Source organism: Mycobacterium sp. NGS57, from assembly GCF_059812405.1.
Window position 1 is genome coordinate 1 of sequence record NZ_JCALCP010000010.1, and the last position, 56158, is coordinate 56158.

A 56158-nucleotide genomic window follows, 5' to 3' on the forward strand; every position below is an offset into this window, starting at 1 on the left:
CCTAGCGATCGATAACTCCTCATATTTGCGCGACATTTTTTCTCCGCCTCAGACGACGACCTGCTTGGGCATGACGATCGGCTTGAAGCCGTACCGCGGACCCGAGCCGTAGGCGCCGGCGCCCTTGGCCGCCGCACCCACGCCGGGCATGCCCGGCATCGCGGCGACCGGCTCGGCCTCCGAGGCCACGGTCCACCCCGACCCCTCCAGCGGGGCGGCCGACGAGGCCAACGTCGCCGGGGCCGCTGCCGACCAGCTGGCCGGCACGGACAGGCCGCCGACCGCCGCGGCTTCGCCGAGGCCGGCCGTCATCGCCCCGCCCGCGCTGCCCGCCAGCGCGGCTTCGGCGCCCGCGGCCGCACCCGCGACGTCGCCGGCGGCCGCGGCCGCCGGCGCGGCGGCGTTGAGGGTGTGCCCCAGCGATACCGCGTTCGGGATGGCGGCCATGACGAACCACGCCGCCGTGTTGACGGCCCCGTTGACGCCGTTGAACAGCATCGGCGTGCCCATCAGGCCGTCGATGCTGTTCTCGAGGCCCGTCAGGCCGAGCGCGTCGACCACGTTTTGCAAACCCTGACCGATGTAGCCGCCGTTGAATACCGAGGTCAGGTTGCCAACCATGCCCTCGAAGCTCGTCGCCGCCGGCGATGCCGCGGCGTTGGCGAACGCCGCCGAAACCGCACCGCCCTGAACGGCGGCCGCCGCCGGGCTGGCGGTCGGCGCCGCCGGCATCAAGGGCTGCAGAACCCCGGACGCCGTCGATGCGGCCGCGTAGGTGTACATCGTGATCGCGTCCTGGACCCACATCTCGGCGTACAAAGCCTCGGTGGCCATGATCGCCGGCGTGTTGATGCCCAGGAAGTTCGTCGCCACGAGCGCGGCCAGCTGCGCCCGGTTCGCGGCGATCGCCGGCGGCGGCACCGTCCCGGTGAATGCGGCCTCGTAGGCGGCCGCCGACGCGGCCGCCTGGGCGCCCGCCTGCTCGGCCGCCGCGGCCGTGGTGGTCAGCCAGTTCACGTACGGCTGAGCCGCGGCCGCCGCCGCCGCCGACCCCGCGCCCGTCCACTGCTCGGAGGTCAGCGTGGCGACGATCGACTCCCACGACGTCGCCGTGGTGGACAGCTCGGCGGCCAGGTTGTTCCAGGCCGTCGCCGCCGCCATGAGCGGTCCCGACCCGGCGCCGGCGTACATGAGCCCGGAGTTGACCTCGGGAGGCAACGCTGCAAAGTCGAGAACCATGTCGTGTGTCCGTTTCTCTTGTCGGAATCCCGTTACCTAGACGGCCGGCTTGGGCATGACGATCGGCTTGACGCCATAGCGCGGCGCGCCGAAGCCGGCGCTGTTGCGGGCCGCCGTGCCGAGCCCGGGCATTCCGGGCACGATCGTCCCCGGACCGGCCTGCGGCGCCGCCGCGGTCCAGCCCACGGTTTGGACGCCGGTCGCAGGGGTGGTCATCGTGCCGGCCCAACTCGGCGGCACGGACAACTTGCCGACCATGGTCGCCTGGCCCAGCCCGGCCATCGGTGCGGCGGCCATGCCCACGGGGGCGGGCGTTGTCATGCCCACCGCGTCCGTCGCGGCCGCGGCGCCACCTGCCGCGGCGGCGGCGTCGTCGGCGGGTGGGAGGAGACCGCCGCCGGTCATCCCGAGCAGGTTCGAGGCGGCGGAGGCCCAGTTGCCGCCGCCGATGTTGAACTCGTTGGCGAGGTTGCTCGAGAGGCTGAGCGGCTCGCCGTTGGTGCTCCCCAGGGGTCCGCCGAACAGGGTGCTGAGCCCGTCCATGATGTTTTCGGCGGGGGTCGTGGCGGCCACGTTGGCGGCCTCGGTCTGGCTGTAGGTGCCGGAGCTCAACCCCAGCGTGCTGACGAACTGCTGTTGCATCGCCTGCGCCTCCGCGGCGATCTGCTGATAGAGGCCGCCGTACGCCGAGAAGATGCCCGCCTGCAAAGCCGACACCTGGTCGGCCGCGGCCGGGGCGATCGCCGTCGTGGGCGCGGCGGCACCGGCGTTTTGCGCCGTCAGCGCGTTGCCGATTCCCTCCAGCTGCGCCGCGGCGGCGAGCAACTCTTCAGGTATCGCGGTCAGAAAGGACATCTGCTGCTCCCAGTGTTCGAAAACGACGGCCCACCTGCGGTGAGTCGACTCTGTGCGTTGCCGTAACGACCCCTGTGCGTTGACTTGAGGCTAACGACCCATGCCTCCACATTCCCGGCGGAAAAGGCTAGGGTGACAGGCGTTTACGGCTTCTTAACGCGGCTGTCGGCAGTTTTAACGGAGTGCTTTCGGGCGACATCGCGCCGTCATCTGAGACCGGCCGGCAAAGTGCGACCGCGGCCACGGCGCGGCGATCCTAAGCCACGCGCGGCCCGCATGCATCTTGAGAAACGCGGCGCTTTCGGCGGGATGTGGTGCCAAGGGGACCGCCGCGCGCGCTACATTCGCCGCCGGGCCCCCATAGCCCAATTGGCAGAGGCAGCGGACTTAAAATCCGCCCAGTGTCGGTTCGAGTCCGACTGGGGGCACGAGAAACCGGTCGCGGGATCAACCGCCGACGGCGGAACTACATCGCCTGTGCGATCGGGGGCTCGTATTGCCCGGGCTCGGCCAGCAAGCTCGGGAATGGAGGCTGCATGGTCGCCACTACGGGACGGCAGAAGGCGCACAGCTCGGGTCCGATCGTCGGATACCCGCACGCGGGGCAGACGTTGACGGTCACAATCCCGCACCTCCTAGTGGCATGTGTCTAATACCCCTCGGTACCCTCATTTCCGGCCCATCTAAACCCGGCAACGATGGCTTGTCGTATGAACGAACTCCTCGGACCGTCGTGTCCGTGCGGCAGCGGATCCTCCTATCGCGCGTGTTGCGAACCGCTGCACGACGGCGAGCGGCAGGCCCGGTCCGCTGAGGAATTGATGCGGTCGAGGTACTCGGCATACGCATGCGGCGACGCCGGCTACCTATTCCGCACGTGGCACCCGCGAACGCGGCCGACCGACGTGACCGTCGACCCCGCCATCACCTGGACCGGCCTAGAGGTGATCGACACCGTCGCGGGTGGCCCCGGCGACGACCGCGCCGAGGTCGAGTTCACGGCCTCGTTTGTGTCCGCGGGCCGCGCCGGCAGCATGCACGAGCGCAGTCGCTTCGAGCGGCGCGCCGGCCGATGGTTCTACGTCGACGCCATGACGGAAGATCTGTAGGTGCGTTTGGCGTTCGCACGCTCGGCATGCTGAAAATCATGTGCCGCCAAGGACATTCGGCTCTTATGACACCGCCGCAAAATCACTCTGGCTTCGCTCAGCCTGATGCGGACGTACGATGATCCCCGTGAATTGCAGTCGCGGACTGACGCTGGCAGCGGTCGTTGGAGCCGCTGCCGTCGTCTTCGGGCCTGCCGCGGTGGCCGATCCCGGCTCCCCGTCCTATGAGCAAGGCAAACAGGCCATCGACGAACAGGTGCAGCACTACCACGTGCAGCTGAACCCCGGCACCGACCTGAACCAGTACTGCCAGCGAGTCCTCATGAGCGACCTCAAAAGCGGCAAGATAGCCCGGGTGGACTCCGGGCCGGACTTCATTGCCGGTTGCCAGGACGAGGGCCGCGCGCTCCTGGCGTCGCACTGAGAGCCCGGGCCGTAATCTGATCACGGGTTCAGAGAAGGGGCGGCGATGACTGTCGATCGTGTTGATCGTCGGTCGCGAGGCTCGCTGCCGCCGATGCGATGCGGCTGCGTTACATAAGCATCCCGGCGCTGATTTCCGAAGCCGGCGGGGATCCGTGGGCGATCGATCGCAGCCTTCAGATCGGCATCCCGGCGCAGATCTCCAGCCTGGCCGGGGCGTTTCACGCCGCGGGCCGATGCACCACCGAGGCCAACACCGCCTTCGAGCAAGCCCGTAGCCGCTTCGACGCGGCCTGGAACCACCGCGACGGCGATCACCCGATCAACGGCTCCGCCGAGGTGCAGCGCGTGACCACGGCGCTGGGTGCGCAATCGTTGCAATTACCCAAGATCGCGGTGGACTTGGAGAACATCGCCGCCGCGCTGGCCGAGGCGCAGCACAGCGCCGCGGGGCAGATCGCGACGCTGGAGGGCCAGCTGCAGCGCCTCGACGACCTGATCGCCCGGGCGGCGGAAACCCAAAGGGATCCCACCCTCAGCGCCGAGGACCGACACGCGCTCGACGCGTTGATCACCGCGTGCGAGGACGACGCCATTCAGGACACCCGGGCCGCGCTGGCCCGGCTGCAATCGACGCGCACCGGCTACTCGGCCACGCTGCAGAACTCACTGGCGAGCCTGCGCGCCGACGGATACGACCCCAACGCCCTTGAGCCGGTTGACGCGCAGCCGCATCCCGAACAGATTCGCATCCCCCCGCCCACCACCAACCCCGAAGACGCCAAACGGTGGTGGGATTCGCTCAGCCAACAACAACGAGATCAGCTACTCGCCCAGCATCCGGCCGGGCTGGGCAACCTCAACGGCATCGACACCGTCTCGCGTGACACGGTCAACCGGGCGGTGCTGAACGACGACATCGCGCGCATCGAAAACGCCGCGGCACAACATCACGTGCCGGTGGACCAGGTGACCCAGCACCCCGAGCTGTACGGCCTGACGCCGGCGGCCATCATCCGCTACGACAACGCGGTGCAGACGCGCAACGGACTGAACACCAACGGCACCAACCCCGACGGCACCAAGAACCCGGTGTTCCTGCAGACCTACGATCCCGAAGCCTTCGGCGGGCGGGGCAGGGAAGCCATCGCGATCGGAAATCCCGACACCGCCGACAACACCACCGTGCTGGTACCGGGGACCGGTAGCAGCGTTCGCGACGGCTATCTGAGTCACACCGACGGGCGACACCTCTACAACGAAGCCCGCCGGGCCGATCTCAACAAAACCGATTCGGTGCTGGTGTGGATGGGATATCACGCGCCCGACAGCGCGCTCGACCCGCAAATCGGGCAACCGTCGCTGGCCAGGCAGGGCGGTGGTCTGCTCGCCGGGGATGTCAACGCGCTCGGGGTAACCCACCAACCCGGAACGTCGCATGTGACCGTGGTCGGCCACTCCTACGGCTCGACCACGGTGGCCGACGCCGCGGCGGGATCCGGGATGCACGCCAACGACGTCGTGCTGGTCGGCTGTCCCGGAACCGATCTCGCCCACAACGCCGGCGACTTCCACCTCGCTGACGGCGGGCACGTCTACGTCGGCGCCGCCTCGTCGGACCCCATCACGCACCTGGGCGGCATCCAGGGCCACCTGCCCGGAACCGGGGTGACGATCGGGCTCGGCAACGACCCGGCCGTCGAAGGCTACGGCTCAACCCGATTCAAAGCGGAAGTCCCCGGACTGACCTTCCCGTTGAAGGACCACAGCACCTACTTCACGCCCGGAGACGAATCGTTGTTCGGCATCGCCGACATCGCGTCCGGTCACGGTGACGCCTTGGCGCGCGACCACATGACCGCCCAGCATCGCGGCACCTACTGGATGCCTGACGAATTCGACCCGGAGGCACTCCGGCCCGGCACGGGCGGCCACTACCATTGAACAAATCGGCCAACACCCTCGAGAGGACCAACGCCGGCATGTGGCGTTCGGCGATTGCCTACATCGCGGCGGCGATGCTCGCCGTCGCGCTTCAATCCTGCAGCACCGTAAGGAATCTCAGCGAAGGGGTGCCTCACCCGATGACTCCGGAACAATCCAAGGCGCAAGTTGTCAACGCGGCCCGAGAGGTGGCCGTGACCCTGGGACTCAAAGGCGTCTCGGGTCATTTCAGCCGGGAGTCCTGTAACGACCAGGCCGAGGCGCCGTTCCGTGGAGTTGTCGGGCTCGCCTACGACCACGCGCCGACGCTCGAAGCGTCGCAGGCCGAGATCCAACGCATGATCGCGGTGCTCAAACAGCACGGCTGGGGCGCTCCCGGCGACTTCCAGACCCACGCCGCCGCGGTGGGCAAACAGGGCGTCACCGCGGTATTCGACCCGTACTCTCCGGTCCAGAACGCGGGGGGATCGATCACCATTTACGGGGAATGCCGCGACATGACGACGAAAGCCAACACCCTCCCCGAGCAGATACCGCCGGATCAGCTGACGTGATCGCCGCGTCGCAGTGACCGGGGACCCGCGCGGCGACGCCGTGTCCGGCCAATACGACCGGTGGGAGTACCCGCCCCCGGTGGCCGACCTCGAGGCCTGGACCAAAAACCATTGGGATTGGTTCGATCCGTTCTGGGCGCATCGCGTCTTGTGGCCGGACCGGGACTACCGACCGGACCTCGACATCCTGATCGCGGGGTGCGGCACCTATCAGGCGGCGGTCTTCGCGTTCATGAACCGCGCCGCGAACGTGGTGGCGATCGACGTCAGCCGCACCGCGCTGGATCACGAGCGCTACCTGAAGGAAAAGCACGCGCTGACGAACCTGGAGTTGCACCTGCTTCCGATCGACGAGGTGTCCACGCTGGGGCGCGATTTCGACCTCATCGTGTCCAGCGGGGTCCTGCACCACACGGCCGATCCCGTGGCCGGGCTGACGGCGCTGGGCGAATGTCTGCGCACCGACGGGGCTTTGGGCGTCATGCTCTACGCCAAGTACGGCCGGATCGGGGTCGAGATCCTCGAATCGGTGTTCCGCGACCTCGGGCTCGGCCAGGACGAGGCGTCGGTCCAACTGGTCAAAGACACGATCGCACTGCTGCCTGCCGACCACCCGGTGCGCAGCTACCTCAAGGTGGCGAGCGACCTGCGCTCCGACGGCGCCCTGGTCGACACGTTCCTGCACAGCCGGCAGCGCAGCTACACCGTCGCCGAATGCCTGGATCTGGTCGGTGCCGCGGGACTGGCATTCCAGGGCTGGTTTCACAACAGGCCCTACTACCCGCACGACCTCCTGGCGCCGGCCGGCGGACTGCAGTCAGCGCTGGACCAATTGCCCGACACCGAGCTGTGGTCGGCGATGGAACGCCTGCAGACGGCCAATGCCACCCATTTCTTCATTGCCTGCCGCCCCGAACGCCCGAAAGACCAGTACGCGATCGACTTCTCGGCGACCGCGTGGCTCGACTACGTTCCGCTGCCGCGCGCGGCGTGCGTGCTGTCCGGCGACGAGATCTTGCTGCCCGGCGCGAAGCTGAAGCTCGACCCGGATCAGCTGCGTTTCGTCCGGCACGTCGACGGTGATCGCACGATCCGGCAGATCATCGAGTGCGTGGCGGGAGGCGCCCCGACTGAGCCGCGGGAGTTCGCGCGCAACCTGTTCCGCTCGCTGTGGCGCCTCGACTTTCTGGCGATGGCGCTGCCGGCGCAGCCCACCAGTTAGCACCGCTGGGATCTATCAGATCCGGCAGCCAATGGCGTGCGTAGGGCTGCGAACAAATAACGCCGGGCTCCGCCGCCAGGTGCAATTCACAACGGTGGAACTGCGTGGCTACTACCAGGAGCGGGTTGTGGCTAGGGTGAGCGGAATCATGACTTCGCCGACCAACACCGCCGCACGACCCGAGCCATTAATCCGTTCAGGCTGCGGGGTTTTGCGTAGCGATCACAGCTGTGACTGTGGCGCGGAGGCGGTGCGGAGCGTCGAAGCGTGAACGGGAGGGGGGGGCGGCACGCACGCCTTCCCGCGGCCTCGCGACCATTGTGGGCGCGGCGCGGTGTGTGGTTGCTCGCGCTGTGTGGGGTGCTGATTATTGCCGCAGGAGCGATCGTTGCGTTCGAGCTCGCACCGGCGAGACAGCGGGTCAGTTCTGTGGCGCCGTCCTTTACGGCCACTTCTAACTCGTCGGCGTCTCGAGCGGTAGCCCGCCCCACCGCGGCGCCGCCGAGTCCGGCCAGTCTTGCGGATGAGTTTGCGCAGCTGCAGCTGGAGCTACATGCCACGACCGGCGTGGTTCTGCGTCCTGTCGGCGCGGACTCGAAGGGTTCCGCGACCACGCTGGGCGGCTGGAATTCGGGGCCGGCCTGGTCGACGATCAAGGTGCCGTTAGTGATCGCGGCGATGCGGCAACAGAACACCGATGAGATGACCAAGCCGATGACCGCCGCAATCACTGAATCAGACAACGCGGCCGCGGAGTCGCTGTGGGAGGGCCTCGGTGCTCCGACGACCGCAGCCAGCAAGGTCGATTCCGTGCTGCGCGAAATGGGTGACCCGACCGTAGTGCAGTCACAGAAGGTGCGGCCCGAATACACCGCGTTCGGTCAGACCGATTGGTCGCTGGTCGATCAAGCCCTGTTCCTTTCGGCGGCGGCCTGTGAGCCCCGCAACCAGCCGGTGTTGGGCTTGATGGGACAGGTGGACGAAGACCAACGATGGGGGCTAGGCCGACTTCCCGGTACCAGGATCAAGGGCGGTTGGGGACCATCCCCGTCCGGGCGCTACTTGGTGCGGCAGATCGGCATCCTGCCCGCACCGCGAGGGTCGCTGGTAGTGGCGATGGCTGCCGAACCGGATTCGGGGTCCTTCGCCGACGGCACCACGGCTCTCAACGAAATCGCAGACTGGCTGCACGCCCACCTCGATGTCCTGCCCTACGGGCAGTGCGGGCGGTAGCCGAGCTCAGTAGAGGTACACAATGGCGTCGTTGCCGCCGCGGCACGTGATCCACGCATCGGAAGCGTAAGCGGCGCACTGCATGAGGAAATTGTTGCCGTCGCACTGTCCGCCGACCGTCGGGCACCGGACTGCGCCGGGGGCGGAAACGGTACGCGGATCTCGGCTGGCGTTACCGTACCGATTCCAGTAGGCGAGTAGGACGCTGCGGGCGAAAAAGCATGAGGTGCCATCGGATCCGCGCTGAGAGTGGGTCCCAAAGCCGCTCATGTTGGTCAACGAGAAACCTGTGTCGCAGGATTCGTGGCTGGCGCTGTTGTCCGGCCCAACCACCGCGGGCGGCAACGCCGGGCCGGGCGGGTAAGGCGGGGAGGGCAGCGGTTGCGGCTGATAGGACGGTGGTGTTTCCGACCCGTAAGGCGGCGCCGCGGCCGGAGTGACGTAGCCGGCCGACGGTTCTGCTTTGTCCGGGCCACGAGTTTGACGCGCGAGCAGCCCGATGATCACACCTATGCCGCCCAGCAACAGCGCGGCGGCGACGATGATGACCGCGGGCACCAGCCACGGCCGGCGCTGGTTGGTCGCTCTGCGGGGAGTGGGCCGCCATGCCGGGCGGGTGGGTCCGCCGTCGTAGGGCGGGGGTCCCGCGACGGCATCCGGGCCTTGTTGTGTCGCAAAGGGGCCACTGTTAGGCCCGTATGCGGCGCCTGCGCCCAATGCCCGCTGCGCGGCGCGGCCGAATGCCCCCGCGCTCCCATAGCGGTCGTCGGGATCTTTGGCCATGCCACGGGCGATCACGTCGTCGAGGGCGACCGGCACGCTCGGGTTGGCGGTGCTGGGCCGCGGAGGGGGTGCCGACAGGTGGGCGGCCATCAACTGCTCGATCCCGGGAGCGGTGAATGGAGGACGACCGGTGAGGGCCTCGTAGAGCACCGCGGCCATGGAGTACACGTCGACCGCTGGCGTCGTCGGTCGGTCTTCGAACCGCTCCGGAGCCATGTAGGCGAACGAGCCGATCGCCGAGCCCGCTACCGTGAGACGGGTGTCGCCGAGGTTCTGGGCGATGCCGAAGTCGATGAGGTAGGCGAAGTCTTCGGCCGAAGTGACCAGGATGTTCTGCGGTTTGACGTCGCGGTGGATCATGCCTTGGGCGTGGCCGGCGTCGAGGGCTGCCGCGATCTGGCGGATGATTGCCACCGCGCGCTCGGGCTGCAGCGGGCCTTGCTTGAGTAGTTCGTTCAGGTCTTGTCCGCGGACCAGCCGCATGTCGATGAAAAGGCTGCCGTCGGCTTCGCCCCAGTCGTAGATCGGGATGACGTGGGGTTCCTCCAATATCGCCGCGGCACGCGATTCCCGCTGGAATCTGGTCCGGAACCGCTCATCATTGGAGAACTCCTGGCGCAGGATCTTCAACGCGACCGTGCGGTCTTTGGTGGTGTCGTAAGCCTCGTACACCTCGCCCATGCCACCAACGCCAAGCACTCGGTTGAGCTTGTACTTGCCGAACATCGTTCCGATGCGGGCATTTGCCGAAACCACGACACCTCCCTTCGCTCGACTAGCAGTATCCGTCGCAGGGCCGACATCGCGGGCCAATATCCGAAGACCTCAGGGTGCTGGGGACGGCCGGTATCGGTCACGACGATGCCGATGTCGCGCACATCCAGCCGGCCTTCCGCGGCGTCTGCGCCGAAGCCGACGAATACGCATGGAATGGTTAGGAGTCGCGATTGTTGCCCGCGAGACGCGCTAGTTGTCATCAGCGAAGGGTCATTCCGGGCCGAGCTGAGCGAAAACCACGCCCCCGAGGAAGCGGCGAACCTTCACTCATAAACTGACCCATCGTGGGCATGCTCATTCGCTTGGCACCGTGGATCGTCTATTGGCTGCTCGTCGGTCACGTCCCGCTCGTCGCCGCCGCGTTGATCGCGCTGGCGTTCGCCGTCGCGACGTTCGCGATCGACCGCACCGGAGACAAGCTCTTCCAAACCGGCGCCGTCGCAACGTTTTTGGTGCTGACCATCCTGACGTTCGCGCTCGGCGACGCGTTCGGTCAGCGCTGGATGCTGCCGCTGAGCATCGCGGGCGCCCTCGTGGTGGCGCTCGCCGGCGCGCTGACCGGCAAGCCGTTCGTGCGGGAGTTCGCCGCCGCCGAACAGCCCGACGACGTCGTCAGGACGGAGCTGTTCGCCCGCTCGGTCGCCGTGTTGACCTGGGTCTGGATCGCCGCGTTCGCCGGCATGACCGTGTCGTCGGCGATCCCGGCGGCCCTGGACGCGAGGGCCCCGCTTTCGTACGTGTGCTCCTGGATCATCCCGTTCTCGCTGCTGGGCCTGGCCGCGCTGGCGTCGCGGGCCATCCCGGCCCGGATGCTGACCGGGATCGACGACGTCGCCCGCGAGACCTCGTTCGTCGCCTACGACGAAGCCACCATCGACGAGCTGTACTACCTGGCACAAGAGCACGCCAACCGCGAGGTCGGTCCCGGCAAGGAGGCCTACCAGGTCAAGGTCGGCGGCATGGGGACGCCGCTGACCGGAGACGACTCGCGCAAGTCGTGGCCGTCCACCTACAAGGTGCGCGACAAGCGGCACTAGCCGGAAACCAAAGGAGCATCGCGATATGAGCACGCCCAGTCCAGATGCCATCCGCGCTGAAACGATCACCATCACCGGCCACGGCGGCGACGAGATCGAGGCCTACCGCGCCATGCCCCTCGCCGACGGCTCGCGCGGCGGGATCGTGTGGATCCACCACATGCCCGGCTACGACCGCGAAACCAAGGAGTTCGTCCGGCGCCTCGCCGTCAGCGGCTTTCACGCGGTGGCGCCGAACCTGTATTCACGCGAGGCGCCCGGCGCCGCACCCGACGACGCGGCCGCGGCCGCACGCGCGGCCGGTGGCGTGCCCGACGACCGGCTGGTCGGCGACGTCGGCGGCGCCGTCGAACACCTGCGTTCGCTGCCGGGCGCCAACGGGAAGTTCGGTGTCATCGGGCACTGCTCGGGCGGGCGGCACGCGTACCTGGCGGCGTGCTCGCTGCCGTTCGACGCCGCGGTGGACTGCTACGGCGCCTTCATCGTCGAGGACGCGCCCGAGGGCATGCCCAAGACCATGAAACCGATCCTGCAACTGGCGGAGAACCTCAGCTGCCCGCTGCTGGGCCTGTTCGGCGCCGACGACATGTTCCCGGCGCCCGACGGGGTTGCCGCGCTGGACGCCGAGCTGACCCGGCTGGGCAAGCCGCACGAATTCCACTCCTACGACGGCGCCGGCCACTCGTTCTTTTCCGTCGACCGCCCGGCGTACCGGCCGGAAGCGGCGGTGGACGGCTGGCGCCGCATCGACGACTTTTTCGCCGCCCACCTGAAAGGCTAGGTGCGCCAACGCATGTGCACATATCTCACCGAACACGTGCAAATCGACGGCAGCGGCAAGGGCGGCACCGGATGGTTCGGCGCGAGCCGCGCCACGGTCTACGTCGACCACCCCGTGCACGCGCCCTACGGCCACACCCTCAACATCGATGTGATCAACCCCGAGCTGGGCCCGTCGGCCCGGGTCGCCCTCGAACTGACCGAGGAGAGCGCCCTGGCGCTGGCCGACGCCATCCGCGCCGCGATCGCGCACGCGCCGGCCGGGCTGGCCTCCAAGGACCAGGCGTGACCGCCGAACGTGACTACCCGCAACCGGCCGCCGCCCGCGGACGCGTCGAACCCGCGCCCCGCCGGGTCCGGGGCTACCTCGGCCCCGAGCTGATCTTCGACACCACCGCGGCCCGCTACGTGTGGGAATTGCCGTACTACCCAGCGTATTACGTGCCGCTGGCCGACGTGCGCAACGAGCTCCTGGTCGACGAGAACCACCCGCAGAAGGTGCAGCTCGGCCCGTCGCGGCTGCACTCCCTGGTCTGCGGCGGGAAGACCTACCCGTCGGCGGCGCGGGTGTTCGACGTCGACGGCGACAGCCCCGTCGCGGGCACCGTGCGGTTCGACTGGGATCCGCTGCGGTGGTTCGAGGAAGACGAGCCGATCTACGGCCACCCCCGCAACCCGTACTCCCGGGTCGACCCGCTGCGCTCACACCGCCACGTCCGTGTCGAGCTGGACGGAATCGTGTTGGCGGACACCACATCCCCGGTATTGCTGTTCGAAACCGGTTTGCCCACAAGGTATTACATCGATCCCACCGACGTCGCGTTCGAGCACCTGGAATCCAGCCCCACCCAGACGCTGTGCCCGTACAAGGGCGTGACGTCGGGCTACTGGTCGGTGCGCACCGGCGACACCGTGCACCCGGATTTGGCGTGGACGTATCACTATCCGCTGCCGGCGGTCGGCCAGATCGCCGGCCTGGTCGCCTTCTACAACGAGAAGCTCGACATCGTCGTCGACGGCAAAGCCCTGCCGCGGCCGCAAACGCAGTTCAGCTGAGCCGACACCGATTTCGCCGGGACGCGCGCAAACCGGCCGAATGTGACATTTGCCTCGTCGGCTCGAAAACCCTGAGAATTCCTTAATTATTCGGCCCGGCGCCGAAAATTCGGAAGCTTAGCCGCGCAGGCGATGCGCCTGGCAGGAGGCGTGGCTGCATTCGCTACCAACCGGACCGCGGTTTTGTGAATAAGGGGAATATAAGGGCGGATGCGGCCGTCGGTGTGACCTGCCCGACAGCCGCGGTTCCGGATCCATTTTGCGCGAAATCGGCTCGGTAAAATCCATGTAAAGCAGCCATCGACTGATGGCGGCAGCCCGCTTTTCGGCAGGGCCGCCGGTGTGTCGCAACGCGTTGTCCAGGCCACCAGGTGCCCGCGGGCGTATCACATTTGAAGCAAAGGCGGTGCCGGCATGCACGTTGTGAACCATCACAAGGACGATCACGTCATCGAGCTGGGTGCGGCGCCGGGATTCCCTCTGGTGGTCCGGGTTGCCGTGCGCCAGGGCCCGATCACCGACATCGTCGCCAGCCCCGACGGCACCCGGCTGATGGTGGCCAACAACGGTTACGACAGCGTCTCGGTCATCGACACCCACAGTTGCCGCGTCGTGCAAACCATCGACGGGCTCGACGAGCCCTTCGCCCTGGCCGTGGGCGGCCATGACACCCACCGCGCCTATGTCGGCACCGTGTCGTCGGCGTACGACGCGATCGAGGTCATCGACGCGGCGACCGGCACCGTCGTCGCGACGCACCCGTTGGCGCTCAACGTGAGCGACCTGGCGGTGAGCCCCGACGGCAACCGCGCCTACGCCAGCCGCAACGGCTCAAGCGGCCCCGACGTCGTCGTACTGAACACCAGGACAGGTCACGCCGAGGCGATCGCCCTGCCCACCCGGGCGGGCACCACCACGCAATGCGTGCGGTCCGGCGCCGACGGGCGCCGCCTCTACGTCGCCACCAACGGCCCGGCCGGCGGCCAGCTCGTCGTGGTCGACACGCACGCGCGGCGCGCCGCCAGCACAGTCGAGATCGGCCTGCCGATCCGCGACGTCGCGCTCAGCCCCAACGGCGCGATCGCCTACGTGGCCAGCTGCGCCCCCGAATTGGGCGCGGTGATCGACGTCGTCGACACCCGCACCGCCAAGATCACCGGCACCCGCAAGCTCGGCGAGATCGGTGGCTCGCCCGCCGGGGTCACCCAGCTGACGCTCAGCGGCGACGGCGATCGCGCCTACCTGGTCGGCGAGGACGGCATCACCGTGCTGTGCACGCTCACCCACGACGTCATCGGCACCATCGCGGTGGCCGGCCAGCCGTCGTGTGTGGTCGAAAGCGCCGACGCCAGATACCTGTACATCGCCGACTATTCCGGCACGGTCACCGTGGCGCCGGTCGCCTCGATCGTCGCGCTGGGCTCGGAGGTCTCGGAGGCCTCGATGGTCGGGGCCCCCGGCGAGTGGGTCGTGCCCGAGCTGCCGCAGTACGAGCCCGCCCTCGCCTGATCGCCCGGGTGAACCGCGCCTAAAACGCGTGTTGTCCGGGAACCCGTTTTCTCACGGCCGGGTGCGGCGATAGCATTCGCCCGACCGCCCCCGAGGCGGTGCCGCGTCGAGAGTAAGGCGGTACATCGATGGACAGCACGATGCAGGACTACCCGCTGACGATCGCCGCGATCATGCGGCACGGCTGCGGTGTGCACGGGGCGCGCACGGTCACCACCGCCACCGGCGACGGATACCGGCAGACCACCTACCGCGAGCTGGGTCAGCAGGCCGGCCAGTTGGCAAACGCGTTGCGCCGCCTCGGCGTTAGCGGGGACCAGCGCGTCGCGACGTTCATGTGGAACAACGCCGAACACCTGGCGACCTACCTCGCGGTGCCGTCGATGGGCGCGGTCCTGCACACGCTGAACATCCGCCTGTTCCCCGAGCAGATCGCCTACGTGGCCAACGAGGCGCAGGACCAGGTGGTGCTCGTCGACGCGTCACTGGCCAAGCTGCTGGCGCCGGTCCTGCCCGAGCTCGAGACCGTGCACACCGTGATCCTGGTGGGCGACGGCGACCCCGGGGCGCTGCAGCAATCCGGCAAGTCCGTGCTGCGCTACGCCGAAGTGATCGACGCCGAATCGCCGGACTTCGACTGGCCGCAGATCGACGAGCGATCCGCGGCCGCGATGTGCTACACGAGCGGCACCACCGGCAACCCGAAAGGTGTTGTCTACAGCCATCGTTCGAGTTACCTGCACACCATGGCTGCCTGCACCGTCAACGGCATCGGGGTGGGGGCCGTCGACTGCATCCTGCCGGTCGTGCCGATGTTTCACGCCAACGCCTGGGGGCTGCCGTACGCGGCGCTGATGGCGGGTGCGGACCTGGTGCTGCCCGATCGCCATCTCGATGCGAAGTCGCTGATCGACATGGTGGAAAAGCTGCGGCCCACCGTCACGGGCGCGGTGCCGACGATCTGGAACGACGTGCTGCACCGCCTGGACGACGAGCCCGACCACGACATGTCCTCGCTGCGCCTGGTGGTGTGCGGCGGGTCGGCCGTCCCGGTCTCGCTGATGCGCACGTTCGAGGAAAAGCACGGCGTGCAGATCCGCCAGCTGTGGGGCATGACCGAGACGTCGCCGATGGCCACCATGGCCTGGCCGCCGCCGGGCACCCCCGAGGACCAGCACTGGTCGTACCGGGCCACCCAGGGTCAACCCGTGTGCGGGGTGGAGATGCGCATCGTCGACGACGACGGCGCGGTGCTGCCCAACGACGGCGAGGCCGTGGGTGAGGTGGAAGTCCGCGGCCCGTGGATCGCGGGTTCCTACTACCTGGGCCGCGACGAGTCGAGGTTCGACTCCGGCTGGCTGCGCACCGGCGACGTCGGACGCATCGACGAGCGGGGCTTCGTCACCCTGACCGACCGCGCCAAGGACGTCATCAAGTCCGGCGGGGAATGGATTTCCTCGGTCGAGCTGGAGAACTGCCTGATCGGGCACCCCGAGGTGGTCGAGGCGGCCGTCGTCGGGGTCCCCGACGAGCGCTGGCAGGAGCGGCCGCTGGCGGTCGTGGTGGCCAAGGGCTCCTCGGTGAGCGCCGACGAGCTGCGAAAGTTCCTGGGGGACAAGGTCGCTCGGTGGTGGCTGCCCGAGCGGTGGACGTTCGTCGAGGAGATTCCGCGCACCAGCGTCGGCAAGTACGACAAGAAGGCCATCCGCGCGCGATACGCCGAGGACGGCTACGACGTGGCCGAGTCCCGCGACTGACCGTGGTGTGAGCGCGAGCAGGCGCAGAATCGCATAGTTCCGCGCCCAAACATGCGATTCTGCGTCTGCTCGCGAGGGAAAGGGCCTTCGGTAGCGTCGGGACCATGTGCCGACTTTTTGGCCTGCACGCCGGGACCCACGCGTGCACCGCCACGTTCTGGTTGCTGAACGCCCCCGACAGCCTGTCCGAGCAGAGCCGCAAAAACCCCGACGGCACCGGCCTGGGCGTGTTCGACGCGCACGGCCGCCCGCAGCTGCACAAGGAGCCCATCGCGGCGTGGCAGGACACCCAGTTCGCCACAGAGGCGCACGAGCTCACCGGTACCACGTTCATCGCCCACGTCCGCTACGCGACGACCGGTTCGCTCGACACCCGCAACACCCACCCGTTTCTGCAGGACGGCCGGATCTTCGCGCACAACGGCGTGGTCGAGGGCCTCGACGACGTCGACGCCCGGCTGCGCGGGCTCGGTACCGCGGACCTGGTCGGCGGCGAGACCGACTCCGAGCGGGTGTTCGCCCTCATCACCGGCTCGATCCGCGCCCGCGGCGGCGACGAAACCGCCGGCCTGATCGACGCCGCGCGGTGGCTCGCCGCCACCGTGCCCATCTACGCGGTCAACATCCTGCTCAGCACCGCCACCGACATGTGGGCGCTGCGCTACCCCGACGCCCACGAGCTCTACGTGCTGGACCGCCGCGACCACCACAGCGACCCCGAGTTCGACCTGCGCACCCACCGCATCCGCGCGCGGTCGGAGCACCTGTGCGCCCGCTCGTCGGTGGTGTTCGCCAGCGAACCGATGGACGACGACCGGCGCTGGAGCCTGCTGCAGCCCGGCGAGCTCGTGCACGTCGACGCCGGGCTTCAGGTCACCCGGAACGTGGTGCTGCCCGGCCCGCCCGCGCACCCGCTGCGCCGCTCCGACTTGAGCGCGCCGGCCCAGCAGGCGCAGCACTGACGTGGCAGGCAAACGCGCACTCGTGCTTGCCGGCGGCGGAATAGCCGGGATCGCCTGGGAGACAGGCGTTCTGCGGGGCATCGCCGACGAGTCGCCGGCCGCGGTACGGCTGCTGCTGGACTCCGAGGTGCTGGTGGGCACCTCGGCGGGCTCGGCGGTGGCCGCGCAGATCGGCAGCGGCGTCCCGCTCGAGGCGCTGTTCGACCGGCAGGTCGCCGCGGCGTCGGCGGAGATCGATTCCGGCGTCGACGTCGACGACATCGCCGAAATTTTCCTGACCGCCCTGGGCCGGCCCTACGACGAGACGCGCGACAAGACGCGCCAGCAGATGCAGCGCATCGGGGCGGTGGCGCTGGCGACCGAGACGGTTCCCGAGCCGGTGCGCCGCGAGGTGATCGCCGCGCGCCTGCCGTCGCACGACTGGCCGGAGCGGGTGCTGCGGCTGACCGCGATCGACGTCGCCACCGGCGAGTTGGTCGTCTTCGACCGGGACTCGGGTGCGGCGCTGGTCGACGCGGTCGCGGCCAGTTGCGCGGTGCCCGGGGCGTGGCCGGCCGTGACGATCGGCGGCCGCCGCTACATGGACGGCGGGGTGGCCAGCTCGGTCAACCTCGCTGTGGCCGCCGACTGCGACGCCGCCGTGGTGCTGGTGCCCTCCGGCGCCGACGCGCCCGCGCCGTTCGGCGAGGGCCCGGCCGCCGAGATCGCGGCGTTCGCCGGCCCGGTGTTCGCGGCGTTCGCCGACCCCGGCTCGCTGGCCGCGTTCGGCCCCAACCCCTTGGACCCGCGCTGCCGCATCGATTCGGCCGTGGCCGGGCGCGAACAGGGCCGGCGCGAGGCGGCGGCCGTGGCCCGGTTCCTGGGCGTCTGACCCGAGCTCAGCCCTCGACCACGGGCGTCAGGGTGGCTTGCACCGTGTCCAAGGCCTCGTTGGCCAGCGCCCGGCCCACCGCGATCACCTCCACCGCCCGGTGAAACTCCAGGCCCCGGCACGTCGAGCGCGGCACCTCGATCAGCAGGTCGGGCGGGTAGGCCGCCAGCGTGTGGCGCGCCAGCGCGGACTGGGCGATGTCGATGGTCCGGTTCATCACCTCGAAGCTGCCCAGCTTCGGCACGCCGGCGGCAATGTCGGCCACGTCGACGGCGGTGTCAATCTCGGTGTCGGCATCATCAGACCCGAACCGGCTCAGCACCGCCCGCGCGGTCGGCCGGTCCAGCAGCGAGCGGGCCGCCGCGGTGTCCAGCAACGCAGAAGTGCTGCGCACCATGCGATTCAGCCATTCCGCGGTGGCCCCCGGTTCCGCGTCGCCGGCGTCGCCGGCGTCTTCGGCTCCGCCGGCCTCGCTGCCGCTGAGGCTGACGGCGATGGTCAGATCGGCGTTGACCGCGGCGATCGGGGCCATCGGCAGCGGATCCAGGATCCCGCCGTCGGCGAGCAGGCGCCCGTCGAGCGCGTGCGGGGCGATCACACCCGGGATCGCGATGGACGCCCGGATCGCCTCGTCGAGCGGGCCGCGCTGGAACCACACCGACTTGCCGGCCAGCAGGTCGGTGGCGACCGCGGTGTAGGGATGGGCAGCTGCTCGATGGACACCGGGCCGAGGATGTCGCGCACGGCATCCAGGATCTTGCCCGCCCGCAGCACGCCCGCGGCGCTGATCGACGGGTCCAGCAGCCGCAGGATGGTGCGCTGCGTCAGGGACTTGGCCCAGTCGGCGAACTCGTCGAGGCGCCCGGCCGCGTGCAGGCCGCCGACCATCGCGCCCATCGAGGAGCCGGCGATCCCGACGATCTCGTAGCCGCGCGCCCGCAGCGCCTCGATCACCCCGATGTGTGCGTAGCCGCGGGCGCCGCCGCTGCCCAGCGCCAGCGCCACCCGCGTAGGTGAGGATCCGGCCATGCGTTCATTTTGCGCGGCGGGCCCGCCCGCTCGGCACTTTTTGTACCCGTGATCCCAATTCGACGGGCGCTACCCGCATTCGTCGTTGGCGGCGGCGTGCGCGGCGGTGATCACCGCGGCCTGGCGGGCCGGCGTCAGGTCCGACCAGCGCGCGTTCCAGGTGCCGGGCGTGCCCGACGGCGACGCCTGGACCATCGCCAGGTACGGCTCGAGCGGGGGCGAGCCGGTCGGGGGCTGGGCTTGCATCCACAGCTTCGCGGCGTGACAGGCCTGGAAATACTCCTCCTCCGTCGAGTCCGCGGGGACGTCGACCCGGGTCGTCACGCCGCCGGGGGAGAGACCGACGGCGCCCGGCGGGGCCGAAGCCGGGCCGCTCGGGATGCCCGACGGCCGCGCCGACGACGAAGTGGCCCCGCCGCCGGGGGCGCCGTGCGAGCAGCCCATGACCGCCACCAACAACGCCGCGACAACCGCCGCGCCCCGCCGCCCGGGGCGTTCACCGCACCAGCGCACCATCCCAATCTATGCAACACTGGCGGCCGTGACGGAGCGCTTCGGATTTTGCGAGTGTTGTCGGCCCTGACGCCGCCGCCCCTCGCCCCATCCGTTGACCCTGGAGCTCCCCGATGTCTGTTTCCGTTGCTTCTGTTCGCCTGCCCGCCTCGTCACCGTCGCCGGGACCCACCCGGCTGCGGGTGCCCGACTTGCTGCACGCCACCGACCGGGCCGCCGACCACGTGCTGTCCGGCCGCTGCGACCACCTGCTGCCCAAGGGCGGGATACCGGAGTCGACGCGCTGGTTCACCCGCATCCACGGCGACGAGGAACTCGACATCTGGCTGATCAGCTGGGTACCCGGGCGCTCCACCGAGCTGCACGACCACGGCGGCTCCCTGGGCGCGTTGACCGTAGTGTCCGGTTCGCTCAGCGAATACCGTTGGGACGGAAGGCGTTTGCGCCGCCGCCTGTTGGACGCCGGTGATCAGGCCGGGTTCCCCCTGGGCTGGGTGCACGACGTGGTGTGGGCGCCGCGGACCGTCCCCGAGCCGACCGGCCCCGCCGTGGCGTCGGCCCCCAAGGTCGCGCCGACGTTGAGCGTGCACGCCTACTCGCCGCCGCTGACGGCGATGTCGTACTACGAGGTCACCAACCGCAACCGGCTGCGCCGCCAGCGCACCGAACTGACCGACCAACCGGAAGGGCCGTGATGAGCCGCATCGACGTCGTCCTGCAATCGGCCCGGCGCCGGCTGCGCCGGCTTCCCGCCGCCGAGATACTCGACGCGCTGCGCCGCGGGGCGGTGCTGGTCGACATCCGGCCGCAGGCCCAGCGGTTTCGCGAGGGCGCGTTGCCGGGCGCCCTGGTGATCGAGCGCAACGTCCTGGAGTGGCGCTGCGACCCGACCAGCGACGCCCGGCTGCCGGAGGCCGTCGGCGACGACGTCGAATGGGTGATCGTGTGCTCGGAGGGCTACACGTCCAGCCTGGCGGCCGCCGCGTTGCTCGACATCGGCCTGATGCGGGCCACCGACGTCGTCGGCGGCTATCACGCGCTGGCTCGCGCCGGCGTGCTGGACCAGCTCGCCGCGGGTGCGGCGCTAACCGCTGGCGTGCAGCAGCGGCCGTAGCCGGGCCGTTTTGTCCGGCGTCCACCCGGGCGGCGACAGCACCGCCGCCCAGCCGTCGGCGACGTCGGCCACGTAGTGGTGGCCGTGCCCGTCGGGCACATCCTGGGCGACGGCCATGTCGGCCGAAACCTGCAGGAACGTCACCACCGGGATCCATTCGGTGTCGGGCAGCACGTCGTAGCCGCGAGGTTCGCGCAGCCAGCTCGGCCGGGCGAACAACAGGTCGGGCGTCCACCAGGCGATCGGGTCCGAGGCGTGCTGCAGGTAGACCACCCGCGGATGGTCCCACGCGGGATTCGGCCGACCCAAATCGCTTGCGCGAGCGACGAATCGGACGTTGCGCCCGTCGTGGTAGATCGGCAACCACTCCGGGGAACCGGCGTCGCGCGTCGAGGTCAGGTCGGTCCAGATGGTGTTTTGGAACGTCGGCCCGCTGAAAAGGGCGCCGTCGGTGCGGGCCAGCACGTTGTTGAGGCTCATGAACGGCGCCTCGCCGCCGAAGGATCCCAGGCTCTCGCCGAACACGACGAGCTTGGGACGCTTGCCCTCGGGCAGTTGGCGGACCAGCCGGTCGACGGCCTCGAACAGCGCCTGGCCCGCGTGCCGAGCATTCTCCTTGTCCACCAGGAACGACAGCCAGCTGGGCAGGAACGAGTACTGCATGGCCACGATCGCGGTGTTGCCGTTGTACATGTACTCCAGCGCCGACGCCTCGGCCTCGTTGATCCAGCCCGTCCCGGTGGTCGTCGCGACCGCGACGACGGCCCGCTGCAACCCGCCCTCGCGCTGTAATTCGCGCGCCGCGAGTTCGGCGGCCGCGGTGATGCCGTCGGCGGAATCCAGCCCGGCATAGGCCCGGATCGGCGCGGTGGCCGGGGCCCCGTTGAACGCCGTGAGCTGCTCGAGCCGGGGCCCGCCGTTGACGAAGATGCGGCCCTGGTGGCCCAGCGATTCCCACGACACCAGCGACTGCGGCCCGCCGGACCGCAACGAGGCTTTCGGTGGCGCGCTGTCGGGCATCATCTCGTTGTTGACCGAGGCGAAGGTGTTGTTCATGGTGCGCATCGCGAACTTGAGCACCACGCCGTTGAGCAGGGTGACCGTCAGCACGAAAAGGGCGACGACGACGATCGTCACCGACAGCCGAAACGGCGCGATCCGGTCGAGCTCACCGACGAGAAAGGCGACCAGCCAGTGGATGAACTGGCCGATTTCGACGAGCGTGAAAAGCACCACGAGCGAGAGGATCCCGGCGATCGGGTAGTCGTACCACTTGAGATGCTTGACGCCCATCAGGTCGCGCACGTTGTCCTGCCAGACGTGAAACCAGATCGCCATCAGCACCATGCCGATCGCCCCGACGGGGACCAGCACCTTCCACGCCCAGCGCGGGGCGGGCGGGCTGTGCTTGCGGGTGCGCATGTAGCGCACGAGCCAGACGGCGAAGACCCCGATCCCGTAGCCGATGGCCCCGGAGATCCCGCTGACCAGCCCCTGGAACACCGCACCGCGCGGCAGCAACGACGGCGTCAGCGAAAACAGGATGAAGATCAGGCCGACGGCGGTGCCGGTGAAGGTGTAATGGCGTACCCACCACGGCTTCTTGGGCCGGCCGGGCCCGCGAGGCTCTTCGGGAGCTTCCGGCTCGGCGTCGCGGCCGGCCTCGTCCTTGGGGACGGTCGTCGCGGGGCCCGGTTCGCTCATCGTTGCGGCCTAGCGGTGCGTGAAGTTGGGGGGCCGCTTCTCGACGAACGCCGCCATCCCCTCGGACTGATCCTCGGTGGCGAAGGTGGAATGAAACAGCCTGCGCTCGTAGAGAAGTCCCTCGGTCAGCGTCGATTCGAACGCGCGGTTGACGGCCTCCTTGGCCATCCGCGCCGCCGACCGCGACATCCGCGAGATCGTGGTGGCGACGGCCTTGGCCTCGCTCAGCAGGTCGTCGGCCGGCACCACGCGCGAAACCAGGCCGCTGCGTTCGGCTTCCGCGGCGTCGATGGTGCGCCCGGTCAGGATCAGGTCCATGGCCTTGGCCTTGCCGATGGCGCGGGTCAGCCGCTGCGAACCGCCCATGCCCGGCAGCACGCCGAGCTTGATCTCCGGCTGGCCGAACTTCGCCGTGTCGGCGGCGATGATCAGGTCGCACATCATCGCCAGCTCGCAGCCGCCGCCCAGCGCGTGCCCGGCCACCGCGGCGATCGTCGGGGTGCGGACGGCGGCCAGTCTGCCCCAGGCGGCGAAGAAGTCGGCGCCGAACGCGTCGGCGAAGCTCAGCCCCGCCATCTCCTTGATGTCGGCGCCGGCGGCGAACGCCTTGGCCGAGCCGGTGATGACGATCGCACCGATTCCGGGGTCGTCGTCGAGTTCGCTTGCCGCGCTGGTGACTTCGATCATCACCCGGCTGTTGAGCGCGTTGAGTGCCTGCGGCCGGTTCAGCGTGATGATCCCGACTCGCTCGTCGCGCTCGACGAGGATGGTTTCGTAGTCGTTTTCGGCCATGCCCTGCTCCTCCTAGAAGCTCAGGTCGTCGTCGACCGGCTCGAAATACGCCTCGACGTCAGCCGCGGTGACTTCGGCCAGCGTCGCCGGCGACCACTTCGGGTTGCGATCCTTGTCGATGATCTGCGCGCGGATGCCCTCTACCAGGTCGTGCGAGCGCGCCGACGCGCTCGACACCCGATAGTCCTGCACCAGAACGTCTTCCAGGGTTTCCAGTTTGGCGGCGCGGCGCACCGCCTCCAGCGCCACCGACACGGCGATGGGGGAGCGGGTGGCGATCAGGTCGGCGGCCTCGCGGGCCGCTGTGTCGGTGTGCCGCTGCAGCGCTGCGACGATGTCCGCGACGGTGCCGCCGGCAAAGCATTCGTCGATCCAATCACGTTGTGCGGCAAGGGGGCTCGTTGGCGGCTCGACGGCGTGACGGGCCAGCGCGCTGTCCGGGCCGTCGGCCACGATCGCCGCGGTGAACGCCTCGAGTTCGCCGTGCGGCACGTAGTGGTCGGCGAATCCCAGGGCGATGGCGTCGGCTCCGGAAAACGGCGCGCCCGTCAGCGCGGCGTGCAGCCCCAGCGCGCCGGGCGCGCGGGACAGCAGAAACGCGCCGCCGACGTCGGGGATGAACCCGATTCCCACCTCCGGCATGGCGATCTTGGAGGTGTCGGTCACCACCCGGGTGTTCGCGTGCGCGCTGACGCCGACCCCGCCGCCCATCACGATGCCGTCCATCAGCGACACGTACGGCTTGCCGAACCGGCCGATCTGCCCGTTGAGCAGATACTCGTCGCGCCAGAACCGCCGCACCTCGACGCCGTCCTTACGGGCGCTGTGGTAGACGGCCACCACGTCGCCGCCGGCGCACAGTCCGCGCTCGCCGGCTCCGGTCAGCACCACCGCGCGCAGCGAGTCGTCGTTTTCCCAGCGGGTGAGGACGTCGGTGAGGGTGTTGACCATCGGGTGATTCAGCGAGTTGATCGCCTTAGGGCGGTTGAGCGTGATCACGCCGACGCCGTTGTCCACGCGGGTCAGGACTTCGTCGGATGTGTCGGAATCCTCCGTCACGCGCCAGCCTCCCTCAGGGTTCGTCGCCGCCCGGTCTCGACCAGCAATCTAGATCGTCACGAGAGCAGCGGTGGCCGCGGGTAAGGTTTATGTTTGATCGCGGCGACAACAGCACAGGTCGAGTAGCAGGTCTGCGGGAACCCGGATGGGCCGCTGATCGTTGAGCAGGTCATCCACAGTTATCAGGAAGGATCCGACGGTGCGGGAGACAAGCAACCCGGTATTTCGTTCGCTGCCTAAGCAGAGGGGCGGATACGCGCAATTCGGCACTGGCGCGCCGGCCCAGGGCTACTACCAGCAGGCGGACCCCTACGCCGCGGTTCCCTACCAGGAAACCAAGGCTTCGCGGCCGCTGACCATCGACGACGTCGTCACCAAGACGGGCATCACGCTGGCCGTGCTGACCGCCGCGGCCGTCGTCTCCTACTTCCTGGTGTCCGCCAACCTCGCGCTGGCGATGCCGTTGACCCTCATCGGTGCGCTCGGTGGCCTGGTGCTGGTGCTGATCGCGACGTTCGGCCGCAAGCAGGACAATCCGGCGATCGTGCTCAGCTACGCCGTCCTCGAGGGGCTGGCACTCGGCGCGATCTCGTTCGTGTTCGGCAACTTCCAGGTCTCCAACGCCAATGCCGGCGCGCTGATCGGGGAGGCCATCCTCGGCACCTTCGGGGTGTTCTTCGGGATGCTCGTCGTCTACAAGACCGGCGCCATCCGCGTCACGCCCAAGTTCACCCGGATGCTGGTCGCCGCGATGTTCGGCGTGCTGGCCCTGATGCTGGGCAACTTCGTGCTGGCGATGTTCAACGTCAACCACGGCACCGGCCTGGGCCTGCGCAGCGGCGGCACCATCGCGATCATCTTCTCGCTGGTGTGCATCGGCATCGCCGCGTTCAGCTTCCTCATCGACTTCGACGCGGCCGACCAGATGATCCGCGCCGGGGCGCCGGAGAAAGCGGCGTGGGGCATCGCGCTGGGCCTGACCGTGACGCTGGTCTGGCTGTACCTCGAGATCCTGCGCCTGCTCAGTTACCTACAAAACGACTAGCTGCGTTCGCAAAAGCCCCCGCTCCGCGCGGGGGCTTTTTGCATCTTTTTGCGTTCACTCTGCGCTGGTGGCGGGGTCTACTCGTACTTTCGCGCCATAGACGCAGACTCAGCGCTTGATACGGGCGTCCCAGGCCTGGCGAACCCGGCGAATGATGTCGTAGGGGCGCTGGCGGGAAACCACTCGGATGACGGTCCACCCGGCTTCGGCGATGTACTCCTGCCGTTCGACGTCCCCGGCGAACTGCTCCGGATTCGTCCAATGCTGTTCGCCGTCGTACTCGGCGGCAACCATCATGTCCTGCCAGCCCATGTCGAGGAAGTACCGGGGAAAGCCGTCTGACCCCAGCACGGGAATCTGGGTCCGCGGCTTCGGGAAGCCCGCGTCGATCAGCAGCAATCGCAGCCACGTTTCCTTCGGCGACTGGGCTCCGGCGTCAACCAATTCCAGCGCTCGCCCCAATTGGCGCAGGCCGCGCGTATGACGATGGTGGGCGGCCAGCTCCTCGACGTCTTTTACCTTGAAGTCGGTGGCTGCCGCGAGTGCATCGAGGCGGGCGAGGGCGAGGCCGATGCTTCCGCGCCTGCCGAGGTCGAACGCGGTGCGCTCGGGTGTGGTCACACTCAGGAGGCCGAGCCGCTGGTATTCGTCGCTCAGCAATAGCTCGTGGCGCGTCACGACGCCTCGCGGCGCTCTGGCGTTGCGCCAGATCAATTCAATCGGTGCGTCGGAGTCGACCCACTTGGCGCCGTGCATCGCCGAGGCCGCGGCACCGGCGACCACTGCCTCGCGGTTCGACCAGAGCCAGGCGGCCATGGCGCGCTGCCGCAGCGACGGTTCGACGCGCTTAACCAAATAGATGTCGGGCATGATCGCGCGGTAATACCTGCGCAGCTCGTGCCGACTGAGCTCGCCGGCGGCGCGCGCCTCACTGCCGATGAACGGCTGACGGACGGGCTTCATGCGGGCATGGTGGCAGCCCGCACCGACACCCGTCGTTCACTCTGCGCTGAGGGCGGGCTCTACTCGCACTTTTGCGCCATAGACGCAGACTCAACGCGAGGAATTAGGACAGGCGCTCGATCACCATCGCCATACCCTGCCCGCCGCCGACGCACATGGTCTCCAGGCCCAGCGTCTTGTCGTGGCTCTGCAGGTTGTTGATCAGCGTGGTGGCGATGCGCGCCCCGGTCATGCCGAACGGGTGACCCAGTGCGATCGCCCCGCCGGACACGTTCAGCTTGTCCTCGTCCATGCCCAGCTCCCGCGCCGAGCCCAGCACCTGCACCGCGAACGCCTCGTTGATCTCGTAGAGGTCGATGTCGCCGATCGACATGCCGGCGCGCTCCAGCGCCTTCTTGGACGCCTCGATCGGGCCAAGGCCCATGATCTCCGGGGACAGCCCGCTGACCCCGGTGGACACGATGCGGGCCAGCGGCGTGAGCCCCAGTTCCTTGGCCTTGGTGTCGCTGGTGATCACCAGCGCGGCCGCGCCGTCGTTGAGGGGACACGCGTTGCCCGCGGTCACGGTGCCGTTGGGCCGGAACACCGGCTTGAGCTCGGAGACCTTCTCGTAGGTGGTGCCCGCGCGGGGGCCGTCGTCGGTGCTGACGGTGCTGCCGTCGGGCAGGGTCACCGGTGTGATCTCGCGCTCGAAGTGCCCGCTCTTGATGGCCTCCTCGGCGCGGTTCTGGCTGCGCACGCCCCAGCGGTCCTGGTCTTCGCGGCTGATGCCGGTCATGATCGCGACGTTCTCGGCGGTCTGCCCCATCGCGATGTACACGTCGGGCAGGTTCCCGTCGGCGCGGGGGTCGTGCCACTCGTCGGCGCCGGCGGCCGCCGCGGCCGAACGCTCCTGGGCCTCGTTGAACAGCGGGTTCTTGGTGTCGGGCCACGAGTCGGAGTTGCCCTTGGCAAACCGCGAGACGGTCTCCACGCCGGCGGAGATGAACGCGTCGCCCTCGCCCGCCTTGATCGCGTGGAACGCCATGCGCGTGGTCTGCAGCGACGACGAGCAGTACCGGTTGACGGTGGTGCCGGGCAGGAAGTCGTAGCCGAGCTCGACGGCGACGACGCGCGCCATGTTGAAGCCGGACTCGCCGCCGGGCAGGCCGCAGCCCAGGATGAGGTCGTCGATCTGGTGCGGGTTCAGCGCGGGCACCTTGTCCAGGGCGGCGCGCACCATCTGGGCGGCCAGGTCGTCGGGCCGCATGCTCACCAGCGACCCCTTCATGGCGCGGCCAATCGGCGAGCGGGCGGCAGAGACGATGACGGCTTCAGGCATGGCAATTCACTCCAGATCAGTTCCGGTGAGGCTGGGCTCGCCGACGGGCTAGCTCAAATCTAGTCGGTGCCCACCGAAGCGTCGGCCCCGACGCCCAGCTCGTCAAGCACCGCGCGCAGCAGCACCTCGGCGGCCAGCGCGTAGGCCGCCGCGGAGGGGTGGTAGCCGTCGGCGGAGAACATCTGGTCGGGCGCGGCCCGGAACCGGGGCGCCAGCAGCTGCGCCATGGGGACCGGCACGCCGCCGGCCGCCCGGGCGGCCGCCGCCTGGGCGCGCGCAAGCTGCGACGTCCTCGCATGCGCCAGCGACCGCAGCGGCTGCGGGATGGCGCTGATGACCCCCAGATCCGGGCAGGTGCCCACGATCACCACCGCCCCGCGGGCGCGCAGCCTGCGGACGGTCAAGCCCAGCCGCTCGGCCGACTGGCTGATCCCGTTGAGGGCCGTCACGTCGTTGGCGCCGAGCATCAGCACGGCCACGTCCGGCGGCGGTCCGGCGACGAACATCGCATCGACCTGGCCCGCAACGCCTTTCGACGTGGCCCCGACGATGGCCTTGGTGCTCAGCCGGACGGCCCGGCCGGTGCGCTCGGCCAGCCCGCGCGCGATCAGGACGCCGGGCACCTCCTCGGCGCTTCGGCAGCCGTAACCGGTGGCCGTCGAGTCGCCGAAGATCATCAGGCACATGTCGGCAGGCATGCCGCGGCGCCACCGCTGCACGGGCCCGCCGCCGCGGGTGTACACGCCGTCGGAGCGCGGCGGCGCATCCCAGGCCTTCGGGATCACGGTGCGCGTGTGCGCCGCCTGGCCGACCAGCAGGTTGCGTGCGCCCAGGTAGGCCGTGCCCGTCGACGCGAGTGCCCCCGCTGTGGCCAGGGCGATCGTCGAACGACGCGGCACCCTAATGGTCACGGCATCAGTTTAGGTCGGCTTCGGGGTTTGCGCGGGCGCCTGAAAAACAAAGTGGTCACGTTGTGAATCAAATGTGGTATCAAATCAGATTCTTCAAATGTTCTACTCAGTAACGCCTGTCAAGCTAAGTTCAAGGGGTTGGCTGATCGCCCTGCTGAACCAGACGCTCAGCGGCCTCGTCACATGCTGTATCGGACTACAAGAACCTACAAAGGCGTAGGAAGTGGTGAGCATGACCGCACCCAGTGAGGTATCCGGGTCGCCCCGGAATGCCATTCGGCCACACGAGATCCTCAAACGACGTAAAGTTGAGGCACGCAGATTTGCCATCAGCGACGGCGCGCCGGTCGAGGTCCTCGAGTCCGGGCCCAGCGTTGCTGCGCGGGTCGCCACCCTGGCTTCGCGGTTGACCATCCGCCCGGTCCTGGCCGTCGGTAGCCACGTTCCCAACCTGCCCTGGCCCTGGGGCCTCATCGACGTCGCGGCCCGGGTCCTGCTTCCGGTGTCGGCCACCGTCCGCGAGACCGTGAACTTGCCTAATGCGTCGGCGCAGCTGGTTCGCGCCCCCGGCGTGCTGCCCGCGGACGGCACCCGGCGGGTCATCGTCTATCTGCACGGCGGCGCGTTTTTGACCTGTGGAGCAAACTCCCACGGCCGGCTCATCGAGGCGTTGTCCAAGTTTGCTGATTCGCCCGTGCTCGTCGTCAACTACCGGCTGCTGCCCAAGCATTCGGTCGGGATGGCGCTCGACGACTGCCACGACGCCTACCGGTGGCTGCGCGAGCGCGGCTACGAGCCCGACCAGATCGTGCTCGCCGGCGACTCCGCCGGCGGCTATCTCGCGCTGGCCCTCGCGCAGCTTCTTCAGGCCGAAGGGGAGGCGCCCGCGGCGCTGGTGGCGATCTCGCCACTGCTGCAACTAGCAAAGGAATGCAAGCAGGCCCACCCGAACATCAAGTCCGACGCGATGTTCCCCGCGAAGGCCTTCGATGCCCTCGTTGCGTTGGTTGCTGGCGCGGCCGAAAAGCGCATCGTCGACGGCAAACCCGAAGAGGTGTACGAGCCCCTAGAGCACATCAAGCCCGGCCTGCCGCGCACCCTCATCCACGTCTCCGGATCCGAGGTGCTGCTGCACGACGCGCAGCTGGCGGCGAGCAGGCTGGCGGCGGTCGGGGTGCCGGCCGAGGTTCGGGTCTGGCCGGGCCAGGTCCACGACTTCCAGCTGGCCGCGCCGCTGGTGCCCGAGGCGATCCGTTCGCTGCGCCAGATCGGCGACTACATCCGCGAAGCCACCGGCTAAGCCGCGGACCGGCGGGTGTGCGCCGCCCGAAACCGCCTGAGACGATGAACGCATGCGGATCGCGCAGCACATCAGTGACCTCATCGGCGGGACACCGCTGGTTCGGCTGAACTCCGTCGTCCCCGACGGCGCCGGCACCGTGGCGGCCAAGGTCGAATACCTCAACCCCGGTGGCAGCTCCAAGGACCGGATCGCGGTGAAGATGATCGACGCCGCCGAGGCCAGCGGGCAGCTGCGGCCGGGCGGCACCATCGTCGAACCCACGTCGGGCAACACCGGCGTCGGCCTCGCCCTGGTTGCCCAGCACCGCGGGTACAAGTGCGTGTTCGTCTGCCCCGACAAGGTCAGCGAGGACAAGCGCAATGTGCTGCTGGCCTACGGCGCCGAGGTCGTGGTGTGCCCGACGGCGGTGCCGCCCGATCACCCGGACAGCTACTACAGCGTCTCCGACCGGCTCGTCACCGAGATCGACGGTGCCTGGAAGCCCGACCAGTACGCCAACCCGGAGGGCCCGGCCAGCCACTACGCCACCACGGGGCCGGAGATCTGGGCCGACACCGACGGCAAGATCACGCATTTCGTCGCCGGAATCGGCACCGGCGGGACGATCACCGGCGCGGGCCGCTACCTCAAGGAGGTCTCCGCCGGCCGGGTCCAAATCGTCGGCGCCGACCCGGAAGGGTCGGTGTATTCGGGCGGCAGCGGGCGGCCCTATCTGGTCGAGGGCGTCGGCGAGGACTTCTGGCCGCAGGCCTACGACCGCACGGTGCCCGACGAGATCGTCGCCGTCTCGGACTCCGACTCGTTCAACATGACCCGGCGGCTGGCGCGCGAAGAGGCGATGCTGGTCGGCGGGTCGTGCGGGATGGCGGTGGTTGCCGCGCTCAAGGTCGCCGAGGAAGCCGGCCCCGACGCGCTGGTCGTGGTCCTGCTGCCCGACGGCGGGCGGGGCTACATGTCCAAGATCTTCAACGACGGGTGGATGTCGTCGTACGGGTTCCTGCGGGCCCGCCTCGACGGGTCGACCGAGGAGGCCTCCGTCGGCGACGTGCTGCGCCGCAAATCGGGGGAGCTTCCCGACCTCGTGCACACCCATCCGTCGGAAACGGTGCGCGACGCCATCGGCATCCTGCGCGAGTACGGCGTCTCGCAGATGCCCGTGGTCGGCGCCGAGCCGCCGGTGATGGCCGGCGAGGTGGCCGGCAGCGTGTCCGAACGCGAGCTACTGTCCGCCGTCTTCGAGGGGCGGGCGAAACTGGCCGACGCCGTCGCGCTGCACATGAGCCCGCCGCTGCCGATGATCGGCGCCGGCGAGTTGGTCAGCGCCGCGGGCAAGGCATTGCGCGACTGGGACGCGCTGATGGTGGTTGAGCAGGGCAAGCCGGTCGGGGTCATCACCCGCTATGACTTGTTGGGCTTCCTGTCCGACGGGCCCCGCCTGTTGAGCGGCCGGCGTTAGCCGGGGGGCGCGGCCGCACGGCCTCGGGTACTGTAATGCGGCCTGGTTCAGCTAACGCACTGGAGGGTTGCCCATGACCGACCAACCGTCGTCCGGCGAGTCCTACCAGCCGCCCCCCGGCCCGCCCGGCGGGCACCAGCCCCCGCCCCCGCCGCCGCCCCCCGGCGGCGGTTCCTACCCCCCGCCGCCGCCCCCGACGGGCGGGTTCGCGCCGCCCCCGCCCGGGCCGGCGATCCGCGCCCTGCCGACGGAGTCCTACACGCCGTGGCTCACCCGGGTGCTGGCGTTCATCGTCGACTACATCCCGGTGGTCGTCCTGGTCGGCATCGGCGCGCTGGTGCAGGCCCTCACCACGCAGCAGACGTGCACCAGCGACATCAGCCAGTACAGCGTCAACCAGTACTGCGTCACCCAGACCAGCGCCATCGGCATGCTGGTGTTCTGGTTGGCGTGGCTGGCCGCGATCGCCTACCTGGTCTGGAACTACGGCTACCGCCAGGGCACCACGGGGTCGAGCGTCGGCAAGTCGGTGATGAAGTTCAAGGTCGTCAGCGAGGTCACCGGCCAGCCGCTCGGCTTCGGGATGTCGGTGGTGCGCCAGATCGCGCACTTCGTCGACCAGATCATCTGCTACATCGGTTACCTGTTCCCGCTGTGGGACGCCAAGCGACAAACGTTGGCGGACAAGATCATGACGACGGTGTGCCTGCCGATCGAAGGAACCTGAGCGGCGCCGAAAGAGGCTGTCACTAGGCTGGTCCCCGATGAGCGAGGACCGTAGCGCACCGCACCCCTTCGCCGGGTTGGCGACCAAAGCCATTCACGCCGGCTACCGCCCGGACCCGGCGACCGGGGCGGTGAACGCGCCGATCTACGCCAGCAGCACGTTCGCCCAGGACGGCGTCGGCGGCCTGCGCGGCGGATTCGAATACGCCCGCACCGGCAACCCGACGAGGGCCGCGCTGGAGGCCGCGCTGGCGGCCGTCGAGGGGGGCGCCCACGGGCGGGCGTTCGGCTCGGGGATGGCTGCCACCGACTGCGCGCTGCGGGCGATGCTGCGGCCCGGCGACCACGTCGTCATTTCCAACGACGCCTACGGCGGCACGTTCCGGCTGATCGACAAGGTCTTCACGGTGTGGAACGTCTCCTACACGCCGGTGGCGCTGTCCGACCTCGACGCCGTGGCCGCGGCGATCACCCCGCAGACCCGGCTGGTCTGGGTGGAGACCCCGACCAATCCGTTGCTGACGATCGCCGACATCACCGCGATCGCCGACATGGCGCGCGAACGTTCGGCAAAGGTATTGGTGGACAACACCTTTGCGTCACCCGCGCTGCAGCAGCCGCTCACGCTGGGAGCCGATGTCGTGCTGCACTCGACCACCAAATACATCGGCGGGCACTCCGACGTGGTGGGGGGTGCGCTGATCACCAACGACGCCGAGCTCGACGACGCGTTCGCCTTCCTGCAGAACGGGGCGGGCGCCGTGCCCGGCCCGTTCGACGCCTACCTGACGATGCGCGGCCTGAAGACCCTGGTGCTGCGCATGCAGCGGCACAGCGAAAACGCTCTGGCCGTCGCGGAATTCCTCGCCCGGCATCCCGCCGTGGACGCGGTGCTGTATCCGGGCCTGCCGTCGCACCCCGGGCACGATGTCGCCGCGCGGCAGATGCGCGGCTTCGGCGGCATGGTCTCGGTGCGCATGCGCGGCGGCCGGCGGGCGGCGGAAAAACTGTGCGCCGGCACCGAGGTGTTCATCCTGGCCGAGTCGCTGGGCGGCGTGGAGTCGCTGATCGAGCTGCCCAGCGCGATGACGCATGCGTCGACGGCGGGTTCGCAACTGGAGGTGCCCGACGACTTGGTGCGGCTGTCGGTGGGCATCGAGGACCTCGCGGACCTGCTGGGCGACCTCGACGCGGCGCTGAGTTAGCGAGCTACCCGGTCCTCAGGAGTGGTAGGGCTCCGCGCTGAGCAGGGTGACCTTGACGGTGTTGCCGTTGGGCACCACGTAGCTGCGGGTCTCACCCACCTTGGCGTCGATCAGCGCGTTGCCCAGCGGTGAGTTGGGCGAATACACCTCGAGCTTGCCCTCGTTGACGCCCTCCTGGCGGGTGGCGATCAGAAACTTCTCTTTGTCGGACTCGTCGCCGTCGTAGTAGACCTCGACGACCGAGCCCGGCAGCGCGACGCCGGACTGCTTGGGCGCCTCGCCGACTTTGGCGTTGTTGAGCAGGTCCTGCAATTGGCGGATGCGGGCCTCCTGCTGCCCCTGCTCTTCGCGGGCCGCGTGGTAGCCCCCGTTCTCGCGGAGGTCGCCCTCCTCGCGGCGGTCGTTGATCTCGGCGGCGATGACCGGGCGATTCGCGATCAACTGGTCGAGCTCCGCCTTGAGTCGGTCATGTGACTCCTGGGTCAGCCAGGTCACCTGAGTGTCCGTCATCTCGTCGTGCTCCTCGTGATTGTCAAGCTGTAAGCCTGTGCGCCGGTGCCGCCCCGCTTAGCGCCGCTCCGTCTTTGACGGCCTCTAATGCAGCAATACACGGTCCCTGCGGGAACCGTGCATCCAGCCATGTTACCACCGCGCCAACCGGCGATAACCGGATATTTCCTGTTCGGACTCAGGACCCGCGCAGGTAGCCGGGCACGTCGGTGCCGCAGCCGTAGATGTCGGCCATGACCGGCGGCTGGAAGGATTTCACCGTCGTCGTCACCTGCACCGTGCGCTGGTCGGATGGCGGCACCAGCACCTCCCGCCGGCCTGTCTCGGCGCCATCCTTGGCCCGCACCCGCACGATGCAGTCCACCGGGCGTGACGGGTCGGATCGCGTCACGCTGATCGTCACCGACGCGGTCTCATCATCGATCAGTCGGTAGGCGGCCAACGAGCCGGCGACGTCACCGGTGCCGAGCCGCTGATAGCCGGCGACCGCGATGGCGACGCCCGCGGCTGTGGCCAGCGCGGCCAAGCCGATGGCCAGGCGGCGGCGGGACACGCGCGAAAGCCGCGGCCGCCCGTAGCGGGATTCGGGTCGCGAAAGGGGAGCTTCGGTCATGCCTGGGTATGCCTGTGCGGTCGGCTGCCGGACCCTTACCGGCAGGATGCAACGATCGGAACTGGAATTATAAGGTCGCTTCTAGTTCTTCTAGCTATTCGTGGTGAGCAGCGATCCGAGAAGGGGGCACGTGAGCGGGCTGCGGTTGATGGCGGTGCACGCGCACCCCGACGACGAGTCGAGCAAGGGCGCGGCCACGCTGGCCCGCTACGCCGACGAGGGTCACCGGGTTCTCGTGGTGACGTTGACGGGGGGCGAGCGCGGCGAGATTCTCAACCCGGCGATGGACCTGCCCGACGTGCTGGAGCACATGGCCGAAATCCGCCGCGACGAGATGGCGAAGGCCGCCGAGATCCTCGGCGTGCAGCACACCTGGCTGGGTTTCGTCGACTCCGGCCTGCCCAAGGGTGACCCACCGCCCCCGCTGCCCGACGGCTGCTTCGCCCTGGTGCCGCTGGAGGTGCCCGTCGAGGCGCTGGTGCGCGTGGTGCGCGAGTTCCGGCCGCACGTGATCACCACCTACGACGAGAACGGTGGCTATCCCCACCCCGATCACATTCGCTGCCATGAGGTTTCGGTCGGCGCCTTCGAGGCGGCCGGTGACTACGCCCGCTTCCCGGACGCGGGCGAGCCGTGGACCGTGTCCAAGTTGTACTACAACCACGGGTTTTTGCGCGCGCGCATGCAGCTGCTGCACGACGAGTTCGTCAAGCACGGCCAGGAGGGCCCGTTCCAGAAGTGGCTCAAGCACTGGGATCCCGAGCACGACCCGTTCGAGTCCCGGGTGACGACGCGGGTCGAGTGCTCGGCGTATTTCGACCGGCGCGACGACGCCCTGCGCGCGCACGCCACCCAGATCGACCCGAACGCCGAGTTCTTCGCCGCCCCCATCGCGTGGCAGCGGCGGCTGTGGCCCACTGAGGAATTCGAGCTGGCCCGCTCCCGCGTCCCGGCCAAACTGCCCGAGGACGACCTGTTCGCCGGAATCGAGGGCGACGAGTGAACCACCACCTGCTCAGGCTGATCGCCGACGCACCTCGCAACCATGGGCCCGACTTCGGCAAGGCCAGCCCGGTGGGGCTGCTGGTCGTGGTGCTGCTGCTGATCGCGACCCTGCTGCTGTTGCGCTCGATGAACAAACAGCTCAAGAAGGTGCCCAAGACGTTCGACCCGGAGCACCCCGAGCCGGATCAAGCCGCCGACGAGGGCACCGACACGGTCGACCCGGCCGTCGACGAGGCCCCCGAGCAGGCCAACGGGTCGACGCGGGCACCGGGACCGGGCGATGAGCCCGGCTGAACCGGCCGGGACGAACACGCTCGGGCTGGCCACCAGCCCGTATCTGCGCCAGCACGCCGACAATCCGGTGCACTGGCAGCAGTGGACGGCGGCGGCGCTGGCCGACGCCGCCGCGCGCGACGTGCCGATCTTGCTGTCCATCGGCTACGCCGCCTGCCACTGGTGTCACGTGATGGCCCACGAATCGTTCGAAGACGACGAGGTGGCCGCCGCGATGAACGCGGGATTCGTCTGCGTCAAGGTCGACCGCGAGGAGCGCCCGGATATCGACGCGGTCTACATGAACGCCACCGTCGCGCTCACCGGGCAGGGCGGCTGGCCGATGACGTGTTTTTTGACACCCGACGGCCGTCCGTTCTTCTGTGGCACGTACTACCCGAAAGATGGCTTCTTGCAACTGCTTTCGGCGGTCTCTGCCACCTGGCGGGAGCGGCGCGGTGAGGTCGAGGAGGCCTCCGATCACATCGCCGGCGAGCTGCGCAAGATGGCCGGCGGGCTGCCCGCGGGGGGCCCGGACGTGGCGCTGGGGCTATGCGACCACGCCGTCGCCGCGGTGCTCGCCGACCAGGACACCGCGCACGGCGGGTTCGGCGGCGCCCCCAAGTTCCCCCCGTCGGCGTTGCTCGAGGCGCTGCTGCGCAACTACGAGCGCACCGGGTCACCGGTGGCGCTGGAGGCCGTCGCGCGCACCGGCTCCGCGATGGCCCGCGGCGGCATCTACGACCAACTCGCCGGCGGCTTCGCCCGCTACAGCGTCGACAACGCGTGGGTGGTACCGCATTTCGAGAAGATGCTGTACGACAACGCATTGCTGCTGCGCACCTACGCGCACTGGGCCCGCCGCACCGGCGACCCGCTGGCCCGCCGCATCACCGCGCAGACCGCGGCGTTTCTGCTCGGCGAGCTGGCCGAGGGCGACGTGTTCACGTCCTCGCTGGACGCCGACGCCGCCGGCCGCGAGGGCTCGACCTACGTCTGGACCCCGGCGGAGCTCGACGAGGTGCTCGGCCCCGACGACGGGGGTTGGGCCGCAGAGCTTTTCGCCGTCACCCCGTCCGGCACGTTCGAACACGGGACCTCGGTGCTGCAGCTGCCCGCCGATCCGGACGACGGACAACGCGCCGAGCGCGTCCGGACCGCGCTGCTGGCCGCGCGCCGCACCCGCGCCCAGCCGGGCCGCGACGACAAGGTCGTCACGGCATGGAACGGGTTGGCGATCACCGCGCTGACCGAATCCAGTGTGGCCCTGGGTGATTCAGGGCTGGCCGACGCCGCGCGGCGGTGCGCGCGGGCGCTGCTGGACACCCACGTCGTGGACGGTCGGCTGCGCCGCGCCAGCCTGGGCGGGGTGGTCGGCGACAGCCCCGGCATCCTCGAGGACCACGCGATGCTGGCCACCGGGCTGCTGGCGCTCCACCAGCTGACCGCCGAACACGAGTGGCTGACGGCCGCGACCGGGCTGCTGGACACCGCGCTGGCCCACTTCGCCGACCCGCAGCGCCCCGGCCGCTGGTTCGACACCGCGGACGACGCCGAACAGCTGATGCTGCGCCCCGCCGACCCGCTGGACGGGGCCACGCCGTCCGGCGCGTCGTCGATCACCGAAGCGCTGCTGACCGCCGCGCATCTGGCCGACGGGGAGCGCGCCGAGCGGTACCTGCGCGCGGCGGGCGACGCGCTGGGCGCGCACTCCGTGCTGCTGGAGCGCGCGCCGCGCTCGGCGGGACATTGGCTGGCGGTGGCCGAAGCCGCGGTCCGCGGGCCGCTGCAGGTCGCGGTGGCCTGCGACCCTTCAAAAGGCGAGCGCTCGGAGTTGCTGGCCGCGGCGCGCCTGCTGGCGCCCGGCGGGGCGATCGTTGTCGGCGGCCCGGTGGACTCGTCGGCGCTGCTGGCCGGGCGCGACAGGGTCGCCGGCGTCGACGCCGCCTACGTGTGCCGCGGTCGGGTATGCGACCTGCCGGTGACCGGGTCGGCGGAACTGGCGGCCGCCCTGAATGTTTCGGGGCCCTGGTCCGGCGGCTAATCTGCGTCCCATGCCGAATGCCCCGGAGAAGGCCCAAGCGATCGCCGACACCATCAGGCGTTACGTCGCGCTGCTCGCCGACGGCAGCGTGGACGATCTCGTCGGCTTCTACGCCGACGACGCCACCCTCGAGGACCCCGTCGGCGGCGAGGTGCACATCGGCACCACGGCGATCCGCGGCTTCTACTCGGCCCTCGACGGCATGCAGCGCGAAAGCGAGCTGGTGTCGTTGCGGGTCTCCGGCAACGAGGCGGCGTTTCAGTTCCGGCTGACCGTGACCGCCGGCGAGCACAAGGTGCGGGTCGAGCCGATCGAGGTGATGGCGTTCGACGCCCGCGGCAAGGTCACGTCCATGAAGGCCTACTGGTCGGAGGCCGACGCGACTCAGCTCTAGCGGTCAGGCGGGGTGTCCGACATAGAAGACCGCGAGCCACATCGCGATGTAGTGCAGGATCGCCGCGATCGCCGTCAGGGCGTGGAAAAACTCGTGATAGCCGAACGTCTTCGGCCACGGGTCCGGCCAGCGCAGCCCGTAGAGCAACCCGCCGATGCTGTAGAACGCGCCGCCGACGGCGAGCAGAACCATCGCGGCCACCCCGGCCACGTGAATGATCGTCGGGGCGTACCACACCGCGACCCAGCCCAGCAGCAGATACAGCGGTACGCCCACCCAGCGCGGTGCCGTCGGCCAGCACACCTTCAACACGATGCCCGCCAGCGCCCCGCCCCACACGATCCACAGCACCAGCCGTCCGTCGGCCGGCGGCATCGCCAGCAACGCGAACGGCGTGTAGCTGCCGGCGATGAACACGAAAATCATCGAATGGTCGAGCCGCTTCATCCGGTTGCGGGTTTTGGCGGACTTCCAGTTGACGCGGTGGTAGGTGGCGCTGACGGCGAACATCGCCACGGTGGCCAGGGCGTAGGCGAACGTGGCGAGCCCGGCGCGGGTGGACTCCACCGGCCACGACACCGACACCAGGGTCGCGCCGCACACGATCGCCAGCCAGGCGGCGTAGAAGTGGATCAAGCCGCGCATGCGCGGCTTGCCCAGGGCCTGGGCGGCGCCCTCGGCCAGTTGCTCGACGGGATTGCCGGGCGCGAGTACCTCGGGCTCCGAGTTCTCCGACGTGGTGGTCTCGCTGCTCATGCCCATCAACAGTAGTCGGGGCCGGCCGCGAGACGCTCCCGGACGTGCGCTGACCGGCCCGAATTGACCTTAAAACGCGGCCGGAATTTGTCGCCGCCCACAGTAGTGTGGAGCTTCGTGGAGATCATCCCGCCGCGGCTCAAGGAGCCGTTGTACCGCGTCTACGAGCTGCGGCTGCGGCAGGGCCTGGCGGCCGCCAAATCCGAACTTCCCCGCCACATCGCCGTGCTGTGCGACGGCAATCGGCGCTGGGCGCGCAACGCCGGCTACGACGACGTCAGCTACGGCTACCGGATGGGCGCCACCAAGATCGCCGAGATGCTGCGGTGGTGCCAGGACGCGGGCATCGAGATGACGACCGTGTACCTGCTGTCGACCGAAAACCTGCAACGCGATCCCGACGAGCTGGCCGGGCTCATCGAGATCATCACCGACGTGGTCGAGGAGATCTGCGCGCCGGCCAATCAGTGGAGCGTGCGCACCGTCGGGGATCTGGCGCTGATCGGCGAGCAGCCGGCGCGCCGCCTGCGCGGCGCGGTGGAGTCCACCCCGGCCGTAGCGCCCTTCCACGTCAACGTCGCCGTGGGCTACGGCGGGCGCCGCGAGATCGTCGACGCGGTGCGGGCATTGCTGAACAAAGAGCTCGCCAACGGCGCGAGCGCCGAGGAGCTCGTCGACGCGGTGACCGTCGATGCGATCTCCGAAAACCTCTACACCTCAGGGCAACCCGACCCCGACCTGGTGATCCGCACGTCGGGGGAGCAGCGGCTGTCCGGGTTTCTGCTGTGGCAGAGCGCCTACTCGGAGATGTGGTTCTGTGAGGCGCACTGGCCGGCGTTTCGGCGGGTGGACTTCCTGCGCGCCCTGCGCGACTACAGCCAGCGTCACCGCCGGCACGGCAAGTGAGGATCGCTTCGCGGCGGGTCGTCGCCGGCGATTAAGCTTCCGGCCTCATGGCCCCGAACCTTCCGCCCGCCAAAGTCGTGCGGTTCATCGAGATCGCCCGGCACTACCTCGATCGGCTGAACCAACGGTTGATCCCGCCGCAGGCCGCGATGATGGAAATGGTCTCGAGCGCCTGGGCCGCGCAGGCGATCACCGCGGCGGCCGACCTGGGCATTGCGGACGCGCTCGCCGGCGGACCGCTGACGGCCGATGAGCTCGCGACCGCGGTCGACGCCGACGCCGACGCGCTCGGCCGGCTGCTCAGGGCGCTCATCGGCCGGGGCGTCTTCCGTCAGCGCCGCGACGGCCGTTACGAGCTCAACCCGCTGGCCGACACGTTGCGCGGCGACTCCCCGGTGTCGGTGGCCGGATTGGCCCGGTTCGTGGGAGCGCCGCAGCATCGCGAGCATTGGAGCCGCCTCACCGACGCGATTCGCGCCGGCCGGGCCGTCGTCCCCGCACTGCGCGGCAAACCTATCTTCGAGTACCTGGCCGACGAACCGGAACTCGCCGAAATTTTCAACGACGCCATGACCAGCGTGTCCGCGACCGCGATCGCACCGGTGGTCGCGGCGTATGACTTCAGCCGCTACGGGACGATCGTGGACGTCGGCGGCGGGCACGGTCGGCTGCTGGCCGCCATCATGGATGCCACGCCCCGGGCCCGCGGCATCCTGTTCGATCTGCCGCAAGTTGTGGCGGGAGCCCCGGAGGTGCTGGAAAAGCACGACATCGCCGACCGGGTCCGCGTCGTCGAGGGCTCGTTCTTCGATGCCGTACCGGGGGGCGGCGACGCTTACGTCCTCAAGAGCGTGATTCACGACTGGCCCGACGACGACGCCGTGCGCATCCTCGGCAACGTGCGGAGCGCCGCCGAGGCGGGTAAGCACGTGTTGCTCGTCGAATCCGTGATCCCGGGCCATGACCGCGAATTCCCGGGCAAGTTGACGGACCTGGAAATGCTGGTCGTGGCCGGCGCCCGGGAACGCACCGCCGCCGAATACAGCCGGCTGATGGACCGCGCCGGCTTTCGCATGACCCGGGTGATCGAAACGGCGTCGCCGTTCAGCGTCGTCGAGGCGACCGCGATTTAGCGCCGGCCCGGCGCAAGCCGGGAATAGCGGCGCCCGCGAACTGGTCTTTCTAGCCGTGGCAGTAGACATCCCCCTCAGGTCCCTTAGGAGTGCTCGCATGACATCTGTCCCCGGCGTCTCTGGCCTAGCCACCCGTCCCCTGTACGACGCGACCGACTCGCTGCTGCGTTTCGCCATGCGCGCCGACGCCACCCTGACCGGGCTGGGCGGCCTGGCTCTCGCGCTCGTCGCCGACCCGCTCTCGTCCCTGACCGGGCTGACGTCGGGCCAGGAATACGCCATGGGCGCGTTCTTCGTGCTCTGCGGGCTGGCGGTGTTCAGCCTCGCGGCGCTGCCCAACCTGCGCCGCGCCGGTGTCGGCGTCGTCGTGGGCAACCTCGCGTACACGCTGGCGGCGATCGTCGCCGCCGAGGCCGTGCCCATGACCGCGGCCGGGGTCGCGGTCATGCTGGCCAGCGGCGTGTACACCGCCGGGTTCGCCTACCTGCAGTACCTGGGCGTGCGTCGCCTGGCGGCGTGATCGCGTCTTAGAGCTTGCGCAGGCGCAGCCGGTTGATGGAGTGGTCGGCGTCCTTGCGCAGCACCAGGGTGGCCCGCGGCCGGGTCGGCAGGATGTTCTCGACGAGGTTGGGCCGGTTGATCGACCGCCAGATCTCGCGCGCGGCGGCGACCGCCTTGGTGTCGTTGAGCGCCGAGTAGTGGTGGAAGTGCGACTCCGGGTCGGCGAACGCCGTGCCCCGCAGTGACAGGAACCGCGACACGTACCACTGCTCGATGTCCTCGATGCGGGCGTCCACATACAGCGAGAAGTCGAACAGGTCCGACACCATCAGCGTCGGCCCGGTCTGCAGGACGTTGAGGCCCTCGAGGATCAGGATGTCGGGGTGGCGGACCACGTGCTTGGCCCCGGGGATGATGTCGTACTTCAGGTGCGAATACACCGGCGCGCAGGCGTAATCGGAACCGGATTTGACCGACGTCACGAAACGCATCAGCGCCCGGCGGTTATAGCTCTCCGGGAAACCCTTGCGGTGCATGAGGTTTCGCCGGTCCAACTCGGCGTTGGGGTACAAGAAGCCGTCGGTGGTCACCAGGTCCACCCGGGGGTGATGATCCCAACGGGCCAGCAGCGCCTGCAGCACGCGGGCGGTCGTCGACTTGCCGACCGCCACGCTGCCGGCCACGCCGATGACGAACGGCACCGGCCGGTCCGGGTTTTGCTGGGGCTCGCCGAGGAATTCCGCGGTGGCCGCGAACAGGCGCTGGCGGGCGGCGACCTGCAGGTGGATCAGCCGGGCCAGCGGCAGGTAGACCTCTTCGACCTCCAGCAGGTCGATCTGCTCGCCGAGGCCGCGCAGCCCGACCAGTTCCTCTTCGGTGAGGGCCAGCGGCGTCGACATACGGAGCCCACGCCATTGCTTCCGGTCGAACTCCACATAGGGGCTCGGCTCGCTAAGCCGCGGCATGGTGCCAAGTGTGGCAGGGGCGGACGCGTGCCCGACGGCTGGGCCGGGTAAAACGCCGCTGGATAGACTGGCGCGCGTGACCGCCGCACCCGACTCCCGTACCGCCTCTTCCGTGATGTCCGCCCCGCTCGCCGAGGTCGACCCGGACATCGCCGAGCTGCTGGACAAGGAACTGCACCGACAGCGCGACACCCTGGAGATGATCGCCTCGGAGAACTTCGTGCCCCGCTCGATCCTCCAGGCGCAGGGCAGCGTGCTGACCAACAAATACGCCGAGGGCCTGCCCGGCCGGCGCTACTACGGCGGTTGCGAACACGTCGACGTCGTGGAGAACATCGCCCGCGACCGGGCGAAGGCGCTGTTCGGCGCCGAGTTCGCCAACGTCCAGCCGCATTCGGGCGCCCAGGCCAACGCCGCGGTGCTGCACGCCCTGATGTCACCCGGGGAGCGCCTGCTCGGCCTGGACCTGGCCAACGGCGGGCATTTGACCCACGGCATGAAGCTGAACTTCTCCGGCAAGCTCTACGACGTCGGCTTCTACGGCGTCGACCCGGCGACCCACCTGATCGACATGGACGCGGTGCGGGCCAAGGCACTCGAATTCCGCCCCAAGGTGATCATCGCCGGCTGGTCGGCCTACCCGCGGATCCTCGACTTCGCGGCCTTCCGGTCGATCGCCGACGAGGCCGACGCCAAGTTGTGGGTGGACATGGCGCACTTCGCCGGGCTGGTCGCCGCCGGCCTGCACCCCTCGCCGGTGCCGCACGCCGATGTGGTGTCCACGACCGTGCACAAGACGCTCGGCGGCGCCCGCTCCGGGATGATCCTGGGCAAGCAGGAGTACGCCAAGGCCATCAACTCCGCGGTCTTCCCCGGCCAGCAGGGCGGCCCGCTGATGCACGTCATCGCGGGCAAGGCCGTCGCGCTGAAAATCGCCACCACCCCCGAATTCGCCGACCGCCAGGCCCGCACGCTGTCGGGTGCGCGGATCATCGCCGAGCGGCTGCTGGCCCCCGACGTCACCCGGGCCGGGGTGTCGGTGGTCAGCGGCGGCACCGACGTGCACCTGGTGCTGGTCGACCTGCGCGACTCGCCGCTGGACGGCAAGGCCGCCGAGGACCTGCTGCACGAGATCGGCATCACGGTCAACCGCAACGCCGTCCCGAACGACCCCCGGCCGCCGATGGTGACGTCGGGCCTGCGGGTGGGCACTCCGGCGCTGGCCACCCGCGGTTTCGGGGACGACGAGTTCACCGAGGTCGCCGACATCATCGCCACCGCCGTTGCGGCGGGGACCGCCGCGGACGTCGCCGGGCTGCGGCAGCGGGTGACGCGGCTGGCCAGGGACTTCCCGCTGTACGAGGGGCTCGAGGAGTGGACGCTGGTCGACCGCTGAGGGAAACCGGCCCGCGACACGGGTTCCAATGCATTTCACGAAACCTGTGTATGGAGGTTACAGTTACTTGATGGCACAGAAACCTGTACCTAATGCCCTGACCCTGGAACTCGAGCCGGTGCTCGAGCAGCTCATGGACCACCACCTCAGCACCGAAGACCTGTGGTTCGCCCACGACTACGTGCCGTTCGAGCAGGGTGAGAACTTCGCGTTCCTCGGCGGGCGCGACTGGGACCCGTCCCAGACGACGCTGCCCCGGACCATCACGGACGCCTGCGAGATCCTGCTGCTGCTCAAGGACAACCTCGCCGGCCATCACCGCGAGCTCGTCGAGCACTTCATCCTCGAGGAGTGGTGGGGCCGCTGGCTGGGCCGCTGGACCGCCGAGGAACACCTGCACGCCATCGCGTTGCGCGAGTACCTGGTGGTGACGCGCGAGGTCGACCCCACCGCCAACGAAGAGGCCCGCGTCCAGTACGTGATGAAGGGCTATCGCGCCGACACCTACTCGCAGGTCGAGACCCTGGTGTACATGGCGTTCACCGAGCGCACCCACGCCGTCTTCTGCCGCAACCTGGCCGCCACCATCGAGGAGCCCGTCCTGGCCGGGCTCGTCGACCGGATCGCGCGGGACGAGGTGCGGCACGAGGCGATCTTCGCCGCGCTCGTCGCGCACTGCCTGCAGTACACCCGCGACGAGACGATCGCCGCGATCGCCGCCCGCGCGGCCGACCTTCAGGTGGTGGGCGCCGACATCGACGCCTACCACGACAAGGTGCAGAACGTCGCCGAGGCAGGCATTTTCGGGCCCGCGGACCTGCAACAGGCGATCTCGGACCGCATCGCCGATTGGGGCGTGGCCGACGAGCCCGCGCTGAAGCAGTTCATCGTCGGTTAACCACTTTTGGTGTCGCCGTGTCGGTCTCGGCGCGCCTGCCCGGCCGCCGAGCGGCCACGGGAGTAGCGTCGTTGTCGATGGCCAGCGACATGCTCTGCTGCCAGGGCGGCACCTCCGTCACCACTCAGGTGGTTCTAGGCAGGACCGGCCCCGGTCCTGGTGCTGCGGCTCCCGCCGACATGCCTGTGTGGGTCCGCGCGGGCTTACCCGCTCGAGGAGCGCTTCGTGACCGATATCCGGACCTATGTGCTCGACACCTCCGTGCTGCTGTCCGACCCCTGGGCCTGCAGCCGGTTCGCCGAACACGAGGTGGTGGTGCCGTTGGTGGTGATCAGCGAGCTGGAGGCCAAGCGCCATCACCACGAACTGGGCTGGTTCGCCCGGCAGGCCCTGCGCCTGTTCGATGATCTTCGGCTCGAGCACGGACGGCTGGATCTGCCGATTTCCATTGGCGCACAAGGCGGTACGCTGCACGTCGAGCTGAACCACACCGACCCGGCCGTGCTGCCCGCGGGCTTCCGCACCGACAGCAACGACTCCCGGATTCTGAGCTGCGCCGCCAACCTCGCCGCCGAGGGCAAGCGAGTTACGTTGGTCAGCAAGGACATTCCGCTCCGGGTGAAGGCCGCGGCGGTGGGCTTGCCCGCCGACGAATACCATGCGCAGGACGTCGTGGTGTCCGGCTGGTCGGGGATGCGCGAGATCGAGACGGCGGCCGAGGATATCGACGCGCTGTTCGCCGACGGCGAGATCGACCTTGCCGAAGCCCGGGACCTGCCCTGCCACACCGGAATTCGGTTGCTGGGCGGCAGCTCGCATGCGCTGGGCCGGGTCACCGCAGGCAAGCGCGTGCAGCTGGTCCGCGGTGACCGCGAGGTGTTCGGGCTGCGTGGCCGTTCCGCCGAACAGCGCGTGGCGCTGGACCTGCTGCTCGACGAGTCGGTAGGCATCGTCTCGCTGGGCGGCAAAGCGGGCACCGGTAAGTCCGCGCTGGCGCTGTGCGCCGGGCTCGAGGCGGTGCTGGAGCGGCGCACCCACCGCAAGGTGGTGGTTTTCCGGCCCCTCTACGCCGTCGGCGGCCAGGAGCTCGGCTACCTGCCGGGCAACGAGAGCGACAAGATGGGCCCGTGGGCCCAGGCGGTCTTCGACACCCTCGAGGGTCTGGCCAGCCCGGCCGTGCTCGAGGAGGTCCTGTCCCGCGGCATGCTCGAGGTGTTGCCGCTCACCCACATCCGGGGCCGCTCCCTGCACGATTCGTTCGTCATCGTCGACGAGGCGCAGTCGCTGGAGCGCAACGTCCTGCTGACGGTCCTGTCCCGGCTGGGCACCGGCTCCCGGGTGGTGCTCACCCACGACATCGCCCAGCGCGACAACCTGCGCGTCGGGCGGCACGACGGCGTCGCGGCGGTGATCGAGAAGCTCAAGGGCCACCCGCTGTTCGCCCACATCACCCTGCTGCGCAGCGAGCGGTCGCCGATCGCCGCGCTGGTGACCGAGATGCTGGAGGAAATCGCCGGCCCGCAGTGACGGTTTGGCCGCGAAACTGTATTCCGCGACGGCTCCACCCGCGAAAGGTGTCGCTAGTTGCCGTCTCGCGGTAAGTAAACTTCCAGGGTGCGCAAACGTCCCGACAGCCAGGCTTGGCGCTATTGGCGGACCGTTTGCGGCGCCGTCGCGGCCGCTGCGGTGCTGGTGATCGGCGGCCTGACCGGCCACGTGACGCGCGCCGACAACCTGAGCTGCGCGGTGGTCAAGTGTGTCGCGCTGACCTTCGACGACGGGCCCGGCCCCTACACCGACCGGCTGCTGCGGATCCTGGCGGACAACAACGCCAGGGCCACGTTCTTCATGATCGGCAACAAGGTCGCCGCCAACCCCGCGGGCGCCAAGCGCGTCGCCGACGCGGGCATGGAGGTTGGCAACCACACCTGGGAACACCCCAACATGACCACCGTCCCGCCCGAGGACATCGCCGGGCAGTTCTCCCGGTCCAACGACGCGATCACCGCCGCGACCGGCCGGGCCCCGTCGCTGTGGCGCCCCGCCGGCGGGCTGTCCAACGACGCCGTGCGCCAGACCGCAGGCCGGTTTGGTCTGGCCGAAATCCTTTGGGACGTAATTCCTTTCGACTGGATCAACGACTCCAATACGGCCGCAACGCGGTACATGCTGATGACCTACGTCAAGCCGGGCTCGGTGGTGCTGTTCCACGACACCTACTCGAGCACCGTCGACCTGGTCTACCAGTTCATCCCGGTGCTCAAAGCCAACGGCTACCGCCTGGTGACCGTCACCGAACTGCTGGGGCCGCGCGCGCCGGGCAGCAGCTACGGCGGCCGCGAAAACGGGGCGCCCGCCAACGCGCTGCACGACATCCCGCCCGCCGAGATCCCCACCCTGCCCAACACGCCCTCACCGAAGCCGATGCCCAACTTCCCGATCACCGACATCCCGGGGCAGAACTCCGGCGGCCCGAATAACGGCGCCTAGCGCCCGCGCGGCTACCGTATTGGGGTGAACATCGCGGGCCCGGCAAGCACCGGAGGGCGAAAGTCGGTCCGCAGGTTGTCGATTGAATACGGCGTCGCCCTTGCCCTGGCCTACATCATCGCCGTCATCGACGCGGCTGCCATCCTGATCCCGCTGCGCGGGCACACCTCCACCGCGGCCAATGTGGACTTCGCGGAGAAGAACACGGCGGTGGTGGTGGTCCTCGTGGTGTTGGGGACCATCGCCGTCGCCGCGGCCGGCGTGGTGAGCCTGCGTCCCACCCTGCGCTGGTATGTGCCCGGGCACGATCCGACCCCGCAGCAGCGGGAAGCCACGATGAAGCTCGTCGGCCGCCAGTCGGCGATCCTGGTCGCGGGCTGGGGCGTGGCCGGGGTGATCTTCGCGCTGCTGAATCTGGGGGCCGGGTCCCGGTTTCTGCTGCCCATCGGGCTCGGCATGGTGCTCGGCGGGCAGGCCGCGGCCGGGATGGGGATGCTGCTGGCCCAGTCGACACTGCGGCCCATCATGGGCGCCGCCACCCGGGGTTGTGAGCCGCGGCTGACGGTGCCGGGCGTGTTCGCGCGGCTGGTCATGCTGTGGTTTTTGTGCAGCGCGCTGCCCATCGGGGTGATCGCGGCGATGGTCGCCTTCCGCTCGTATGGCTGGCTCATCGCGAGGTCCGCATCGTTGGACGTGCCCGTGCTGGTGGTGTCGCTGGCGGCGCTGCTGCTCGGGCTGCCGACGATGATCCTGACGTCGCGGTCGATCTCGGATCCGCTCGGCGAGGTCGTCGACGCCATGGCCGAGGTCGAGCACGGACGGATCGCAACGTCCGTCGGGGTCTACGAACGCTCCCAAATCGGGCGGCTGCAAACGGGATTCAATCGGATGGTCGCCGGGCTCGCCGAGCGGGACCGGCTGCGGGACCTGTTCGGGCGCCACGTCGGGGCCGATGTCGCCCAGCGCGCCATTCAGGAGGGGGCATCGCTGTCCGGGGACGTCGTCGACGCCGCGGTGTTGTTCATCGACCTGGTCGGGTCGACGCAACTCACGGAAAGTCGTCCCCCGCAAGAGGTTGCCGAGGTCCTCAACGACTTCTTCCGGATCGTCGTCGGCGCAGTCGACGAACACAACGGCCTGATCAACAAATTCGCCGGCGACGCCGCCCTGGCCGTCTTCGGGGCGCCACTGCGCGCGGCCGAACCGGCATCGGCGGCGCTGGCGACGGCCCGCGCGCTGGGCACCCAGCTGCGCCGGCTACCGGTCGACTTCGGGATCGGCGTGTCGGCGGGACGGGTCTTCGCCGGCAATGTCGGAGCCGAAAACCGTTATGAATACACAGTAATTGGCGATGCGGTCAACGAGGCGGCGCGGCTGGCCGACCTCGCCAAGACCGCCGATCGGCGGATCCTGTGTTCGGCGGTCGCCATCGACCGCGCCGGCGACGACGAGCGCGCGCACTGGGCCGAGTGCTATTCGACGGTGCTGCGCGGGCGTTCGGAGGCCACCCACGTCTCGGCGCCGACCGGCCCGCTTACTTCTTGACCTTCAGGGCGGCGACGACGCCGTTGATGATGCCCGCCGACGGCGCATCGCCGATGGGTGTGGCGCCCAGGAAGATCGTGACCGGTTTGGTGTCGACCGCGATGATGACCACCGAGTCGCCTTTGACGTTGCGCGCCGGGTCGGCGATCATGACGTCGGCGTCCACCCGCGCGGCCTTGACCCCGTCGACGGTGATCGACGACGTCTTCGTCGGGCCCAGGGTGGGCGTCGCGTTTGCGTAGCCGGGCCCGTTGGCCACGCAGCCCATCAGCTTCGACGCCTGCGCGGAGACGTCCATGCCGGGGACGAAGTTCGTGACGGCGACCTCGGCCTGCATCATCCACTGGCTGGCGTTCGGCACCTCCTGCGCGACGCCCACCGCGCCGATCAGGTTCGGGGTCTGGTCGTCGGAGAAACCCATCCAGCCCGGCGTCGCGCTGGCCGGAAACGACAGCTTGCCCGCGCTGATCGTGTCGCCGGCGGGCTTCTCGCCGCCCGACACGTTGGGCGTGCAGCCGGTCGCCGTCTGCTGGCCGCTGCCCGGTTGCGACGACGGGACACTCGCAGACGTCGGGCCTGTCGACGGCCCGGCCTTGGTCGACTTGTTCCCGCTGTTGACCGCGATCGCCAGGATCACCACCAGCGCGATGACGCCCAGCACCGCGAGTCCGGCGACGATCAGCCACGGCGCCTTGGAACGCGGACCGCCCGGTGGCGGCCCGGGCGGATACGGCCCGCCCGGCCAGCCCGGCGGAGCCTGCTGGCCCGGCGGCGGGAACTGCTGGGGCGCATAGGGTCCCGGCGCGGAGCCCCCGGGCGGCGGGTACGGATAGGCGCCCGGCGGCGGGCCACCCGGCGGCGGGCCGCCCGGGGGCGGGCCACCCCAATAGGGGCCCTGCCCGTAGGGATTCGCTCCGTAGGGGTCCTGGCCGTAGGGGCCGCCGGGGGGAGCCGTCATCGCTGAACCACCATCTAGTCCTCGGGCTTTACGCGGGCCATCGCCAACACGTCGAGGCGGCGGTCCAGCTCTTCGATCGACAGCTTGTCACCGATGAGTCCGCGGTCGATGACGGTCTGGCGAATGGTCTTGCGCTCCTTGAGCGCCTGCTTGGCCACCGCGGCGGCCTCCTCGTAGCCGATGGCCGAGTTCAGCGGCGTCACGATCGACGGCGACGACTCGGCCAGCTCCCGCAGGTGCTCGACGTGCGCGGTCAGCCCGGTGATGCAGCGCTCCGCGAACAGCTTTGAGACGTTGGTCAGCAACTTGAAGGACTCGAGGATGTTGCGCGCCATCATCGGGATGTAGACGTTGAGCTCGAAGGCGCCGTTGGCGCCGCCCCACGCGATGGCGGCGTCATTGCCGATCACCTGCGCGGCGACCTGGGTAACCGCCTCGGGCAGAACGGGATTCACCTTGCCCGGCATGATCGAGCTGCCCGGCTGCAGGTCCGGCAGCTGGATCTCGGCCAGGCCGGTCAGCGGGCCCGACCCCATCCAGCGGATGTCGTTGGCGATCTTGGTCAACGAGACGGCGATGGTGCGCAGCGCGCCCGACGCCTCGACCAACCCGTCGCGGGCCGCCTGCGCCTCGAAAGAGTTTGCCGCCGTGCGCAGTTCGCTCAGGCCGATGGAGGCGACCAGCGCCTCGACCACCTTGGCGCCGAACCCGTCGGGGGCATTGAGGCCGGTGCCCACCGCGGTGCCGCCGATCGCCAGCTCGCCCAGCCGCGGCAGCGTGGCCCGCACCCGTTCGATCCCGGCCTCGATCTGGCGGGCGTACCCGCTGAATTCCTGCCCCAGCGTTACCGGGACGGCGTCCATCAGGTGCGTGCGCCCCGACTTGACCACGGTGTGCCATTCGCCGGCCTTGGCCGCGAGCGCCTCGTGGAGCACCTCGAGCGCCGGGATGAGGTGGCGGACCGCGGCCTCGGTGGCCGCGATGTGGGTGGCCGTCGGGAACGTGTCGTTGGACGACTGCGACATGTTCACGTCGTCGTTGGGGTGCACCGTGACCCCGTTGGTGGCCGCGATGGACGCGATCACCTCGTTGGTGTTCATGTTCGAGCTTGTCCCCGAACCGGTTTGGAAGACGTCGATGGGGAACTGGGCGTCGTGGCGGCCGTCGGCGATCTCGGCCGCGGCGGCGATGATCGCGTCCGCCTTCTCCGGTGCCAGCAACCCGAGGTCGGCATTCACCTGCGCGCATGCGCCCTTCAGCAGGCCCAGCGCGCGGATCTGGGCGCGCTCCAGGCCGCGGCCCGAGATCGGGAAGTTCTCCACGGCGCGCTGAGTTTGCGCGCGCCACAGCGCTTTTGCGGGCACCCGGACCTCGCCCATGGTGTCGTGCTCGATGCGGTATTCGGCGCTGTCGGCCATATGGTGTGGTCCTCGCTGGGGTCGATTTTGGTCGATTTACGGCAGGGGATATTGGGCGTTGGAATCGCCGGTGAAGTCGATGGCGGAATATTCGTTGAGCTTCGAAAGCCGGTGGTAGGCCTCGATCAGGCGCACGGTGCCCGACTTGGAGCGCATCACGATCGACTGGGTGGTGCAGCCGCCGGGGTAGTAGCGCACGCCCTTGAGCAGGTCGCCCTCGGTGACGCCGGTGGCGCAGAAGAACACGTTGTCCCCGGACACCAGGTCCTCGGTGGTCAGCACCTTGTCCACGTCGTGGCCGGCGTCGATCGCCTTCCGGCGTTCCTCGTCGTCCTTGGGCGCCAGCTGCGCCTGGATCGCGCCGCCCATGCAGCGGATCGCGGCGGCGGCGATGATGCCCTCCGGCGTGCCGCCGATGCCGGCCAGCATGTCGGTGCCCGATTCCGGACGGCACGCCGAGATCGCCCCGGCCACGTCGCCGTCGGTGATCAGCCGGATCCGGGCACCGGTGGCGCGGACCTCCTCGATCAGCTGGGCGTGCCGGGGCCGGTCCAGGATGCACACGGTCATGTCGCGCACCGACAGCGCCTTGACCTTGGCCACGGCGCGGACGTTGTCCGCGATCGGCGCGGTGATGTCCAGCACGTTGGCGGCCTCGGGGCCGACGGCGATCTTGTTCATGTAGAACACCGCCGAGGGGTCGAACATGGCGCCCCGGTCGGCCACCGCCAGCACCGAGATGGCGTTGGGCATGCCCTTGCTCATCAGCGTGGTGCCGTCGATGGGGTCGACGGCGAAGTCGCAGTCCGGGCCGTCGCCGTTGCCGACCTCCTCGCCGTTGTAGAGCATCGGCGCGTGGTCCTTCTCGCCCTCGCCGATGACGACCACCCCGCGCATCGACACCGTGTTGACCAGCTCGCGCATCGCGTCGACGGCCGCGCCGTCGCCACCTTCCTTGTCCCCGCGGCCCACCCAGCGCCCGGCGGCCATCGCGCCGGCCTCGGTGACCCGCACCAGCTCGAGGGCCAGGTTGCGATCCGGGGCTTCACGACGGGAGGCGGTCATGCGGCGATTCTCCCAGAGGCGGGTTGACGCAGCGGAGACGGGGCTTGGCCTGCCGTCGCGCGGGGGGTCAGTCGGCGGCCGGGGCCCGGGCGGGCTCGCGGTCGCGATTCGGGCCCGTTGTCAATGGCGTGCATTTAGGGCACGTGTGTGCCACCTCCCCGCGGCAACGGATAATGATGACCGTGACTTCACCGCCAGAGCCGTCGGCCGGGCCCGCGCCGAAGCCGGCCAAGCCCCGGCTGCTGCAGGACGGCCGGGACATGTTCTGGTCGCTGGTGCCCCTGGTGGCCGGGTGCATCCTGCTGGCCGGACTGGTCGGGATGTGTTCGTTTCAGCCGATCGGGACGAACAAGGGGGTGGCGCCCTCCTACGACGCGGCGACGGCCCTGCGCGCGGACGCCCAGACGCTCGGCTTCCCCATTCGGCGCCCGCAGCTGCCCGCCGGGTGGCAGCCCAACTCGGGCGGCCGTGGCGGCATCGACGGCGGCCGGACCGACCCGTCGACCGGGCAGCGGCTGCACGCCGCCACCTCCACCGTCGGCTACCTCAGCCCGACGGGGATGTATCTGAGCCTGACCCAGAGCAACGCCGATGAGGACAAGCTGGTCGCCTCGATCCACGCGTCGGCCTATCCGACCGGAACGGTCGACGTCGACGGCACCAACTGGATCGTCTACCGCGGATCCGGCCAGAGCGGTTCCTCGGACGCATCCGCCGAGCCGGTGTGGACCACCCGGCTGGCCGGCCCGGCCGGCGTCACCCAGGTGGCGATCACCGGTGCCGGCGGCACCGATCAGTTCCGTACGCTGGCGGCGGCGACGCAATCGCAGCCGCCAGTACCCGCGCGCTGAAGGGAAGGCACGTGACCGCACCCGAGGCAGACCTCTCCGGCTGGTCGGTGGCACCGTTCACCGGTGGCGGCTACACCCACGACGTCTACCGCAAGGGCACCGGCCCGGGGGTGGTGCTGATCCCGGAGATTCCCGGCATCCACCCCGGCGTGCTGGGCCTGGGTAACCACTTGGTGGACAACGGTTTCACCGTCGCCATCCCGTCGCTGTTCGGCACGCCGGGCAAGGCGAAGACGGGCGGCTACATCATCACGTCGATCGCGCGGGCTTGCGTGGCAAGGGAATTCGCGGCGTTCGCGACCGACAAGCAGCGGCCGGTGTCGTTGTTTTTGCGCGCGCTGGCCCGCGACCTCAACGCGTCGACGCCGGGCAAGGGCGTCGGCGTCATCGGCCAGTGCTTCACCGGCGGCTTCGCGCTGGCCGCCGCGGTCGACGACAGCGTGCTGGCCCCGGTGCTCTCCCAGCCTTCGGTGCCCTTGCCGCTGGGCCGCGCGCGCCGCTCCGATCCGGGACTGAGCGAGCCCGAACTGGCCGCGGTGGCCGACCGCTGCGCCAACGACGGCCTGTGCGCGATGGGCCTGCGGTTCAGCGAGGACAATGTCGTGCCGCGCGAACGGTTCGCGGCGCTCAAGGAACGCCTCGGCGACGCGTTCGAGGTGATCGAAATCGACTCGGGCCCAGGCAACCCGGGCGGTTTCGCCAAGGGCGCGCACTCCGTGCTGACCGACGAGGTCCGAGAGGTCGACGGCCAGCCCGCTTATGAGGCCCGCAAACGGGTAGTCGAATTCCTGACCCAGCGTCTCAGTTAGGGAAGATCGACAGGCATGGCGATCGGCACGCGGGTGGTCGAAACCACCTTCGGTCCCGTCCGGGGCACCGATCACGGACAGGTCGCGGCGTGGAAGGGCATCCGGTACGCCGCGCCGCCCGTCGGCGACCTGCGTTTCCGGGCGCCGGAGCCGCCGGAGCGGTGGACCGAGGTCGCCGATGCCAGCTGCTTCGGGCCGGCCTGCCCCCAACCGGTCTTTCCCAACATGCCCATCGACCTGTGTGCGGCACAGGACGAAGACTGCCTGCGGCTGAACGTCTGGGCGTCGGCGGCCACCGCGCCCGGTGACGCGAAACCGGTGATGGTGTGGCTGCACGGCGGCGCCTACGTGCTCGGCTGCGCCAGCCAGGCGCTGTACGACGCCAGCCGGTTGGTCGGCTCCGGCGACATCGTTGTCGTGACGGTCAACTATCGGCTCGGAGCGCTGGGCTTTCTCGACCTGTCGTCCTTCAACACCCCGCGGCGGCGCTTCGACTCCAACATCGGCCTGCACGACGCGCTGGCGGCGCTGCGCTGGGTGCGCGACAACATCGCGGCGTTCGGTGGGGATCCCCGCAGGGTCACGGTGTTCGGCGAATCCGCCGGTGCGGGGATCGTCACGACCCTGTTGACCACCCCGGCGGCCGACGGGCTGTTCGCCGGCGCGATCGCCCAGAGTTCGCCGGCCACATCGGTTTACGACAAAGACCGGGCCCGCCGCGTCGCCGTGAGCTTCCTGGACAAGCTGGCCGTCGCGCCGTCGGACGTGGGCACGCTGGTCGACGCGCCGGTCGCGGCGCTGGTGGCGGCGACGCAGCAGGTGTTCGACGAGGTGCCCGCCAGCAACCCCGGCACGCTCGCGTTCGTGCCGATCGTGGACGGCGAGCTGCTGCACGACTATCCGGTGAAGGTCGCGCAGGCCGGTCGCTCACGCCCGGTCCCGCTGATCATCGGCACCAATCGGCGTGAGGCCGCGCTCTTCCGGCTGATGCGCTCGCCGCTGATGCCGATCACCCCGCGCGCGATCACGTCGATGTTCACCCAGATCGCCGCCGAACAGCCCGACCTGCAATTGCCGACCGAGGAGCAGATCGTGTCGGCTTATTCCCGGATGGGGCGCAGGGCAAGGGTCTTGCGCATCGCGACCGACGTCGGGTTCCGGATGCCGACGGTGTGGCTGGCCGAGGGCCACAGCAAGGTGGCGCCGGTGTACCTGTACCGGTTCGACTACGCGACCCCGCTGCTCAAGGCGCTGCTGGTCGGCGCCGCTCACGCGACCGAATTGCCTTACGTCTGGGGCAATCTCGGAGCGCCGGGCGATCCCACGCTGCGCCTGGGCGGCGCCCGAACCGCCAAGGCGGTCTCGAGAAGGGTGCGCACCCGCTGGACCAACTTCGCCATCCACGGCAAGCCCGTCGGCCCGGCCGGGGAACCGCGCTGGACGCCCTACCGTGAGACGGACCGCGCCTGCCTGCTCATCAACAGCCACGACACCGTCACCGGCTACGTCGATGCGCACATCCGCGCCGCCTGGGGCAACGAAATGGTGAGCTTTCGCTAGCCCGGTGCCCTGACCCGGCCTAGCCCGCCCCGCCGACCGCCTGCCTGCCGGCCGGGATTTCGCTCTTCATCTGCCGGAACAGGTCGACGTAGTAGGACACGCACTCCGCCATCGCCTTGTCGGTGGTGAACAGAGGTTCGTAGCCGAGGTCGCGGCGCGCCTTGTCGATCGAGAAGTAGTTGTCCAGATAAAGCCGCTCGACGGCCAGCGGCTCCAGCAGCGGCGCGGGTATCCCGAACCGGAAATGCATGCGCTGCCAACCCGTCATCGCCGCGCGGACCATCGGGCCGTTGACCCTGATGCGCGGCCAGTTCTCGCCGCACGCCTCGATCACCGGGCGGGCGAACTCGAACATGTTGATCGGCTCGGCGTCGTTGATGAAGTACGCCTGGCCGGGCGCCGTGCCGCCGGGGACCAAATGCTGGGCGGCCAGGATGAATCCGTGAATCAGGTTGTGCACGTAAGAGTTGTCCAGCCGGGCCGACTTGCGGCCGATCAACACCTTCACGTGCCCGGCGATCACGCTTTCGAACAGCTTGCGGAACATCGTCTGATCGCCGCGGCCCCAGATGCCGCTGGGTCGGATCGCACACGTCAGCATCTCGCCAACACCGTTCTGGCTCAGCACGAATCGCTCGGCGACCACCTTGGTCTCGGTGTAGAGATCGTTGAACCGGTTGGTGTAGGGCAGCGTCTCGTCGCCGCCGGCGATGTTCTGCCCGCCCATCACCACGCTGTTGGACGAGGTGTAGACGAACCGCTGCACGCCGGCCGCCTGCCCCGCGTGCACCAGGTTCTCGGTGCCGCCGACGTTGA

54 protein-coding genes, 1 tRNA gene and 2 pseudogenes (1 of these 57 cut by a window edge) are annotated in these 56158 nt (G+C 69.4%); 37 read left to right on the forward strand and 20 right to left on the reverse strand.

The window, feature by feature from the left end:
- Positions 1-48 precede the first annotated feature (48 nt).
- Together AC5Y43_RS19155 and AC5Y43_RS19160 are read right to left on the reverse strand one after the other, a co-directional pair.
- Entirely contained in the window at positions 49-1239 is a 1191-nt protein-coding gene (locus AC5Y43_RS19155) for a PPE family protein (RefSeq protein WP_499975005.1), read from the reverse strand.
- 36 nt (positions 1240-1275) lie between these two features.
- A complete protein-coding gene (locus tag AC5Y43_RS19160; protein WP_499975006.1) occupies positions 1276-2094 on the reverse strand; it encodes a PPE family protein, SVP subgroup in 819 nt (272 codons plus the stop codon).
- Between the two features lie 354 nt (positions 2095-2448).
- Between AC5Y43_RS19160 and AC5Y43_RS19165 the strand changes: the two genes are divergently transcribed.
- Positions 2449-2522, forward strand: a tRNA-Leu gene (locus tag AC5Y43_RS19165).
- 38 nt (positions 2523-2560) lie between these two features.
- Here AC5Y43_RS19165 and AC5Y43_RS19170 read toward each other — a convergent pair.
- Entirely contained in the window at positions 2561-2716 is a 156-nt protein-coding gene (locus tag AC5Y43_RS19170) for a hypothetical protein (protein WP_499975008.1), read from the reverse strand.
- Between the two features lie 88 nt (positions 2717-2804).
- Between AC5Y43_RS19170 and AC5Y43_RS19175 the strand changes: the two genes are divergently transcribed.
- The 6 genes from AC5Y43_RS19175 to AC5Y43_RS19200 all read left to right on the forward strand — a co-directional run bounded on the left by AC5Y43_RS19175 (position 2805) and on the right by AC5Y43_RS19200 (position 8579).
- Positions 2805-3203: a YchJ family protein gene (locus tag AC5Y43_RS19175; protein ID WP_499975009.1), complete on the forward strand. Its 399-nt coding sequence runs from the start codon at positions 2805-2807 to the stop codon at positions 3201-3203.
- Between the two features lie 118 nt (positions 3204-3321).
- Complete coding sequence (locus AC5Y43_RS19180; protein ID WP_499975010.1) at positions 3322-3627, forward strand: hypothetical protein; 306 nt, start codon at positions 3322-3324, stop codon at positions 3625-3627.
- Between the two features lie 98 nt (positions 3628-3725).
- A complete protein-coding gene (locus AC5Y43_RS19185) occupies positions 3726-5570 on the forward strand; it encodes a putative alpha/beta hydrolase (RefSeq protein WP_499975012.1) in 1845 nt (614 codons plus the stop codon).
- Positions 5571-5608: 38 nt separating this feature from the next.
- Positions 5609-6124, forward strand: coding sequence for a lipoprotein LppJ family protein (locus tag AC5Y43_RS19190; protein WP_499975373.1), 516 nt, complete (start codon positions 5609-5611; stop codon positions 6122-6124).
- Positions 6125-6137: 13 nt separating this feature from the next.
- Positions 6138-7346, forward strand: coding sequence for a class I SAM-dependent methyltransferase (locus AC5Y43_RS19195; protein WP_499975013.1), 1209 nt, complete (start codon positions 6138-6140; stop codon positions 7344-7346).
- Between the two features lie 336 nt (positions 7347-7682).
- A complete protein-coding gene (locus tag AC5Y43_RS19200; protein ID WP_499975015.1) occupies positions 7683-8579 on the forward strand; it encodes a hypothetical protein in 897 nt (298 codons plus the stop codon).
- Between the two features lie 6 nt (positions 8580-8585).
- On the opposite strand, the gene AC5Y43_RS19205 is transcribed toward AC5Y43_RS19200, so the two are convergent.
- Positions 8586-10088 carry a serine/threonine-protein kinase gene (locus AC5Y43_RS19205; RefSeq protein WP_499975374.1) on the reverse strand — a complete coding sequence of 501 codons (1503 nt, stop codon included), beginning with the start codon at positions 10086-10088 and terminating at the stop codon, positions 8586-8588.
- A gap of 335 nt (positions 10089-10423) precedes the next feature.
- Here AC5Y43_RS19205 and AC5Y43_RS19210 point away from each other — a divergent pair, with 335 nt between their 5' ends.
- From AC5Y43_RS19210 to AC5Y43_RS19245, 8 genes are all read left to right on the forward strand, one after another.
- Positions 10424-11176 (forward strand): hypothetical protein, encoded by a 753-nt coding sequence (locus AC5Y43_RS19210; protein ID WP_499975017.1) that lies wholly within the window; start codon positions 10424-10426, stop codon positions 11174-11176.
- Between the two features lie 25 nt (positions 11177-11201).
- Positions 11202-11957 carry a dienelactone hydrolase family protein gene (locus AC5Y43_RS19215; protein ID WP_499975019.1) on the forward strand — a complete coding sequence of 252 codons (756 nt, stop codon included), beginning with the start codon at positions 11202-11204 and terminating at the stop codon, positions 11955-11957.
- 12 nt (positions 11958-11969) lie between these two features.
- Entirely contained in the window at positions 11970-12245 is a 276-nt protein-coding gene (locus AC5Y43_RS19220) for a DUF6295 family protein (RefSeq protein ID WP_499975021.1), read from the forward strand.
- Positions 12242-13012 (forward strand): DUF427 domain-containing protein, encoded by a 771-nt coding sequence (locus AC5Y43_RS19225; RefSeq protein ID WP_499975022.1) that lies wholly within the window; start codon positions 12242-12244, stop codon positions 13010-13012. Before AC5Y43_RS19220 ends, AC5Y43_RS19225 begins: the two co-directional genes overlap by 4 nt.
- Positions 13013-13426: 414 nt before the next feature.
- On the forward strand, positions 13427-14521 hold the full coding sequence (locus AC5Y43_RS19230; RefSeq protein WP_499975024.1) for a YncE family protein: 1095 nt from the start codon (positions 13427-13429) through the stop codon (positions 14519-14521).
- Positions 14522-14649: 128 nt separating this feature from the next.
- Positions 14650-16278, forward strand: a complete 1629-nt coding sequence (locus AC5Y43_RS19235; protein ID WP_499975025.1) for a long-chain fatty acid--CoA ligase — start codon at positions 14650-14652, stop codon at positions 16276-16278.
- Between the two features lie 104 nt (positions 16279-16382).
- Positions 16383-17240, forward strand: a complete 858-nt coding sequence (locus AC5Y43_RS19240) for a class II glutamine amidotransferase (protein WP_499975027.1) — start codon at positions 16383-16385, stop codon at positions 17238-17240.
- Between the two features lies 1 nt (position 17241).
- Positions 17242-18111, forward strand: a complete 870-nt coding sequence (locus AC5Y43_RS19245) for a patatin-like phospholipase family protein (RefSeq protein ID WP_499975028.1) — start codon at positions 17242-17244, stop codon at positions 18109-18111.
- Between the two features lie 7 nt (positions 18112-18118).
- Here AC5Y43_RS19245 and AC5Y43_RS19250 read toward each other — a convergent pair.
- A pseudogene (locus AC5Y43_RS19250) lies at positions 18119-19140 on the reverse strand (patatin-like phospholipase family protein).
- Between the two features lie 69 nt (positions 19141-19209).
- On the reverse strand, positions 19210-19584 hold the full coding sequence (locus AC5Y43_RS19255) for a lipoprotein LpqV (RefSeq protein ID WP_499975376.1): 375 nt from the start codon (positions 19582-19584) through the stop codon (positions 19210-19212).
- Between the two features lie 182 nt (positions 19585-19766).
- On the opposite strand from AC5Y43_RS19255, the gene AC5Y43_RS19260 reads away from it, so the two are divergent.
- Positions 19767-20348: a cupin domain-containing protein gene (locus tag AC5Y43_RS19260; protein WP_499975030.1), complete on the forward strand. Its 582-nt coding sequence runs from the start codon at positions 19767-19769 to the stop codon at positions 20346-20348.
- Positions 20348-20767 carry a rhodanese-like domain-containing protein gene (locus tag AC5Y43_RS19265; RefSeq protein ID WP_499975031.1) on the forward strand — a complete coding sequence of 140 codons (420 nt, stop codon included), beginning with the start codon at positions 20348-20350 and terminating at the stop codon, positions 20765-20767. Before AC5Y43_RS19260 ends, AC5Y43_RS19265 begins: the two co-directional genes overlap by 1 nt.
- On the opposite strand, the gene AC5Y43_RS19270 is transcribed toward AC5Y43_RS19265, so the two are convergent.
- Genes AC5Y43_RS19270 through AC5Y43_RS19280 form a run of 3 tightly spaced genes read right to left on the reverse strand, consistent with a single transcriptional unit; the run spans position 20738 to position 24322 of the window.
- Positions 20738-22471, reverse strand: a complete 1734-nt coding sequence (locus AC5Y43_RS19270; RefSeq protein ID WP_499975032.1) for an alpha/beta hydrolase — start codon at positions 22469-22471, stop codon at positions 20738-20740. The two genes, AC5Y43_RS19265 and AC5Y43_RS19270, sit on opposite strands and share 30 nt — an antisense overlap.
- 9 nt (positions 22472-22480) lie before the next feature.
- A complete protein-coding gene (locus tag AC5Y43_RS19275) occupies positions 22481-23263 on the reverse strand; it encodes an enoyl-CoA hydratase (protein ID WP_499975034.1) in 783 nt (260 codons plus the stop codon).
- 12 nt (positions 23264-23275) lie between these two features.
- A complete protein-coding gene (locus tag AC5Y43_RS19280; protein WP_499975035.1) occupies positions 23276-24322 on the reverse strand; it encodes an enoyl-CoA hydratase/isomerase family protein in 1047 nt (348 codons plus the stop codon).
- Positions 24323-24521: 199 nt separating this feature from the next.
- Between AC5Y43_RS19280 and AC5Y43_RS19285 the strand changes: the two genes are divergently transcribed.
- Complete coding sequence (locus tag AC5Y43_RS19285; protein ID WP_499975037.1) at positions 24522-25367, forward strand: Bax inhibitor-1/YccA family protein; 846 nt, start codon at positions 24522-24524, stop codon at positions 25365-25367.
- A 108-nt stretch (positions 25368-25475) separates the two neighbouring features.
- On the opposite strand, the gene AC5Y43_RS19290 is transcribed toward AC5Y43_RS19285, so the two are convergent.
- The 3 genes and pseudogenes from AC5Y43_RS19290 to AC5Y43_RS19300 all read right to left on the reverse strand — a co-directional run.
- Positions 25476-26330 (reverse strand): endonuclease domain-containing protein, encoded by an 855-nt coding sequence (locus AC5Y43_RS19290; protein ID WP_499975038.1) that lies wholly within the window; start codon positions 26328-26330, stop codon positions 25476-25478.
- A 103-nt stretch (positions 26331-26433) separates the two neighbouring features.
- Positions 26434-27651, reverse strand: a complete 1218-nt coding sequence (locus AC5Y43_RS19295; protein ID WP_499975039.1) for an acetyl-CoA C-acetyltransferase — start codon at positions 27649-27651, stop codon at positions 26434-26436.
- Between the two features lie 95 nt (positions 27652-27746).
- Positions 27747-28550: pseudogene (locus tag AC5Y43_RS19300) on the reverse strand (SGNH/GDSL hydrolase family protein); the annotation flags it as partial.
- A 244-nt stretch (positions 28551-28794) separates the two neighbouring features.
- Between AC5Y43_RS19300 and AC5Y43_RS19305 the strand changes: the two are divergent.
- The 4 genes from AC5Y43_RS19305 to AC5Y43_RS19320 all read left to right on the forward strand — a co-directional run bounded on the left by AC5Y43_RS19305 (position 28795) and on the right by AC5Y43_RS19320 (position 33252).
- Positions 28795-29862, forward strand: a complete 1068-nt coding sequence (locus AC5Y43_RS19305) for an alpha/beta hydrolase (protein WP_499975041.1) — start codon at positions 28795-28797, stop codon at positions 29860-29862.
- Between the two features lie 52 nt (positions 29863-29914).
- A complete protein-coding gene (locus AC5Y43_RS19310; protein ID WP_499975042.1) occupies positions 29915-31321 on the forward strand; it encodes a cystathionine beta-synthase in 1407 nt (468 codons plus the stop codon).
- A 73-nt stretch (positions 31322-31394) separates the two neighbouring features.
- On the forward strand, positions 31395-32048 hold the full coding sequence (locus AC5Y43_RS19315; RefSeq protein WP_499975044.1) for an RDD family protein: 654 nt from the start codon (positions 31395-31397) through the stop codon (positions 32046-32048).
- Between the two features lie 37 nt (positions 32049-32085).
- Positions 32086-33252, forward strand: a complete 1167-nt coding sequence (locus AC5Y43_RS19320) for a cystathionine gamma-synthase (RefSeq protein WP_499975046.1) — start codon at positions 32086-32088, stop codon at positions 33250-33252.
- Between the two features lie 15 nt (positions 33253-33267).
- Here the strand turns inward: AC5Y43_RS19320 and greA are convergent, their stop codons facing one another.
- Both greA and AC5Y43_RS19330 read right to left on the reverse strand, forming a co-directional pair.
- Positions 33268-33762 carry a transcription elongation factor GreA gene (gene greA, locus AC5Y43_RS19325; protein WP_499975048.1) on the reverse strand — a complete coding sequence of 165 codons (495 nt, stop codon included), beginning with the start codon at positions 33760-33762 and terminating at the stop codon, positions 33268-33270.
- 178 nt (positions 33763-33940) lie between these two features.
- Complete coding sequence (locus tag AC5Y43_RS19330) at positions 33941-34375, reverse strand: DUF4307 domain-containing protein (RefSeq protein ID WP_499975049.1); 435 nt, start codon at positions 34373-34375, stop codon at positions 33941-33943.
- Between the two features lie 130 nt (positions 34376-34505).
- Between AC5Y43_RS19330 and mca the strand changes: the two genes are divergently transcribed.
- From mca to AC5Y43_RS19350, 4 genes are read left to right on the forward strand one after another with little or no spacing between them, the layout of a single operon-like run.
- On the forward strand, positions 34506-35378 hold the full coding sequence (mca, locus tag AC5Y43_RS19335) for a mycothiol conjugate amidase Mca (RefSeq protein ID WP_499975051.1): 873 nt from the start codon (positions 34506-34508) through the stop codon (positions 35376-35378).
- Complete coding sequence (locus AC5Y43_RS19340; RefSeq protein ID WP_499975053.1) at positions 35375-35674, forward strand: hypothetical protein; 300 nt, start codon at positions 35375-35377, stop codon at positions 35672-35674. Before mca ends, AC5Y43_RS19340 begins: the two co-directional genes overlap by 4 nt.
- On the forward strand, positions 35661-37697 hold the full coding sequence (locus AC5Y43_RS19345) for a thioredoxin domain-containing protein (RefSeq protein ID WP_499975055.1): 2037 nt from the start codon (positions 35661-35663) through the stop codon (positions 37695-37697). The genes AC5Y43_RS19340 and AC5Y43_RS19345 overlap by 14 nt, the downstream gene beginning before the upstream one ends.
- Positions 37698-37707: 10 nt before the next feature.
- On the forward strand, positions 37708-38091 hold the full coding sequence (locus AC5Y43_RS19350; RefSeq protein ID WP_499975057.1) for a nuclear transport factor 2 family protein: 384 nt from the start codon (positions 37708-37710) through the stop codon (positions 38089-38091).
- Between the two features lie 3 nt (positions 38092-38094).
- Here the strand turns inward: AC5Y43_RS19350 and trhA are convergent, their stop codons facing one another.
- The gene (gene trhA / locus AC5Y43_RS19355; RefSeq protein WP_499975058.1) at positions 38095-38847 is read right to left on the reverse strand and encodes a PAQR family membrane homeostasis protein TrhA; all 753 of its coding nucleotides are present in this window, start codon (positions 38845-38847) and stop codon (positions 38095-38097) included.
- 117 nt (positions 38848-38964) lie between these two features.
- Here trhA and AC5Y43_RS19360 point away from each other — a divergent pair, with 117 nt between their 5' ends.
- The 3 genes from AC5Y43_RS19360 (at position 38965) to AC5Y43_RS19370 (ending at position 41406) form a co-directional block, all read left to right on the forward strand.
- On the forward strand, positions 38965-39753 hold the full coding sequence (locus AC5Y43_RS19360; RefSeq protein WP_499975060.1) for a (2Z,6E)-farnesyl diphosphate synthase: 789 nt from the start codon (positions 38965-38967) through the stop codon (positions 39751-39753).
- Between the two features lie 47 nt (positions 39754-39800).
- Positions 39801-40886 carry a methyltransferase gene (locus tag AC5Y43_RS19365; RefSeq protein ID WP_499975062.1) on the forward strand — a complete coding sequence of 362 codons (1086 nt, stop codon included), beginning with the start codon at positions 39801-39803 and terminating at the stop codon, positions 40884-40886.
- A gap of 97 nt (positions 40887-40983) precedes the next feature.
- The gene (locus AC5Y43_RS19370; RefSeq protein ID WP_499975063.1) at positions 40984-41406 is read left to right on the forward strand and encodes a hypothetical protein; all 423 of its coding nucleotides are present in this window, start codon (positions 40984-40986) and stop codon (positions 41404-41406) included.
- Between the two features lie 7 nt (positions 41407-41413).
- Here the strand turns inward: AC5Y43_RS19370 and coaA are convergent, their stop codons facing one another.
- Entirely contained in the window at positions 41414-42352 is a 939-nt protein-coding gene (gene coaA / locus AC5Y43_RS19375; RefSeq protein ID WP_499975065.1) for a type I pantothenate kinase, read from the reverse strand.
- Positions 42353-42467: 115 nt separating this feature from the next.
- Here coaA and glyA point away from each other — a divergent pair, with 115 nt between their 5' ends.
- The 5 genes from glyA (at position 42468) to AC5Y43_RS19400 (ending at position 48681) form a co-directional block, all read left to right on the forward strand.
- Positions 42468-43748, forward strand: coding sequence for a serine hydroxymethyltransferase (gene glyA / locus AC5Y43_RS19380; protein ID WP_499975378.1), 1281 nt, complete (start codon positions 42468-42470; stop codon positions 43746-43748).
- A 70-nt stretch (positions 43749-43818) separates the two neighbouring features.
- A complete protein-coding gene (locus tag AC5Y43_RS19385) occupies positions 43819-44646 on the forward strand; it encodes an acyl-ACP desaturase (protein ID WP_499975066.1) in 828 nt (275 codons plus the stop codon).
- 225 nt (positions 44647-44871) lie between these two features.
- Positions 44872-46173 carry an RNA 5'-3' helicase PhoH2 gene (gene phoH2, locus AC5Y43_RS19390; RefSeq protein ID WP_499975067.1) on the forward strand — a complete coding sequence of 434 codons (1302 nt, stop codon included), beginning with the start codon at positions 44872-44874 and terminating at the stop codon, positions 46171-46173.
- 87 nt (positions 46174-46260) lie between these two features.
- Positions 46261-47136: a polysaccharide deacetylase family protein gene (locus AC5Y43_RS19395; protein WP_499975069.1), complete on the forward strand. Its 876-nt coding sequence runs from the start codon at positions 46261-46263 to the stop codon at positions 47134-47136.
- A gap of 75 nt (positions 47137-47211) precedes the next feature.
- Positions 47212-48681, forward strand: a complete 1470-nt coding sequence (locus AC5Y43_RS19400; protein WP_499975379.1) for an adenylate/guanylate cyclase domain-containing protein — start codon at positions 47212-47214, stop codon at positions 48679-48681.
- Here AC5Y43_RS19400 and AC5Y43_RS19405 read toward each other — a convergent pair.
- From AC5Y43_RS19405 to glpX, 3 genes are read right to left on the reverse strand one after another with little or no spacing between them, the layout of a single operon-like run.
- A complete protein-coding gene (locus tag AC5Y43_RS19405) occupies positions 48671-49639 on the reverse strand; it encodes a hypothetical protein (RefSeq protein ID WP_499975070.1) in 969 nt (322 codons plus the stop codon). The two genes, AC5Y43_RS19400 and AC5Y43_RS19405, sit on opposite strands and share 11 nt — an antisense overlap.
- Positions 49640-49653: 14 nt before the next feature.
- A complete protein-coding gene (locus AC5Y43_RS19410; protein WP_499975071.1) occupies positions 49654-51057 on the reverse strand; it encodes a class II fumarate hydratase in 1404 nt (467 codons plus the stop codon).
- A 36-nt stretch (positions 51058-51093) separates the two neighbouring features.
- Positions 51094-52122: a class II fructose-bisphosphatase gene (gene glpX / locus AC5Y43_RS19415; RefSeq protein ID WP_499975073.1), complete on the reverse strand. Its 1029-nt coding sequence runs from the start codon at positions 52120-52122 to the stop codon at positions 51094-51096.
- Positions 52123-52304: 182 nt separating this feature from the next.
- On the opposite strand from glpX, the gene AC5Y43_RS19420 reads away from it, so the two are divergent.
- Genes AC5Y43_RS19420 through AC5Y43_RS19430 form a run of 3 tightly spaced genes read left to right on the forward strand, consistent with a single transcriptional unit; the run spans position 52305 to position 55342 of the window.
- Positions 52305-52973: a DUF4245 domain-containing protein gene (locus AC5Y43_RS19420; RefSeq protein WP_499975074.1), complete on the forward strand. Its 669-nt coding sequence runs from the start codon at positions 52305-52307 to the stop codon at positions 52971-52973.
- An 11-nt stretch (positions 52974-52984) separates the two neighbouring features.
- Entirely contained in the window at positions 52985-53782 is a 798-nt protein-coding gene (locus AC5Y43_RS19425; protein ID WP_499975076.1) for a dienelactone hydrolase family protein, read from the forward strand.
- A gap of 15 nt (positions 53783-53797) precedes the next feature.
- Positions 53798-55342: a carboxylesterase/lipase family protein gene (locus AC5Y43_RS19430; protein ID WP_499975077.1), complete on the forward strand. Its 1545-nt coding sequence runs from the start codon at positions 53798-53800 to the stop codon at positions 55340-55342.
- A gap of 19 nt (positions 55343-55361) precedes the next feature.
- Here AC5Y43_RS19430 and AC5Y43_RS19435 read toward each other — a convergent pair whose 3' ends face one another.
- Positions 55362-56158 carry the 3' portion of a 3-beta-hydroxysteroid dehydrogenase gene (locus AC5Y43_RS19435; RefSeq protein WP_499975079.1) on the reverse strand. 304 nt of this gene lie beyond the right edge of the window, so the window shows 797 of its 1101 coding nt (coding positions 305-1101); its start codon lies beyond the right edge, outside the window — the gene reads right to left on this strand; the stop codon is at positions 55362-55364.

Excerpts from the sequence above, each read along its gene's own strand:
- AC5Y43_RS19155 (WP_499975005.1), bottom strand. The coding sequence starts at position 1,239 with ATGGTTCTCGACTTTGCAGCGTTGCCTCCCGAGGTCAACTCCGGGCTC.
- AC5Y43_RS19160 (WP_499975006.1), bottom strand. The coding sequence starts at position 2,094 with ATGTCCTTTCTGACCGCGATACCTGAAGAGTTGCTCGCCGCCGCGGCG.
- AC5Y43_RS19175 (WP_499975009.1), top strand. The coding sequence starts at position 2,805 with ATGAACGAACTCCTCGGACCGTCGTGTCCGTGCGGCAGCGGATCCTCC.
- AC5Y43_RS19180 (WP_499975010.1), top strand. The coding sequence starts at position 3,322 with ATGATCCCCGTGAATTGCAGTCGCGGACTGACGCTGGCAGCGGTCGTT.
- AC5Y43_RS19185 (WP_499975012.1), top strand. The coding sequence starts at position 3,726 with ATGCGGCTGCGTTACATAAGCATCCCGGCGCTGATTTCCGAAGCCGGC.
- AC5Y43_RS19190 (WP_499975373.1), top strand. The coding sequence starts at position 5,609 with ATGTGGCGTTCGGCGATTGCCTACATCGCGGCGGCGATGCTCGCCGTC.
- AC5Y43_RS19205 (WP_499975374.1), bottom strand. The coding sequence starts at position 10,088 with ATGTTCGGCAAGTACAAGCTCAACCGAGTGCTTGGCGTTGGTGGCATG.
- AC5Y43_RS19215 (WP_499975019.1), top strand. The coding sequence starts at position 11,202 with ATGAGCACGCCCAGTCCAGATGCCATCCGCGCTGAAACGATCACCATC.
- AC5Y43_RS19220 (WP_499975021.1), top strand. The coding sequence starts at position 11,970 with ATGTGCACATATCTCACCGAACACGTGCAAATCGACGGCAGCGGCAAG.
- AC5Y43_RS19230 (WP_499975024.1), top strand. The coding sequence starts at position 13,427 with ATGCACGTTGTGAACCATCACAAGGACGATCACGTCATCGAGCTGGGT.
- AC5Y43_RS19235 (WP_499975025.1), top strand. The coding sequence starts at position 14,650 with ATGGACAGCACGATGCAGGACTACCCGCTGACGATCGCCGCGATCATG.
- AC5Y43_RS19240 (WP_499975027.1), top strand. The coding sequence starts at position 16,383 with ATGTGCCGACTTTTTGGCCTGCACGCCGGGACCCACGCGTGCACCGCC.
- AC5Y43_RS19255 (WP_499975376.1), bottom strand. The coding sequence starts at position 19,584 with ATGGGCTGCTCGCACGGCGCCCCCGGCGGCGGGGCCACTTCGTCGTCG.
- AC5Y43_RS19260 (WP_499975030.1), top strand. The coding sequence starts at position 19,767 with ATGTCTGTTTCCGTTGCTTCTGTTCGCCTGCCCGCCTCGTCACCGTCG.
- AC5Y43_RS19265 (WP_499975031.1), top strand. The coding sequence starts at position 20,348 with ATGAGCCGCATCGACGTCGTCCTGCAATCGGCCCGGCGCCGGCTGCGC.
- AC5Y43_RS19270 (WP_499975032.1), bottom strand. The coding sequence starts at position 22,471 with ATGAGCGAACCGGGCCCCGCGACGACCGTCCCCAAGGACGAGGCCGGC.
- AC5Y43_RS19275 (WP_499975034.1), bottom strand. The coding sequence starts at position 23,263 with ATGGCCGAAAACGACTACGAAACCATCCTCGTCGAGCGCGACGAGCGA.
- AC5Y43_RS19290 (WP_499975038.1), bottom strand. The coding sequence starts at position 26,330 with ATGAAGCCCGTCCGTCAGCCGTTCATCGGCAGTGAGGCGCGCGCCGCC.
- AC5Y43_RS19295 (WP_499975039.1), bottom strand. The coding sequence starts at position 27,651 with ATGCCTGAAGCCGTCATCGTCTCTGCCGCCCGCTCGCCGATTGGCCGC.
- AC5Y43_RS19305 (WP_499975041.1), top strand. The coding sequence starts at position 28,795 with ATGACCGCACCCAGTGAGGTATCCGGGTCGCCCCGGAATGCCATTCGG.
- AC5Y43_RS19310 (WP_499975042.1), top strand. The coding sequence starts at position 29,915 with ATGCGGATCGCGCAGCACATCAGTGACCTCATCGGCGGGACACCGCTG.
- AC5Y43_RS19315 (WP_499975044.1), top strand. The coding sequence starts at position 31,395 with ATGACCGACCAACCGTCGTCCGGCGAGTCCTACCAGCCGCCCCCCGGC.
- AC5Y43_RS19320 (WP_499975046.1), top strand. The coding sequence starts at position 32,086 with ATGAGCGAGGACCGTAGCGCACCGCACCCCTTCGCCGGGTTGGCGACC.
- greA (WP_499975048.1), bottom strand. The coding sequence starts at position 33,762 with ATGACGGACACTCAGGTGACCTGGCTGACCCAGGAGTCACATGACCGA.
- AC5Y43_RS19330 (WP_499975049.1), bottom strand. The coding sequence starts at position 34,375 with ATGACCGAAGCTCCCCTTTCGCGACCCGAATCCCGCTACGGGCGGCCG.
- AC5Y43_RS19345 (WP_499975055.1), top strand. The coding sequence starts at position 35,661 with ATGAGCCCGGCTGAACCGGCCGGGACGAACACGCTCGGGCTGGCCACC.
- AC5Y43_RS19350 (WP_499975057.1), top strand. The coding sequence starts at position 37,708 with ATGCCGAATGCCCCGGAGAAGGCCCAAGCGATCGCCGACACCATCAGG.
- trhA (WP_499975058.1), bottom strand. The coding sequence starts at position 38,847 with ATGAGCAGCGAGACCACCACGTCGGAGAACTCGGAGCCCGAGGTACTC.
- AC5Y43_RS19365 (WP_499975062.1), top strand. The coding sequence starts at position 39,801 with ATGGCCCCGAACCTTCCGCCCGCCAAAGTCGTGCGGTTCATCGAGATC.
- AC5Y43_RS19370 (WP_499975063.1), top strand. The coding sequence starts at position 40,984 with ATGACATCTGTCCCCGGCGTCTCTGGCCTAGCCACCCGTCCCCTGTAC.
- coaA (WP_499975065.1), bottom strand. The coding sequence starts at position 42,352 with ATGCCGCGGCTTAGCGAGCCGAGCCCCTATGTGGAGTTCGACCGGAAG.
- glyA (WP_499975378.1), top strand. The coding sequence starts at position 42,468 with ATGTCCGCCCCGCTCGCCGAGGTCGACCCGGACATCGCCGAGCTGCTG.
- AC5Y43_RS19385 (WP_499975066.1), top strand. The coding sequence starts at position 43,819 with ATGGCACAGAAACCTGTACCTAATGCCCTGACCCTGGAACTCGAGCCG.
- AC5Y43_RS19405 (WP_499975070.1), bottom strand. The coding sequence starts at position 49,639 with ATGACGGCTCCCCCCGGCGGCCCCTACGGCCAGGACCCCTACGGAGCG.
- AC5Y43_RS19410 (WP_499975071.1), bottom strand. The coding sequence starts at position 51,057 with ATGGCCGACAGCGCCGAATACCGCATCGAGCACGACACCATGGGCGAG.
- glpX (WP_499975073.1), bottom strand. The coding sequence starts at position 52,122 with ATGACCGCCTCCCGTCGTGAAGCCCCGGATCGCAACCTGGCCCTCGAG.
- AC5Y43_RS19430 (WP_499975077.1), top strand. The coding sequence starts at position 53,798 with ATGGCGATCGGCACGCGGGTGGTCGAAACCACCTTCGGTCCCGTCCGG.